The organism is Anaerococcus sp., from assembly GCF_030825785.1.
Classification (GTDB): domain Bacteria; phylum Bacillota; class Clostridia; order Tissierellales; family Peptoniphilaceae; genus Anaerococcus.
In genome coordinates this window covers 1-57671 of record NZ_JAPJPG010000004.1, presented here as the reverse complement: position 1 = coordinate 57671, position 57671 = coordinate 1, and the positions used below count along the sequence as shown (strand labels likewise).

At 36.0% G+C, this 57671-nt stretch carries 55 protein-coding genes and 1 pseudogene (1 of these 56 running past the window's edge); 42 read left to right on the top strand and 14 right to left on the bottom strand.

The features are described from left to right. The 3 genes from RCH56_RS01270 to RCH56_RS01260 all read right to left on the bottom strand — a co-directional run. Positions 1-298, bottom strand: partial view of a cation-translocating P-type ATPase gene (locus tag RCH56_RS01270; protein ID WP_306483193.1) — the 5' end (the start) only. The gene continues 2375 nt to the left of window position 1, outside the view; only the first 298 of its 2673 coding nucleotides appear in the window; it begins with the start codon at positions 296-298; the stop codon falls past the left edge of the window. A 177-nt stretch (positions 299-475) separates the two neighbouring features. Next, a complete protein-coding gene (locus RCH56_RS01265) occupies positions 476-1498 on the bottom strand; it encodes a M42 family metallopeptidase (protein WP_306483192.1) in 1023 nt (340 codons plus the stop codon). 9 nt (positions 1499-1507) lie between these two features. Continuing rightward, positions 1508-2011 carry an LURP-one-related/scramblase family protein gene (locus RCH56_RS01260; protein WP_306483191.1) on the bottom strand — a complete coding sequence of 168 codons (504 nt, stop codon included), beginning with the start codon at positions 2009-2011 and terminating at the stop codon, positions 1508-1510. Between the two features lie 155 nt (positions 2012-2166). Between RCH56_RS01260 and RCH56_RS01255 the strand changes: the two genes are divergently transcribed. Continuing rightward, entirely contained in the window at positions 2167-2871 is a 705-nt protein-coding gene (locus tag RCH56_RS01255; protein ID WP_306483190.1) for a hypothetical protein, read from the top strand. Positions 2872-3379: 508 nt separating this feature from the next. Here RCH56_RS01255 and RCH56_RS01250 read toward each other — a convergent pair. Next, a pseudogene (locus RCH56_RS01250) lies at positions 3380-3562 on the bottom strand (peptidase M42); the annotation flags it as partial. 78 nt (positions 3563-3640) lie between these two features. Next, positions 3641-4609, bottom strand: a complete 969-nt coding sequence (locus RCH56_RS01245; protein WP_306483189.1) for a LacI family DNA-binding transcriptional regulator — start codon at positions 4607-4609, stop codon at positions 3641-3643. A 127-nt stretch (positions 4610-4736) separates the two neighbouring features. Between RCH56_RS01245 and RCH56_RS01240 the strand changes: the two genes are divergently transcribed. After that, positions 4737-6146 carry a sucrose-specific PTS transporter subunit IIBC gene (locus RCH56_RS01240; protein ID WP_306483188.1) on the top strand — a complete coding sequence of 470 codons (1410 nt, stop codon included), beginning with the start codon at positions 4737-4739 and terminating at the stop codon, positions 6144-6146. A gap of 49 nt (positions 6147-6195) precedes the next feature. On the opposite strand, the gene RCH56_RS01235 is transcribed toward RCH56_RS01240, so the two are convergent. The 5 genes from RCH56_RS01235 to RCH56_RS01215 form a co-directional block, all read right to left on the bottom strand. Then, on the bottom strand, positions 6196-7128 hold the full coding sequence (locus tag RCH56_RS01235) for a bile acid:sodium symporter family protein (RefSeq protein WP_306483187.1): 933 nt from the start codon (positions 7126-7128) through the stop codon (positions 6196-6198). Positions 7129-7133: 5 nt separating this feature from the next. Next, positions 7134-7973, bottom strand: a complete 840-nt coding sequence (gene panC, locus RCH56_RS01230; RefSeq protein WP_306483186.1) for a pantoate--beta-alanine ligase — start codon at positions 7971-7973, stop codon at positions 7134-7136. A 52-nt stretch (positions 7974-8025) separates the two neighbouring features. Continuing rightward, entirely contained in the window at positions 8026-8409 is a 384-nt protein-coding gene (panD, locus tag RCH56_RS01225; RefSeq protein WP_306483185.1) for an aspartate 1-decarboxylase, read from the bottom strand. Between the two features lie 468 nt (positions 8410-8877). Beyond that, complete coding sequence (locus RCH56_RS01220) at positions 8878-10581, bottom strand: DUF2207 domain-containing protein (RefSeq protein WP_306483184.1); 1704 nt, start codon at positions 10579-10581, stop codon at positions 8878-8880. Between the two features lie 7 nt (positions 10582-10588). Next, positions 10589-11137, bottom strand: coding sequence for a LemA family protein (locus RCH56_RS01215; RefSeq protein ID WP_306483183.1), 549 nt, complete (start codon positions 11135-11137; stop codon positions 10589-10591). Between the two features lie 141 nt (positions 11138-11278). Here RCH56_RS01215 and RCH56_RS01210 point away from each other — a divergent pair, with 141 nt between their 5' ends. The 14 genes from RCH56_RS01210 to RCH56_RS01145 all read left to right on the top strand — a co-directional run bounded on the left by RCH56_RS01210 (position 11279) and on the right by RCH56_RS01145 (position 26522). Next, entirely contained in the window at positions 11279-12628 is a 1350-nt protein-coding gene (locus RCH56_RS01210) for a TrkH family potassium uptake protein (RefSeq protein ID WP_306483182.1), read from the top strand. Positions 12629-12636: 8 nt separating this feature from the next. Then, positions 12637-13290 carry a TrkA family potassium uptake protein gene (locus RCH56_RS01205; RefSeq protein ID WP_306483181.1) on the top strand — a complete coding sequence of 218 codons (654 nt, stop codon included), beginning with the start codon at positions 12637-12639 and terminating at the stop codon, positions 13288-13290. Positions 13291-13552: 262 nt separating this feature from the next. Continuing rightward, positions 13553-14269 carry a zinc metallopeptidase gene (locus RCH56_RS01200; protein ID WP_306483180.1) on the top strand — a complete coding sequence of 239 codons (717 nt, stop codon included), beginning with the start codon at positions 13553-13555 and terminating at the stop codon, positions 14267-14269. Positions 14270-14478: 209 nt separating this feature from the next. After that, positions 14479-14946, top strand: coding sequence for a CtsR family transcriptional regulator (locus RCH56_RS01195; RefSeq protein ID WP_306483179.1), 468 nt, complete (start codon positions 14479-14481; stop codon positions 14944-14946). Between the two features lies 1 nt (position 14947). Then, positions 14948-15529: a transcriptional regulator gene (locus tag RCH56_RS01190; RefSeq protein WP_306483178.1), complete on the top strand. Its 582-nt coding sequence runs from the start codon at positions 14948-14950 to the stop codon at positions 15527-15529. Continuing rightward, entirely contained in the window at positions 15526-16494 is a 969-nt protein-coding gene (locus RCH56_RS01185; protein ID WP_306483177.1) for an ATP--guanido phosphotransferase, read from the top strand. The genes RCH56_RS01190 and RCH56_RS01185 overlap by 4 nt, the downstream gene beginning before the upstream one ends. Then, a complete protein-coding gene (locus tag RCH56_RS01180; protein ID WP_306483176.1) occupies positions 16494-18938 on the top strand; it encodes an ATP-dependent Clp protease ATP-binding subunit in 2445 nt (814 codons plus the stop codon). Before RCH56_RS01185 ends, RCH56_RS01180 begins: the two co-directional genes overlap by 1 nt. Positions 18939-19131: 193 nt before the next feature. Beyond that, positions 19132-19761 (top strand): hypothetical protein, encoded by a 630-nt coding sequence (locus tag RCH56_RS01175; RefSeq protein ID WP_306483175.1) that lies wholly within the window; start codon positions 19132-19134, stop codon positions 19759-19761. Between the two features lie 21 nt (positions 19762-19782). Further along, positions 19783-20208, top strand: coding sequence for a hypothetical protein (locus tag RCH56_RS01170; protein ID WP_306483173.1), 426 nt, complete (start codon positions 19783-19785; stop codon positions 20206-20208). A 451-nt stretch (positions 20209-20659) separates the two neighbouring features. Continuing rightward, positions 20660-21985, top strand: coding sequence for a sugar ABC transporter substrate-binding protein (locus RCH56_RS01165; RefSeq protein WP_306483172.1), 1326 nt, complete (start codon positions 20660-20662; stop codon positions 21983-21985). A 96-nt stretch (positions 21986-22081) separates the two neighbouring features. Then, the gene (locus RCH56_RS01160) at positions 22082-22498 is read left to right on the top strand and encodes a hypothetical protein (protein WP_306483171.1); all 417 of its coding nucleotides are present in this window, start codon (positions 22082-22084) and stop codon (positions 22496-22498) included. A gap of 3 nt (positions 22499-22501) precedes the next feature. Continuing rightward, positions 22502-24532 (top strand): carbohydrate ABC transporter permease, encoded by a 2031-nt coding sequence (locus RCH56_RS01155; protein WP_306483170.1) that lies wholly within the window; start codon positions 22502-22504, stop codon positions 24530-24532. Position 24533: 1 nt separating this feature from the next. Then, positions 24534-25427 carry a sugar ABC transporter permease gene (locus tag RCH56_RS01150; RefSeq protein ID WP_306483169.1) on the top strand — a complete coding sequence of 298 codons (894 nt, stop codon included), beginning with the start codon at positions 24534-24536 and terminating at the stop codon, positions 25425-25427. Between the two features lie 9 nt (positions 25428-25436). Next, entirely contained in the window at positions 25437-26522 is a 1086-nt protein-coding gene (locus tag RCH56_RS01145; protein WP_306483168.1) for an ABC transporter ATP-binding protein, read from the top strand. A 39-nt stretch (positions 26523-26561) separates the two neighbouring features. On the opposite strand, the gene RCH56_RS01140 is transcribed toward RCH56_RS01145, so the two are convergent. Beyond that, complete coding sequence (locus RCH56_RS01140; protein WP_306483167.1) at positions 26562-27011, bottom strand: methylated-DNA--[protein]-cysteine S-methyltransferase; 450 nt, start codon at positions 27009-27011, stop codon at positions 26562-26564. Positions 27012-27087: 76 nt separating this feature from the next. Between RCH56_RS01140 and RCH56_RS01135 the strand changes: the two genes are divergently transcribed. From RCH56_RS01135 to RCH56_RS01050, 18 genes are all read left to right on the top strand, one after another. Continuing rightward, the gene (locus RCH56_RS01135; RefSeq protein ID WP_306483166.1) at positions 27088-28386 is read left to right on the top strand and encodes a glutamate--cysteine ligase; all 1299 of its coding nucleotides are present in this window, start codon (positions 27088-27090) and stop codon (positions 28384-28386) included. After that, positions 28386-29756 (top strand): DNA repair protein RadA, encoded by a 1371-nt coding sequence (gene radA / locus RCH56_RS01130; RefSeq protein WP_306483165.1) that lies wholly within the window; start codon positions 28386-28388, stop codon positions 29754-29756. The genes RCH56_RS01135 and radA overlap by 1 nt, the downstream gene beginning before the upstream one ends. 146 nt (positions 29757-29902) lie before the next feature. Then, the gene (locus RCH56_RS01125; RefSeq protein WP_306483164.1) at positions 29903-30286 is read left to right on the top strand and encodes an FMN-binding protein; all 384 of its coding nucleotides are present in this window, start codon (positions 29903-29905) and stop codon (positions 30284-30286) included. Positions 30287-30419: 133 nt separating this feature from the next. After that, entirely contained in the window at positions 30420-30605 is a 186-nt protein-coding gene (locus tag RCH56_RS01120) for a hypothetical protein (protein WP_306483163.1), read from the top strand. A gap of 229 nt (positions 30606-30834) precedes the next feature. Beyond that, positions 30835-31551, top strand: coding sequence for an ATP-binding cassette domain-containing protein (locus tag RCH56_RS01115; protein ID WP_306483161.1), 717 nt, complete (start codon positions 30835-30837; stop codon positions 31549-31551). Positions 31552-32263: 712 nt separating this feature from the next. Continuing rightward, positions 32264-32659 (top strand): hypothetical protein, encoded by a 396-nt coding sequence (locus RCH56_RS01110; RefSeq protein WP_306483159.1) that lies wholly within the window; start codon positions 32264-32266, stop codon positions 32657-32659. A 31-nt stretch (positions 32660-32690) separates the two neighbouring features. Beyond that, positions 32691-32849: a hypothetical protein gene (locus RCH56_RS01105; protein WP_306483158.1), complete on the top strand. Its 159-nt coding sequence runs from the start codon at positions 32691-32693 to the stop codon at positions 32847-32849. 163 nt (positions 32850-33012) lie between these two features. Further along, the gene (locus RCH56_RS01100; RefSeq protein WP_306483157.1) at positions 33013-34341 is read left to right on the top strand and encodes an aminopeptidase C; all 1329 of its coding nucleotides are present in this window, start codon (positions 33013-33015) and stop codon (positions 34339-34341) included. Between the two features lie 95 nt (positions 34342-34436). Beyond that, positions 34437-35393 (top strand): mannose-6-phosphate isomerase, class I, encoded by a 957-nt coding sequence (gene manA, locus RCH56_RS01095; protein WP_306483156.1) that lies wholly within the window; start codon positions 34437-34439, stop codon positions 35391-35393. 172 nt (positions 35394-35565) lie between these two features. Further along, positions 35566-36657: an ABC transporter ATP-binding protein gene (locus RCH56_RS01090; RefSeq protein ID WP_306483155.1), complete on the top strand. Its 1092-nt coding sequence runs from the start codon at positions 35566-35568 to the stop codon at positions 36655-36657. After that, positions 36657-37298 carry a hypothetical protein gene (locus RCH56_RS01085; RefSeq protein ID WP_306483154.1) on the top strand — a complete coding sequence of 214 codons (642 nt, stop codon included), beginning with the start codon at positions 36657-36659 and terminating at the stop codon, positions 37296-37298. The genes RCH56_RS01090 and RCH56_RS01085 overlap by 1 nt, the downstream gene beginning before the upstream one ends. An 11-nt stretch (positions 37299-37309) precedes the next feature. Then, the gene (locus RCH56_RS01080; protein ID WP_306483153.1) at positions 37310-38311 is read left to right on the top strand and encodes a sugar ABC transporter permease; all 1002 of its coding nucleotides are present in this window, start codon (positions 37310-37312) and stop codon (positions 38309-38311) included. Positions 38312-38319: 8 nt separating this feature from the next. After that, a complete protein-coding gene (locus RCH56_RS01075) occupies positions 38320-39243 on the top strand; it encodes a carbohydrate ABC transporter permease (RefSeq protein ID WP_306483152.1) in 924 nt (307 codons plus the stop codon). A gap of 22 nt (positions 39244-39265) precedes the next feature. After that, positions 39266-40822 (top strand): ABC transporter substrate-binding protein, encoded by a 1557-nt coding sequence (locus tag RCH56_RS01070; RefSeq protein ID WP_306483150.1) that lies wholly within the window; start codon positions 39266-39268, stop codon positions 40820-40822. 15 nt (positions 40823-40837) lie between these two features. Then, the gene (locus tag RCH56_RS01065) at positions 40838-42313 is read left to right on the top strand and encodes an extracellular solute-binding protein (RefSeq protein WP_306483149.1); all 1476 of its coding nucleotides are present in this window, start codon (positions 40838-40840) and stop codon (positions 42311-42313) included. A 113-nt stretch (positions 42314-42426) separates the two neighbouring features. Continuing rightward, positions 42427-43722 carry a beta-N-acetylglucosaminidase domain-containing protein gene (locus RCH56_RS01060; RefSeq protein WP_306483147.1) on the top strand — a complete coding sequence of 432 codons (1296 nt, stop codon included), beginning with the start codon at positions 42427-42429 and terminating at the stop codon, positions 43720-43722. Beyond that, the gene (locus RCH56_RS01055) at positions 43719-46340 is read left to right on the top strand and encodes an alpha-mannosidase (RefSeq protein WP_306483146.1); all 2622 of its coding nucleotides are present in this window, start codon (positions 43719-43721) and stop codon (positions 46338-46340) included. Before RCH56_RS01060 ends, RCH56_RS01055 begins: the two co-directional genes overlap by 4 nt. Next, positions 46340-47620: a glycoside hydrolase family 125 protein gene (locus RCH56_RS01050; RefSeq protein ID WP_306483145.1), complete on the top strand. Its 1281-nt coding sequence runs from the start codon at positions 46340-46342 to the stop codon at positions 47618-47620. Before RCH56_RS01055 ends, RCH56_RS01050 begins: the two co-directional genes overlap by 1 nt. Here the strand turns inward: RCH56_RS01050 and RCH56_RS01045 are convergent. After that, positions 47613-48344 (bottom strand): MurR/RpiR family transcriptional regulator, encoded by a 732-nt coding sequence (locus RCH56_RS01045; protein WP_306483143.1) that lies wholly within the window; start codon positions 48342-48344, stop codon positions 47613-47615. The genes RCH56_RS01050 and RCH56_RS01045 overlap by 8 nt on opposite strands. 41 nt (positions 48345-48385) lie before the next feature. Here RCH56_RS01045 and RCH56_RS01040 point away from each other — a divergent pair, with 41 nt between their 5' ends. The 3 genes from RCH56_RS01040 (at position 48386) to RCH56_RS01030 (ending at position 51571) form a co-directional block, all read left to right on the top strand. Then, positions 48386-49258 (top strand): ROK family protein, encoded by an 873-nt coding sequence (locus tag RCH56_RS01040; protein ID WP_306483141.1) that lies wholly within the window; start codon positions 48386-48388, stop codon positions 49256-49258. Beyond that, positions 49251-50624 (top strand): glycoside hydrolase family 1 protein, encoded by a 1374-nt coding sequence (locus RCH56_RS01035; RefSeq protein ID WP_306483140.1) that lies wholly within the window; start codon positions 49251-49253, stop codon positions 50622-50624. Before RCH56_RS01040 ends, RCH56_RS01035 begins: the two co-directional genes overlap by 8 nt. Before the next feature lie 83 nt (positions 50625-50707). Next, the gene (locus RCH56_RS01030; RefSeq protein WP_306483139.1) at positions 50708-51571 is read left to right on the top strand and encodes an ROK family protein; all 864 of its coding nucleotides are present in this window, start codon (positions 50708-50710) and stop codon (positions 51569-51571) included. A 43-nt stretch (positions 51572-51614) separates the two neighbouring features. Here the strand turns inward: RCH56_RS01030 and RCH56_RS01025 are convergent, their stop codons facing one another. Then, positions 51615-53057, bottom strand: coding sequence for a nicotinate phosphoribosyltransferase (locus RCH56_RS01025; protein ID WP_306483138.1), 1443 nt, complete (start codon positions 53055-53057; stop codon positions 51615-51617). Positions 53058-53174: 117 nt separating this feature from the next. On the opposite strand from RCH56_RS01025, the gene RCH56_RS01020 reads away from it, so the two are divergent. Together RCH56_RS01020 and RCH56_RS01015 are read left to right on the top strand one after the other, a co-directional pair. Continuing rightward, positions 53175-53825 carry an HAD family hydrolase gene (locus RCH56_RS01020; protein WP_306483137.1) on the top strand — a complete coding sequence of 217 codons (651 nt, stop codon included), beginning with the start codon at positions 53175-53177 and terminating at the stop codon, positions 53823-53825. Continuing rightward, complete coding sequence (locus tag RCH56_RS01015) at positions 53825-54301, top strand: PTS sugar transporter subunit IIB (RefSeq protein ID WP_306483136.1); 477 nt, start codon at positions 53825-53827, stop codon at positions 54299-54301. The genes RCH56_RS01020 and RCH56_RS01015 overlap by 1 nt, the downstream gene beginning before the upstream one ends. Before the next feature lie 43 nt (positions 54302-54344). Here the strand turns inward: RCH56_RS01015 and RCH56_RS01010 are convergent, their stop codons facing one another. Continuing rightward, entirely contained in the window at positions 54345-54602 is a 258-nt protein-coding gene (locus tag RCH56_RS01010) for an SdpI family protein (protein WP_306483196.1), read from the bottom strand. Between the two features lie 195 nt (positions 54603-54797). Between RCH56_RS01010 and RCH56_RS01005 the strand changes: the two genes are divergently transcribed. Genes RCH56_RS01005 through RCH56_RS00995 form a run of 3 tightly spaced genes read left to right on the top strand, consistent with a single transcriptional unit; the run spans position 54798 to position 57613 of the window. Then, positions 54798-55958, top strand: a complete 1161-nt coding sequence (locus RCH56_RS01005) for a glycosyltransferase (protein WP_306483135.1) — start codon at positions 54798-54800, stop codon at positions 55956-55958. Then, complete coding sequence (locus tag RCH56_RS01000; RefSeq protein WP_306483134.1) at positions 55924-56937, top strand: glycosyltransferase family 4 protein; 1014 nt, start codon at positions 55924-55926, stop codon at positions 56935-56937. The genes RCH56_RS01005 and RCH56_RS01000 overlap by 35 nt, the downstream gene beginning before the upstream one ends. After that, positions 56921-57613 (top strand): hypothetical protein, encoded by a 693-nt coding sequence (locus tag RCH56_RS00995; protein WP_306483133.1) that lies wholly within the window; start codon positions 56921-56923, stop codon positions 57611-57613. The genes RCH56_RS01000 and RCH56_RS00995 overlap by 17 nt, the downstream gene beginning before the upstream one ends. Positions 57614-57671: the final 58 nt, after the last annotated feature.

The window sequence follows — 57671 nt, the reverse complement described above, 5'->3', positions numbered from 1 at the left end:
CACGACCTTCTTGGATGATGGACATAATAGCGTTGATTACTACAATTGCAATAATAATTCCGCATTCAACAGCATCTCCTGTAAAGGCTGACACGATTGCAGCTATTACAAGAAGGATTACCATAGGATCTGCTACTTGCTCGATGATTTTCTTGACAAGAGATTTCTTGTTAGATGATTCGATAATATTTTTGCCATATTTATCGAGTCTCTGTTTTGCCTCATCGGAAGTAAGACCACGGTTTGGGTCACTATTATGTTTTTTGATTACTTCATTTAAACTTCCTTTATAGTCCATAATTCCTCCATTAATATTAACAAAAGGTATAAAAAAAACTTTTGGCAAATCCATGCCAAAAGTCTTGCCACCTTCTGGGGTTTATCCAACCGGGAAAATTCCGTTTTGACGATTGAATAATTGGGCTACTCCCTTTTGCTTACTTATATTATATAACAAATTGCCTTTATTACAAGACTATTTTTGTACAAAGTTAAAGAGTAGTTTGTATAGTCCCATCAAGCCCTTTTCGTGAGTTCTCTCATAACCGTGGCTTGCTGCAACTCCGCTTCCTACTAGGGCGTGACGGAAGTCGTTATCACTTGCCACTGCAGCGGAGGCATCAGATCCGTAGTAAGGATATACGTCTAGGCCGTAGTCTATATCTAGATTTTTGGCAAGGTCTACTAACTCATTTGTCAAATCATAATTGTATGGGCCAGAAGAATCCTTAGCACAGATTGAAACCATAGTCTCATCACAGGCGAGATCGTCATAGACAACTCCCATGTCGACAGCCACCATATCCCTAATTCCCTTTGGGTGACCGCTTGCTGCCCCGTGGCCTACTTCTTCGTAGATAGTAAAGGTCATATAAAGAGGTCTATTTATCTCGATATTCTTTTCTTTGATTTCCTTAGCGAGGGCAAGGAGGACGCCTGCACTTGCCTTATCGTCTAGATGACGAGATTTGACGAAGCCATTATCAATTCTAAATCTTGGATCAAGAGATATAAAGTCTCCGTTTGTTATACCAAGGGCCTCGGTCGCCTCTTCCGATTTTGTTATAGCATCTATTACAACTTCCATAGTAGTATCGTCTCTTTTAGCTTCCTTTGGGTCGGATGAGCCGTGGACTGCAGGTTCATTTAATCTGAAAACTCCCGTGTAAGTTTTGCCAGATCTTGTGTGGATTGTAACATTTTCTCCTTCTGCGTAGTTAAAAGGATATCCTCCAAGACTTGTTACCTTAAGCCTACCGTTAGCCTTTACGCTTCTTACCATAAGGCCTAAGGTGTCTACATGGGCAGATAGTAAGAGGCCGTTCTCTTCGCCTTCTACGATAGGAACAACTACATTACCTTTGTTGGTTTGATAAGGCTTATAGCCTAAGTTTTCAAATTCGTCCAAGAGATATTTCTCGCAAAGTTTCGTAAAGCCTGTTGGCGATGGTGTGTTGGTAAGTTCTTCTATATATTTTGTTATTGTTGATATTTCCATATTTTCTCCTTAATTATCATTCCTAGATGAAGCATTTTCCATATCCTTGATATTATTTAAGGATATACAAAGAGCTATGAGCTCTTCTGTAAAATCCTCCTTGTGGACTTTAAGTTGGTATTGGTCGGTTAAAGATAAAAGCTTCTTACTCACTTCTCCTATCAAATCACCCTTAAAGTAGGCCTTAAATTCATAATCCCACAAGTTTCCCTTAACATTAATCTTTCCGGATTCACTTATGATATCAATTGATTTTCTAAAGACAGAAATATTAGATTTTATAGTCATTTTCTTTTTAGAATCCTTGAAGTTAATCTCATAGACTGGAAGGAAAGATATGAGTTTTCTGTTTATTGTAAAAATCGTTTCGTCAGTAGAATCGGAAATAGCCGCCTCATATCCTAGAAACTTAAACTTCTGGTCTACAAAGAAGGCCTTTTTCCCATCTTCATCGAGGATGGGGTAATGGTCTGTAATTTTTAAAAATTTCTCTTTGAAATAATATTTTTTCATAAAAATTCCTTTTCTTTTTATTATACCCAAAGCTATTTTTTATAAAGCGAGTGCTTTTACTATAAGGTTGATTTTCTTACTATGGAATCTGTTTATTATAGGGGGGGATAATATTATGAATCATTGAAGAAATTTTTGAATTAAGTACAATTTTATTGAAAATGAATATAAGGAGGAATTTTATCGATAAATTTAAAAAAATAATCACTGGATTTTTGGTTTTTGCTATAATGCTTTCAATCATTCCGTCAAAAGCGTTAGCAAAAGACGGAAGCGTTAGTGCATTAAAAGAAGATTTTGTATACAAATATTCAGGTGTAGATTTAGTTTCGAAGAATTTTGAAAGAAACGAAATGACTACCAAAGAAGAAGAAGCATACGATGCACTGCTTGAGATAATGTATGAAGAGAATAAATCTGTTGCTACTGCGGAAGGATACACTAAGGAAGAATATATAAATCTTGCAGATGAAATATTGAGTGAAAATATAAAAATAGAAGATATACAAAGTAATGGTTTTACATTTTATTCAACATCTCATGGAAGCATTTCTACTAAAATGTTAGGTGGGATATTAAATGGGGTTATATCTGCAACACTTTTACTTACAGGAGTTGGATCAGTAGTAGAATTGATCAAAAAAATGGGAAAAGAAGCAGCGAAAGACTGGGTTGAAAAGCATGTGAAAAAAGCTGTAGTAAATAAATTAACAACTATAGGGCTAGGAGCATTCGGTATTTTTGCTGGAAGTATAATTAAAGGAATTATTGATGCATATATAGATCCAGGTCAATGGTTAGCTGAAAGAATTGATGGAAATGATAGAATTCTGAATAATGGATATATAGAAGCATGGTAAGCATAATAAATTTTTTGAAATCCAATTATGAGAGCATATTAATTTTTTTAGGGATTGTTATCTTTGCAAATTCCATATTGACTGCGAATGAAACAAACAAAAAAAATATTGGTAAAGTAATTGGTTGTTTACTGGTTATTATTGGGTGTATAAGTATGTATCTCGAAAGTTAAATCATGGTATACAATATGAACAAATAGCTTATTATTGTTTACATGAAATAATAGCATCTACAAAAGTAGGTGCTTTTCTTATACTTAATTTTAGGAGGCGATAATATAAATATTTCATATTTAATATTCACCAATAAGGGCATAGGTAAGTCGAGAGACAAACTAAAAGACGGAGGGAGGATGTCTTCATCATATTTTTATTTGGAAGAACACCAGCAGGAAGGAACGTCAACGAATTTACTGCTATGAAATTTACGACCGTTTATTCCTGCGTGAGAGCTATTGCTTAAACCTTACTCGGATATTAGCTACATTTATAAAAATATGTTTATTAAGCCGGACTTGGTATGTATAGTTACGTTCTCCCCTTCTGCATAGGAGAAAGGATAGCCACCCAGACCTGTGACATTAAGCCTACCATTGTCTTTGATGCTTCTTACCATAAGGCCCAGGGTATCTATGTGGGCGGATAATAAAAGTCCTTTTTTATCTCCCTCGCCTATAGGGACAACCACATTGCACATTATTTTTATTATACCAAAGCTATCTTTTATATGATTTATCTTAAAAATATACTTTTATAAACGAGGGCTTTACTATAAGGTTGATTTTCTTACTATTAGTCTTGGGCTTAGGGGGGCTTTTTTTAATCCTTTCTCTCCTTCTATTTGCTTTAATAGATCTTCTATAGCAAGCTTTCCCAGCTTTTCATAGGGAAAAGCCACCGTTGTAAGGGCGGGGCTAACTAGGGAAGAGATTTCGTAATTGCCAAAACCTGCCACGGAAATATCGTCTGGAATTCTAATTTTCTTTTCCCTAAGGGCCTCTATAATACCGAAGGCTATATTATCGGTAGCTCCTATATAAAAGCTCGATTTTTCCTTAGCGAGAATCTCTTTTGCCTTCTCATAAGCTGTCTTTTTGGTAAAGTCGAAATGATGGTGGTTGATTTTAATATTTCTATCCTCAAGTCCATCACTTAATCCTAAAAACCTATCTCCTACGGCCTGATCGTATTCTCCTACATCGAAATAAGAAATCTCTTTGTGGGAAAGGGTCTTTATATAATCAGCCATAAGCCTTCCTGCTTCATAGTCGTTGGCAAGAATTGAAGTAAAGCCATCAAGCCTTTGGCCGAAGATTACAAGGGGGATGGTTAGAGTTTTTATAATTTCCCTGTGTCTTTGAGTTATATTTGATGCGAAAAGGATAATGCCTTCTACATTAAGACCTGCCATCTCTTCGATGATCCTTACTTCTTCGTCCATATCGTCATTTGAACAAGAAAGTAGCATGGAGTAATCAGTTTCCTTTAAGTAGATATTAATAGTGTTTAGGGCTGTGTTTTTGGTATAGCCTATAAAGTTTGGGATGATTACCCCTATGATATTGGTCTTGGTCTTTTTGAGATTTCTAGCATAGGAATTTGGAACATAGCCAAGCTTATCGATTGCTTCTTTAATTTTCTTTTTTGTACTATCGCTTACTGAACCATTGTTTAAATATCTGGAGATTGTAGATTTTGAAAATCCTGTTAGCTCAGCAATATCTTTAATGTTTGCCATAAATCCTCCACTTCTATGATATCAAAAATATTAAAATAATAAAAATTATTTGACAAAGTAAACGTTTTTGCTATAATTATATTAACGGAACCGTTCCCGATATTTGTAATTATTTAAAGGAGAGATTATGGATTACAAAAAAGCAGCAGAAGGAGCCATAAAGGCTGCTGGAGGTAGAGAAAACATTTCCTCAGTCGCTCATTGTGCTACCAGACTTAGAATCGAAGCCTGCGATAAGGACAAAATTAATATGGATTTAGCTAATGACCTTGAAGGAGCCAAGGGTGCAATGTTTAATGAAGGTCAGCTTCAAATCATCTTTGGAACCGGAACAGTAAACAAAGTTTACGATGCCTACGAATCTCTAGAGAAAGATTTACCAGATGAGTTTTCTAAAATTCACGATAAGGCAGTGGCAAATAAAACTAAAAACCAAAAGAATCCACTAAAACGTGCTATAAAGACCTTTGGTGATGTATTTGTTCCTATCATCCCAGTCCTTGTAGCTACAGGACTTTTCATGGGACTAAGAGGCCTACTTACCCAAGAGGAAGTTCTTAGAGTTTTCTCTATGACACCAGATGATATTTCCCAAAACTTCTTGATGTGGACACAAATTCTAACAGATACAGCCTTCGCTTTCTTGCCAGCCCTAGTCGCTTGGTCAGCCTTTAAGGTATTTGGAGGAAGCCCTGTTATAGGAATCGTCCTAGGCCTTATGCTAGTTCATCCTAACCTACCTAATGCCTACCAAGTAGCAAGCGGAGACGCACAACCAATCATTATGTTTGGATTTATACCAGTTGTAGGATACCAAGGAACAGTACTTCCTGCCTTTATTTCAGGCCTAATTGGAGCAAAACTTGAGAGAAATCTAAGAAAAGTAATACCAGATAGCTTAGATTTACTTCTAACTCCTTTCTTAGTTTTGGCTATAATGAGTGTGCTTTCCCTGTTTGCAATTGGACCAGTCTTCCACCAACTAGAAGTCGTAGTACTTGAAGCAACAAAGTGGGCCCTAGGACTTCCTTTTGGTATAGCAGGAATCCTAATAGGAGGGCTCCAACAACTAATCGTAGTTACAGGAATCCATCACATCTTTAACTTCCTAGAAGTACAACTGCTAGCAGATAATGGAAGAAATGCCTTCAATGCCCTCTTATCAGCAGCAACAGCAGGTCAAGCAGGAGCAGTCCTTGCAGTGGCTATAAAAACCAAGGATACAAAGATCAAACAAATCGCCTACCCATCAGCCCTATCAGCAGCCTTAGGTATTACGGAACCAGCGATCTTCGGTATCAACCTAAGATTTGTCAAACCATTTGTCATGGGTATGATTGGTGGAGCGGCAGGAGGCTTCTTCGCTTCAATCTTTAAGATAGAAGGAACAGGAATGGCAGTAACAGTTATTCCAGGTATGCTCTTATATCTAGACAATCTCTTAATGTATATCTTAATGCTTCTAATAGCAGGAGGAGTAAGTTTTGCCCTAACTTATACCATAGGATATTCAGATAAGATGCTTAAAGAAAAGTAAAATAGGAAAAAGACGAGAATAATAGTTAAGTCTCGTCTTTTTTGATGTCTTATAATTTATGTTTTCTTCTAAGGGATGCAAAAATTGACCCGGATATATTATGCCATATTGAAAATATTGCACCAGGTAGGGTTGCCAGTGGATTTAGGGCGAAATTTGCTGTTGCAAGTTGAATGGCAAGTCCGCTATTTTGCATGCCGACTTCTATAGCTAGGGCTGTTTCTTTGTCGTAGTCCATCTTCGTAAATTTTCCTATAAAGAGTCCTCCAGCAAGGCCTAGGGCGTTGTGGATCATAACTATGAGTAAGACTATAAGACCTGATTGTCTTATTTTTTCTGAGTTAGCTCCGATAATACCTGCGATTATTAGGATAATTGCCAAAGATGAGATTAAAGGGAAGATGTCCTTTGACTTTTCTACACCCTTAGGACTTATTTTTTTGGCAAAAATTCCAAGAAGCACAGGTAGGAGGATTACTGTCACAACTGATTTAAACATAGCAAATATTGAAACTTCGACCCATTTACCAGCTAGTAAGTAGACTAGTAGGGGAGTTACTATTGGGGCCAGGAGGGTGGAGAGGATGGTCATCGATACAGATAAGGATACGTCTCCATTTGCTATGTGGCTTATTACATTTGAGGCAGTTCCTCCGGGACAGGATCCAACGAGTATTACTCCAAGGGCTATGTCCTTATTTAAACCGAAAACTATGGAAAGTAAGTAGGCTACAAGAGGCATAATAGTAAATTGAGCTAGAGAGCCTATCATTACTTCCTTTGGGTGTTTAAGAATTTCCTTAAAGGAATCGCCGTCAATACTAGTTCCCATACCAAACATGGCAAGGGCTAGGAAAATGGTGGTGTAATTTGTCATCCAAGAAAAATAATCTGGAAGAAAGTAGGCTATTACAGAAAAAACTATTATTATTAGACCAATGTTTTGGGTGATTTTCCTTGAAAGTGAAGATACTTTATCCATAAGACTTAACTCCTGTAGATAAAGTTATCTATTAGACGAGTTTTTCCTATATAAACAGCTATAGCAACTAGCCTATCTCCGTCAAAATCGCTCGCATCCTCCATGGTTTTAAGATCGGCTACACTGATGTAATCTATCTTTGAAAGCTCTTCGCTATCAATTATTTCTTTCATTTTTCCTAGTACTTCTTCTACACTTCCGCCCTCCTTAGCTAGTTTTTCTCCAGCGAATATGGCTTTGGATAGGCAAAGGGCAGCTTTTCTTTCTTCTTTTGATAAGTAGGTGTTCCTTGATGAAAGGGCGAGGCCGTCCTCCTCTCTAACTATAGGGCAAGGGATTATTTCTATAGGAATATTTAAATCACTTACGAGTTTTTTGATTATTGCGACTTGTTGGGCATCTTTTTGCCCAAAATAGGCTCTGTCAGCTCCAGTAATATTAAACAATTTGCTACAAACTGTAAGGACTCCTCTGAAATGGCCTGGACGTTTTGCCCCGCACAAGTGGTCGGACATATCTTCTATATCTACAAATACTTTTCTATCTTGATACATTTCACTTGCTTCTGGTGCAAAAATATAATCTACTCCGATTTTTTCGCATATTTTGCTATCTGCTTGTAAGTCTCTTGGATAGGTAAGTAAGTCTTCATTAGGTCCGAATTGGATAGGATTAACAAAATCAGATACAACTACTATATCATTGTCTTTCCTAGCCCTTCTTATAAGACTAGCGTGTCCTTCGTGTAAATAGCCCATGGTAGGTACAAGACCTATGGATTTACCCTCAATTTTTGCTTTCTTAAGATTTTCTCTTAATTCATCAATTGTTTTGATAATTTTCATAAATTCTCCTCTAATTTTATTAGAGATAGCTCCAAACACCACTTGTTTTTATTTATGATAAAGTTCCGTATTTTTCGTAATTAGACACTTTATTAATCTTATTATCATCATCTACAAAGACAACTTTTGGTTTGTAATCCTTAAGCTCATCTTCGCTATAAGAAGCATAAGCCATGATGATTACCTTATCCCCTGTAGAAAAAAGCCTTGCAGCAGCTCCGTTTAGGCAGATTACTCCGCTATCCTTTTTTCCTGCTATGGTATATGTTTCTATCCTATTTCCATTATTAACATCGACAACTTGTACTTTTTGATATTCCCTTATACCAGATTCTTCTAGCAAAGAAATATCAACTGTTATAGAGCCTACGTAATCGAGATTGGCCTCAGTGACAGTAGCCCTATGAATTTTTCCTTCTAACATTTCTATATTCATACATTCTCCCTAAAAATAAGGCTATCAATAATTTATTTTTTAACAATAAAAATCGATGGCCTTTAAGTAACAAATTATTTGAGTCTTATTAGCTAAGTATATAAGCTCGTTTTTAAAATAAAAAACAATGGTGTTATAGAGTATAGTTTCCAAAAGAAATACTATCTCTAAGTTTATATTATAAGGCCGAGTTATTAATTTAACAAGTAAATAAAATTAAAGTTAAGAGGCTGGTCTTATAAATAAGCTCCCTTTCTTAATTTATAGGGATTTTTTAGTAGAAATTATTTTAATTGTTTTTTTGTTATCGTATATATTTTGAACAACACTAGTGGAATCTATTTACTTATATGGCAAGGCCTATTTTTTATATACCTTCCTGCGTTTGGGAAATTAATTTGCTATTGTTAACAAAAAACAAATCCTCAAGAAAAAATTCAATTTGCCTAAGGATTTGTCATAATTATTCTAGCGACCTCCGCCGCCACCTCCACCGAAGCTTCCGCCTCCGCCGCCAAAGGATGTGCTTCCGCCAGCTCCAGCTGACGAAAAGCTTGCTATATTAGCTTGGGTGATAGTAGAGTAGTTTCTTGAATTTGTAATCATATAGTAGTTAAAGACTGAGTTATGGCTATAGTTTGGATAGGTTTTCTCTAGGTTTTTAAAGACCTTATCACTTATACCGTAAATTGCTGCATATATTAGGAAGTAGTCCCAGATATAAACTTCATTAGCATCTCTTTCTGCTATCAAGGAATAATCTTCTAGGTAATTTCTAAACTTGATCAGATTTTCGTAAAGGCTAATTCCTTTAGGAGTAACTTCGAGTTCTTTTCCTTCCCTCCTAGTACCAGCAAATTTCTTTTCGAATCTTATATCTTTCAAGTAATCTCCCGCCTTTAGTGCATCCCTTGACCTAGGCAAGAAATCTTCGTAGAAGTCTTCTGTGATTTCATCATTTTCCTCGAAATATTTTTGGATATTTTTGTTTGATACAAGACCGTCTTTGGAATATTCTTGTGACTTTTCGATTATATCAAAGAAAGCCTCCTCCATCTTCCCCATATTAGAAGGTCTGTCGAGGATTCTTATCTTGGCATTTTTATCATTTTTCTTATTAGCTTCGATTTCGATATTTTTATCGTAAATCCATTTTAGGATGAAGGCGTTCATGTAATTGCCTGGGCTTATCTCAAAATGATAGGCTTTTTCTGCCAGTAGATAAGTGTCTTCTATATGGGAAGGGTAAGGGATATCCCTAAAGTATTGATCTTTGAAGGTCTTGGCCTTTTTGAGAGCATGAGCATTTCTAATGTTATTCTCATCAAAATGGAGCTTGTTCGCCCTCACTCCAAGAAGTATTGATCCTAATCCTAGAAGGATAACAAAGGGGGCGATTACTTTGACATACCAAGGAATTGGGTCAGTATTAGCTTCTCCTTCGCTCTCTTCCCATTTTGATCCCTTAACTGCCATATTGGCATAATCATCGAATGTCTTATCTTCCTTGTAGGATGTATTAAAATAGCCCTTAGGGAATTTGAGCATAATAGTCGTATAGTCAACTTCGCCCTTAGATTTAAGTACTATATTTCCGTCGATATTATGGATATCTCCAACTAGGCCAAAGCCCCACATCTTTACATTTCGATCGAAAGGCTCAAAGCCTTTGATATTGATATTTACCCTTTCTGGCTTGGGGTCAAAATTTTCTCCGACAAATTGGAAAAAGAGCATATCACTGTCTTCAAGGCCAATTATTACAGGATTTATCTTGTAAGATAGCTCGTAGGTGTTTTTTCCGTATTTGGAGATCCCCCAAATGAGTTCTGTCCCATCCTCCCTATCACTTCTTCCATATTTATAGGCTTTTTCTTCAAAAGAAAGGTCCGAATCCCAAGGATTCATTTCACTAAAGTTCTTGCCTAGGGAAGAGGAAGTTAGGGAGAAGTCTTCTATTTTTATTCCTCTTAAATTTTCTATTAATTTGTATCTTTCGGTATAATCTCTTTCGTCTTCATCTATTTGCCAAACCTCTTCTACACTTCCTACACCATTTTTGTCGATTGTGACATCCATATCTAGTGAATCGAAACTATCGGCAAGTGAGATTCTAGGAAGTAGAAAAAGGATAAGGGCTAGAAGATATTTGCTTAGTTTTTTAATTTTCATAAGGCTCCTATTTAAATTTCGGTACAGTAGATGATTCGCTCGTATTTTCGAAATAATCTTTAGTATGAACAGAAAAAATATTAGCAAGGATATTTGCAGGAAAAGATTTAATTTTTCTGTTAAGCTTAGTAACAGTGTCGTTGTAGACCATTCTCAAATGTCTAAGACTTTCTTCGTGTTTTGTCATAGTAGCCATAGTCTCCTTGTAGAGATCGCTTGTTTTAAGAGTTGGATAATTTTCTGCGACCGCATAGAAGGAAGAAAGGGCTTTTTCAAATTCTGTATTTTCGCTTTCAACTTCTTTTGCATCGGAAGTTCTGTTTATGCCTGTCCTGTTCTTGGTGATTTTCTCTAGGGCGTCTATTTCAAATTCGCTATAGTCCTTAGTCATATTGATCAAGTTACTTAGGCTATCCCACCTAGCTTGAAGTCCAGTTGCGATTTGAGCCATGGAGTTTTCTACCATCTCATTAAGCCTTACAAAAGTATTGTAAGTCGTAACTGAATATATGACAATTACAAAGACTAGAATAATCAAAATTATTAATAGGGTCATATTTTCCTCCTTTATTATTTTATACCCAGAGAACTTATCATCAAATCGTTGACAAAAAATGGGCCAAGATGTAAAATCCTCTTAAGCTAGGGGAGGGCAAATGTAGATGTCAGCCCCTTTGATTGTGTAAGGAAGGTTATCATGCAAAAAAATATTTTGAAAAGAACTTTCGATAAGGCTACAGAAAATCCTGCCTTTGTTTTGTCCATGGGATTTTTGATTTTGATAAGTTTGGGAGGATTTATCCTATCTACTCCCTATGTGACCCAAAGTGGCAAGAGTACTGGTCTAATCGATTCGTTTTTTGTTGCGGCAAGTGCTTCTTGTGTTACGGGGCTGACTCCCTTAAATACTGGCCTATATTGGAACACTCTGGGCCATCTTGTTATTATAATTTTGATCCAAATCGGGGGACTTGGAATTATGACCCTAGCATCGGTAATTCCTTTAATTTTAAGGAAGAAAATCGGTATAAAGTCTAGGCAAATACTAAAAGAGCAGCTCAATGTTGAGAGTATGGAAGGCTTGGTAAGACTTTTTAAATATGTCCTAGCCTTTACTCTGATAGTTGAAGCTTTGGGAGCCCTATTTCTTTCTATAAGATTTATCCCGACCTATGGATGGGGAAAGGGGATTTGGTATTCAATCTTTCACTCTATATCAGCTTTTTGCAATGCAGGGTTTGATATATTGGGAGATTCGATTTATCCTTTAAGGAAAGATCTTTTGGTAAATACAACTCTCATGGCCTTGATTGTTATAGGTGGACTTGGCTTTATGGTTACAAGCGAGTTTTTCTATAGGAGGAAGTTTAAGCAAGTCTCAACTCACTCAAAGCTTGTTTTAATTATTAATGCAGTATTGATTTTATTTGGAGCTTTAGGATTCTTACTTCTAGAGTCAATCCAAAAGGGGGTCCTTATCGGAGAAGGGCTTAAGGGATCTATAATAGAGTCCTTCTTCCAATCAGTCTCAGCTAGGACTGCTGGATTTTATTCGGTTAATCTTTCAAATATTAAAGATTCGACCTCGCTTTTACTGATAGGCCTTATGTTTATAGGAGGATCTCCAGGATCGACTGCAGGAGGTATCAAGACTACGACCTTTGGAGTTTTAGTTCTTGCGACATATTCTGTAATCAAAGGGCAGAAGGAACCGGTTGTATTTAACAAGCACATAGGAGATGAGACTATCAAAAAAGCAATATCTATCTTTATGATTTCTCTTGCCATAGTATTGATGGTGACTTTCATCATTGCTATTACAGATAACTTTGACTTGATAGATACCCTTTATGAAGTCGTCTCTGCCCTTGCAACAGTAGGAGCTAGCAGGGGGATTACGGCAAATCTTTCAAGAATCGCCAAGGTCCTAATAGGTCTTTGTATGTATTTAGGTAGGATTGGTCCAATGACTATGGCCCTTGCCTTTGGTCTAAAGCCAGATGAGAAGTTAATCAGATATCCAGAGTGTTTTATTAGTATAGGTTAGGAGAAATTATGGAAAAAAATGTTATTGTTTTAGGTCTCGGAAGATTTGGTTACGCTGTAGCTACCAAGCTTTTCGAGAAGGGAGTCTATGTAACAGCAGTAGATTCTAATTACAAGAAAGTAGAAAAAATCGCAAACTTTGTATCAAGTGCTGCCCAAGCAGATATAACAGAAGAAGTCGCTATGAAGTCTTTGGGAATAAACAACTATGATGTGGCAATAATTGCAACAGGAACAGATATCGAGGCATCAATAGAATCTACTTTGATATGCAAGGATAGCGGAGTAGATAAGGTTATAGCCAAGGCTACAAGCCAATCACACGCTAGGATCCTTATAAAAATTGGTGCCGATCAGATAGTATATCCTGAGCTTGATACAGGAGAAAGACTTGCAAGATCTCTTGCAGGATCTAATCTTTTAGAGCTTATTCAATTCTCAAATGATTTCTCATTGATAGAGATAAAGGCCCATGAGGATTGGATAGGGAAGTCTCTTATAGAGCTTGACTTTAGAAAGGCTTACAAGATGAATGTGGTTGCCTTTGAAAGAGATGGCCAGATGCTAATGGATATAGATCCCAGCACATATATTAAAAAAGACGATGTCCTAGTTCTAATAGGAGATAATGAAAACGCTAAGGCTCTTGAGGAAAAATCTTAGAAGGAAAACGTAATAAAGTGCTAAATTTGAGATTATAGCTATAAGGGAAAATTTGAGAAAAAGTTTGCATAAATAAGAAAATGATGTTATAATAAAATCAGCTATTAAATAGCTAGGTTTTTCATTATTAATTCCTTATAGTTTTCCCTTAGAAAACTAGGACTAACTTATTCTTTTCTATAAGGGAGGAGGGCTCTAGGAGCCCTTTTTCTGTGTCTAAAATTCCAATTTGGGTATAATAAGAAAAAAGAAGGAGATAAAAATGTACAATCCATATTACTTTGGCTCAATGTATTTTGACAAGACCTATTTTCTAGTCATAATAGGTGTCATAATATCAATGATTGCCCAGGCTAATATCCAAAAAGCCTTTAACAAATACAGTAAAATCAAATCAAAAAAGGGTATAACGGGCTATGAGGCAGCTAAATATATCCTAGATACAAACTCATACAATGATATTTCTATAAAAAAGATTGGAGGAAGCTTATCTGATTACTTCAATCCTGCTACCAAGGAAGTAGCCCTATCTGGGGACTCCTTTACCGATACTTCTATAGCATCTATTGCTGTAGCAGCCCACGAATGCGGCCACGTCATCCAATACAAGGAAGGCTATGCTCCTTTAAGGATTAAGTCATGGCTAGTGCCTGCGGTAAACTTCGGATCAAAGCTTGCCTTTCCAGTTATACTTTTGGGGATTTTCTTATCCCAACAGAAGCTTTTAGACCTAGGGCTAATCCTTTTCTCTCTTGCTCTAATATTTCAGCTGGTAACTCTTCCGGTGGAATTTGACGCTTCAAGGAGGGCTATAAGAGTAATAGACGAAAGTGGTATGCTTCATGGCGAGGAGCTTGATGGAGCAAGAGCTATGCTAAAAGCTGCAGCCTTTACCTATGTAGCTGCAACTCTAACTACGGCCCTACAATTGTTGAGATTATTTCTCCTTTATGGCAACAGAAATAATAGGAGAGATTAGTATATTAAGTGACTCCTGCGAGGATTTTAATCTTTATGTGGGAGTTTTCTTAAATTTTATTTAATTTAAGCAAAGATACGCTACTTGCAATCATCTTGCTATATAGTACAATTTTACTAGGAATCATTAGGATTCTTTATTTTTAAAGAAGAAGGTCAGAGATAGTCAATCATTTGACTTAGATTAATATATAGAAAGAGTGGTGAATTATGGCAGGTCTTACTTCAGAAATCGAGAGGTTTCTAAAAATGATGTTAGAAGATTCTGTTGACGGAATGCTTGAAATCGGCAGGAATGACTTGGCGACACGTTTTGATTGTGCACCTAGTCAGATAAACTATGTTCTTTCTACAAGATTTACTCCATATAATGGGTACCTTATAGAAAGTAAACGTGGCGGCAATGGGTTTATTAAAATTATAAGTGTTGTAGATGAAGATACTTATATTTCTTATTTGACCAAAAATCTTAAGAAGAGCATGAGCCAAAACAATGCCGAAAGCCTCTTTAAAGACTTGTTGAGGAGAGAATACTTTACAGAAAACGAGTACTTGATGGCAAGATATGCTACAAGCGATAAGGCTCTTTCAAAAATAAGTGAAGTTAAAGATAGAAATGCCGTAAGAAGCGATATAATCAGAAATATTCTCTTAAGTCTTATGGCAAGGAGTAATTAATATGAAATGTGATAAATGCGATAATGAAGCGACTGTTACAGTCAAAGCTATAATAAATGGAGAAGAGAAGAACTTTCATCTTTGTAATGATTGTCTTATGAAATTCACCGATGTCTCAGTCGATGAAAATGGCAATATCAAAGAAGGTGGAGAAAATCTCGACAGAAAAAATATAGAAAATTTGATAGAGGAGTTTTTGCCAAGCCTTGAGGAAGTTATAGATTCCTACTATGATTATAGATTTAAGGAAAATAATTATTCTTATGGTCTCCTAAACAATCTAGGAGATGAGGCTTGCCCTACTTGTGGCAATCTTGCATCAAATATAAAACACGGTGTATTTGCTTGTCCTGATTGTTACAAACTCAATGATAAGCTTACAACTAAGACTTTAAGGACCTACAATAATCTAAGGACCTACGAGGGGAAATTTCCTAGAAAAGAGAGAAACTTTAAAGATATTGCTACAAAGATCAAAAATCTTCAAGAAAAACTTCAAGTTTCAGTTGAAATAGAAGATTATGAACAAGCTCAAAGCATAAAAGAGCAAATAGATGAATTGAATATGCAGGTGAGAAATTGATAGAATACAGCAAAGATATAATACTTTCTTCAAATTTCTCTCTTAGAAGAAATCTTGAAGGCTTCGACTTTCCAGCTAGCATGACTCTTGAAGCGAGCAAGGAAGTTATAGAAATCTTTAGGAAAATTTACGGGGACAAATTAATTCTTCTGGAAGATTTAGACGAAGACGAGCTAGAGGGCTTGATAAAGTCTTTTGTCCTATCAGAAGATTGTCCAAACAAACTTTCTGAAATAGGTCTTGTCATAGAAGATGACTATATACTAACAATTAACGACAGAGACCATTTGGCGATTAATATCAGAGATTTTAATCTTGATTTAAAATCTGCCTACAAGAAGGCCTATCTGATCGAAGAAAAGCTTGACGAAATCCTAGACTTTGCCTTCTCCCAGGAGTTTGGCTACCTAACCCAAGATGGGCGAAATGCGGGAAGTGGAGTAGAAGTTTTCGTAAAGGCCTTTCTTTTTGCTATGGTGGATGATGATAAGGCCTATTTTGGCCTAAAACAAAGTCTCCTTCACGAAAGAATCTATATTGATAAATTCCTTCCAAAATACTACAAGAGATATGCAGATGATATTTATATAATCAAAAATGTTGGAAATTACTGGAAGGATATGGATGAAGCTATGGATAAGTTCGAGAAGGCTTTGGATATACTTGTCAGAAATGAGAGAAGATTTAGAAGAGACTATCAAGTTTTAAATAGTATAAAAGATGAAGAAATAAAAGATTATATAGAGATTATGGAAAATAATTTAAACCTGGGCTTAGATAAGAGCCTAGAGCTTATGAGTAAAGATATATATGGGCTAAAGAAATACAATGTTCTAGGCTTTGATACAAACTTTACAAACGATGAGCTCGACTATCTAATATTTAATCTTTCTAAGAATAAGTATAAGGGAAATAGGGATGAGGATAGATACCTATTTCTTAAGGAATATATTAAGGAGCGATAATGGAAAATAATAGACTAAACAGACTTACCTCCCAGGCAAGAAGAGAGTCTTATTCCTTAAACCACGACTATATAGGAAGCGAGCACTTGCTTCTTGCTCTGATGAAGACAGGCTCTATTGCGAACAAGGCCTTGGAAAAAAGCGGGGCTAACTACGACCTCTTTAGGTCTATAGTAATAAATAACATAGGCAGGGGCAATTCCCAAAGACCTGCTACAGAATTTTCAAAGAAAGTAAGGACAACATTTGAAAAAGCTAGAGAGATCGCTATGGCGAGAAAAAGCTCTGTAGTTAACGAAGAAGATATCCTTCAAGCTTTGATAAACGATGATGATTCATTCACCAATCTCATGTTTCTCCTATCTGGTCTTGATAAGAAGGTCATAGGGAAAAACTTAGATACGATGTTAAAAGAAGTCTACAAGACAAAAGGATCATCTTCAAAGTTTTCTGAAAATGTGACCAAATACACAAATGACCTAAATGAGCTAGCAGAAAATGGAAAAATCGACCCCGTAATAGGAAGAGATACAGAAATAGAAAGACTTGTACAAATCCTAATGAGAAGGAGAAAAAACAATCCAATCCTAATCGGAGCTCCAGGTGTGGGTAAGACTGCCATAGCAGAAGGCCTTGCCCAAAGAATTGTGGCGAAAGATGTACCAAAGATTATAAAGGATAAGAGAATCCTAAGCCTTGACCTTGCTAGCATGATAGCAGGAAGTAAATACAGGGGAGACTTTGAAGATAGACTTAAAAAACTCTTCGAAGAAATTGGCAAAAGAGACGATGTAATTCTATTTATAGATGAATTCCACATGGTTCTAGGAGCAGGAGCCTCTGAAGGATCAATGGATGCAGCAAATATCCTAAAGCCAATCCTTGCTAAAGGAGAGATTCAAATCATGGGAGCGACCACTATAGAGGAGTACAGAAAACATGTTGAAAAAGACTCTGCCCTTAGCCGCCGTATGCAGCCAATTCAAGTTGATGAGCCAAGCCTTGAAGATGCTAGAAAGATTATCCAAGGACTAAAAGATAAATACGAAGACCACCATGGGGTAGAGATTACAGATGAGGCTATAGAAGCTGCGGTAGATTTATCTGATAGATATATCTCAGACCGTTACCTTCCTGACAAGGCCATAGATTTAATCGATGAAGCAAGTTCTAAGATTAGGATAGCTGTCTTCCAAAAAGAAGACGACTCAGCACCTAGTGAAGATAAGTTAGAAAAACTTAATAAGGAAAAGGAGCAAGCGGTAAGAGACCAAGACTTCGAAAGGGCAGCAGAGCTTAGGGATAAGATAAACCAAGCGAAATTCGATCTTGAAATAGAAAAAGAAAAAGAGAAGGAAAATAAGGACAGACTCTTTATATCCTACGATGATATAGCAAGCGTTGTGGCAAATTGGTCCAAGGTTCCAGTAGAAAAACTGACAGAAGATGAGATGGAAAAATACGCTAACCTAGACGAAGAGTTAAAATTATCAGTAATTGGTCAAAAAGATGCTATAGATTCAGTAGCAAGGTCAATCAAAAGAGCAAGGGTTGGACTAAAAGATCCTAAAAAACCAATCGGATCCTTTATCTTTGTAGGACCAACAGGAGTTGGAAAAACCTATCTTGCAAAAACTCTAGCACAAGATCTCTTTGGATCAGAGGATAAACTCATAAGGATGGATATGAGTGAATATATGGAAAAATTCGCCGTATCAAGACTGGTAGGATCTCCTCCAGGATATGTAGGCTATGAAGAAGGTGGCCAATTAACAGAGGCTGTAAGGACAAATCCTTACTCTGTAATACTCTTTGATGAGATAGAAAAGGCCCATCCAGATGTCTTTAATCTTCTCCTTCAAATATTAGATGACGGAAGACTAACAGATGGCCAAGGAAGAACGGCAGATTTCAAAAATACAATCATAATCATGACAAGCAATATCGGTGTCAGAAGCCTATCCACAAGTAAGAGCATAGGATTTGAGCTTGGTGATCAAAAAGAAGCGGAAGAAGAAAGAACATCAGAAATCATAGAAAAAGCCATCAAAGATTCCTTTGCACCAGAGTTTCTAAACAGACTTGACCAAGTCATAATGTTTAAGCCACTAGGAGAAGCTGAAATAGGAGAAATCTCAGGCCTAATGCTTGAAAAAACTAGACAAAGACTAAACGAAATCGACCTAGATATAGTCTATGACCAAAAGGTTGTAAAACTTCTAGCCAAAGAAGGCTTCGACCCAGAGTACGGAGCAAGACCACTAGAACGTCACATAACAAAAATGATCGACGATAGACTGGCAGAAGATATCCTAGATGGAAAACTAAAAAGAGACGAAACCATTAGAATTTCAGTTAGGAAAGATAGCTTAGTCTTTAGGAATATAAGTAAAGAGAAAAGAAGAAGAGAAAAGAAAAAAGAACTTGAAAAAGTGACAGAATAAGATATAGCCATTCCCTTAGGGGAATGGTTTTTTCAGTGGAAAATATTAATATTTTCATTTTTCTTTAATATATTATATAATATAAATATATCATAAAGATTTTATTTGATGCATTTTTTATAAAAGACCTATTGATATCAGTCTTTTATAGGAGAAGTATTGTGTCATTTAAAATCTAACAAAGGGAGGAAAAATGAAAAAAATCGTTGGAAAGTTACTTGCCCTATCTGCTGCCCTAGTTCTTACAGCTTGTGGGAATAAGGCAGATAAAGAAAGAGACAAGTCAGCTAAAGATGTGGACAAAGAAGCAAATATCAAAATCTCTGTCCAATTAGAAGAAGATTGGATGAAGCATTATGAGGCGGCGGCAGAAAGAGTTAAGAAAGAATTTCCTAATGCCGAAATCGAGCTTAGAACAATAGGTGGTTTGGAGCATATAGAAATAATTGATTCTACAGATGCTAACAACGAGGATGTAGCGGACCTATTTTGTATACCAGCTGATAGACTAGCAGGTCTTGTAGGAAATGAAGTATTAGGAGCCATAGATTCTCAAAAACTTGCTGAAGAGATTGGTGGTTGGGATGATTTTGATAGTGGACTAGGTGGAGAGTTCAAAGTAGATGGGGAATACTTTGCATTTCCTTACAATATCGAAACTCTAATTACCTATGTGAATACTCAAAATGCAAAGGAAAAAGGAATTGATTTAGAAAAGGATATAGAGATCAATGATGTCAAGGATGAATCAACTGTCCTATTTCCTGCCTTTGACGCTTGGTATGGAGTAGCAGCAACAAACTCATCAAATATTGAGCTTTAAGGTAATCTTGCGATTTATCCTATGGAAAAACTCATCTTGGCTGGAAAAGCACTAACTCACTGGCAAAGTGGTTGGGGACTTGCTATAAATGCAAGACTAGAAGAAGATGCGGAGAAGAAAGCCCTAGCTGAAGCTATGATTAAAGAGTTAGTTAATCCAGAATATGCCGAAGATTTATATAAGTATTCAGGAAAAATTCTTGAAAATGTATCAGCAGAAGAATATCAAAATTCAAATCTTGATCAAATCGACAAGGATATAATTAAGGCTACTATTGACTCATACAAGAAGGCTCCAGCAAGACCATTGTTTAAGGAATGGGGAGATGTGTGGGATACCTACTCAAATGCAGTTCTTTCTTGGAACTCTGTAAACCCACAAAATGAGGAAGATGCCTACAAGGCCCTTAAAGCTTCATTTGAATCTATGATGGCAAACTTTAACTAAGAGAATTAAATAAGCTTATCTGCTCTCACAAGCTAAATATATAGTTTGTGGGGGCATTTATTATTCGACTAAAATATAAGAATTAATAATAACGTGAAAATTCACGTAAAGAACAATCAGAATTTCCTTTGGAAGTCCTTTTCATTTTTTTCTAATAATATTTATAAATTTTGCATATATACATTTAGAACAATTGGATGAAATTAAGCTTTAAACATAAATTTTTGTTGCTATATTCCGTATTGACTTAAGATTGCTAAGGCTATTTCCTATAATAATAAACCATGACCCTAGTTAAAGGAATAGTTTTTTGACTAAAAAGTTGTATAAAAATTAACAATAAGTCTGAAATAAATTATCTAATTGCTTCCATTTATTTTCAAACTAATGTATAATGTATATACAGAATCAAATAACGTTTTCACTGAAGATGAAAACAAGGGAGGATTTTATGAAAAATAAATTAAAGATGTTGATGGCTTTATCGCTATCAGTAGTACTTGCTGCATGTGGCGGCAAGGGAGCGGACAAAGGTGAAGAAGCTCCTAGTGATCCAGGAGATGTTTCAGGCAAGATTTCCGTTCAAGTTGAAAAAGAATGGATGGATCATTATGAGAAAGCGGCTGAGAGAGTTAAGGAAAAATATCCTAATGCAGAAATCGAACTTAAAGAAGTAGGAGCTTTCGACCACTTGGATATCCTAGATCAAACAGATGCCAACAACGAAGATGTTGCTGACCTTTTTGCAATACCAGCAGATAGACTTGTTGGACTTGTAAACAACGACATCCTTGGTGCAATTGACTCTAAGGCTCTTGCTGATGAAATCGGTGGCTGGGATGATTTCGATAAGGGAATCGGTGGAAACTTCAATATCGATGGTGAATACTTTGCTTTCCCATACAATATCGAAACTCTTATTACTTACGTAAACAAGAAAAATGCCGAAGAAAAGGGAGTTGACCTATCTAAACCAATCGAGCTTAATGATGTAGCTGATGAGTCAACAGTTCTTCTTCCAATCTTTGATGCTTGGTACGGAGTTGCTGCAACAAACTCATCAAACATTGAACTTCTAGGTAAAGATGACCAAGGTAATCTATTCTCAGATTTTACAAAAGACTGGAAAGACCTTGAGCCTGAAAAACAGGCTACAATAAAAGCTTTGTTTGAATATTGGAAGAAACACAACGATGCAGGCACACAATTATTTGACCCAGATGCAGGTTGGGGATATATAGACGAAACCTTCAAGGAAGGTGCAGGCGGAGTTGCTAGAATTGGTGGTGCTTGGGATGCTGCTGCAATTTCTGAACAAGCTGGCGAAGGAAACCTTGAAGTTTATCCAATTGACAACATTACTATAGCTGGAAAAGCTCTAAATCACTGGCAAAGTGGTTGGGGACTTGCTATAAATGCTAGAATCGAAGAAGACGCTAACAAGAAAGCAATAGCTAACGAAATGATCAAACAACTTGTAAATCCTGAATTTGCAATAGATTTATATAAATCTACAGGAAAGATTCTTGAAAATGTAAAGAACGAAGATTATCAAGCATCAGACTTACCAGATTCTGATAAGGCAATCATCGAAGCTACAATCAAATCTTACGAAACTGCTCCAGCAAGACCATTATTTAAGGAATGGGGAGACGTTTGGGATACTTACAAGAATGCAATTCTTTCTTGGAACTCAGTTAAACCAGCTAATGAAGAAGAAGCTTACAACCAATTAAAGGCTTCATTCGACTCAATGATGGCAAACTTTAGCAAATAGTTAATAGGGTAAGAGAAAGGCCAAAATAGCTAAAGAAACTAGATGAGATTTGTATAAATATCTAGTTTCTCTGGCCTAGGCCTTTCTTTCACTATTATGAAAAGATTAGAATTAGAGAAAAAAAGAGAGAGCTTTATATTAAAGATTTTGATAGTATCAGCTTTAATTATCCTAGCTTCTTCTATAGAAGCCTTGATGATGGCTAAAGATATCGAAGTTTATAGAGAAATTCTCAAAAATAATCCAGGTCTTGGTTTTGATGAATATATAAATTCTATTGTTTTTAATTTATTTATCAGAGTCTTAAGTCCTGTAGTAATTTCCCTTTATACATTTTTTACAGTAAAAAAGTACGGAGTCAATTTCTCTTATAAGTTATTTTTCGGGGGGATGACCCTAATAGAAATCGTTCAACTGATTTTGCAATTTAGAATCGGATCTATATTTTATTATATAGTCATTATTTTGAACTTTATTTTATTATTCATTATAGGAAGGGAAGAAAGGGTGTAGGCGATGACATACGAAAGAAACCTTATAGATGATATTGGTGAGATTCGTCCTAGAAAGAACGAGTATATAATAGACTCTATTGAGGCAGAAGAAAATGGCGGAAGTAAAGTAGACGCCAAGAACCATCCTTATAATCAAAAGCTAAAAAAATACGAAGAAGAAAAGAAAAAACTTTTGGCTAAGGCTGATGAAGCTGCCAAAAAAGATCCAAATTACAAACTCGACCAGAAATACTTGAGGGACTTGTATTATAGAAAGTTTATGGCAAATTTCTGTCTAGACTTTTATGAAGAAAACAAGGACTTATCCTATGATAGCGAGCTTGATTATAAGTTATGTAAGTTAGAATATGAGCAAATACCGAAGATTATTGAACATGATTTAATCTTAAAAAGTCAACTAGAAAGAGCTAGCAATAGGCTAGAGAAATTGACTAGCGAAGAAGTAGAAAGAGCCAAAAAGCTAAGCGAAGAAGATAGAATTGTTCTTAAAGAAAAATTCGAATCGGATAATAAGAGCTTAGAGGAATCTTTCAAGAAGGGAAGAATTTCAAAGAAGGCCTTCAAAAGTGAGAAAGAACAACTCAAACAAAAGTTCAAAGACCAGAACAAGAGACTTAATTACAGGAATCCAGAAGTTTCTCTTAAAGAAGAAATAGAATCAATCAAATACAAGATAGACAAAGACTACAAGAAGGAGATGAAAATCCTCGAGGCAGATGAGGCTGAAGCTAGGAGGAGAACTCCAGTAGAGGTGGAAAAGACTTCTGCTTACAGATCAATACTTACCTTCCCAATCCCAGGTCTTGGCCAAATCCTAAACGGTCAATGGCAAAAGGGCCTATTATTTTTGCTAGGCACTTTATTTATCTATCTAATAGCAATACCTTACGCCCTAGGTTTTGGCAACTACCAAGGTGAGGGTATAGCAGGACTTATCTCTCTTGCCCAAGGCGGAAAGAGACTAGATAGATCGATACTATTTATGATTGAAGGTATCTTATCTATTGTATTTGTAGCAATTGCTGCCCTAATTTATATCCTATCTTTTAGGGATGTAAGGACAACTGAGAAAAACGAAATGAAAGGGGTCAGACCTAATAGCTTCTTCGAGACAAAGAAGATGTTAAGGACTGATGGCTTCCCATTTTTAATTACAGCACCAGCCCTAATAGTAATTGTATTTATAGTAATAGTTCCAATACTTACAGCTATAATGATTTCCTTCACTAATATGGACCCACAAAATCAAAACAAGTTCACTTGGGTTGGTCTAAACAACTACTTGACCATAGCTAAGGGCCAGGGTATAGCAGGACAAGCCTTCTGGCATATCTTCGGATGGACTGTGGTTTGGACCTTGCTTGCATCAACACTTGCAATTGTATTAGGCTTTATATTTGCTTTACTAGTAAACAATGAGAGAATTAAGGGAAAGAAGTTCTTTAGAACGGTTTATCTTTTGCCTTGGGCTATACCTGCCTTTATCACAATCATGTTCTTTTCAATAATGACAAGTCGTGGTGGGGTAATAGCAGAAGCACTAAACTCATTATTTAATATAAGTTTGGATATAAAAAACAATACTTTCCAGACAAGGGCTACCCTAATCTTGCTTCAAGGATGGCTAGGACATTCATATATCTTCTTACTTACTACAGGAGTACTCCAAGCTATACCAAAAGACTTATATGAAGCGGCAAGTATTGACGGAGCAACAGGAATTCAAAGAACCTTGAAGATTACAATTCCATTAGTTCTTTTCCAAATCGCTCCAATGCTTATTAACCAATACACCTTTAACTTTAACAACTTCTCAATTATTTACTTGTACAACCAAGGTGGACCATTCAATCCAGAAGTTTATGGTAACCTTGCGGGATCTTCAGATATCTTGATCTCCTACATTTACAAGCTAACGATGGAGAGTCAGTATCAAGCTATAGGTGCTGCGATAACAGTATTTATATCCATAATTCTAATAGTTATTTCATACTTTGGATATAAGAATTCTTCAGCTTTTAAGGAGTATTAATATGTTTAAGAAAAAGAAAAATAGTGATTTATATCTATCAGATCTTCAACCCTTATCTGCTGGCGGAAAGACCTTTCTAACAATTACCTATATTATTTTGTTAATCTGGGCAGCTTTCATCTTAGTTCCATTAGCAATAATGGTTATATCATCCTTTAACGGAAACCAAGGTCAATATATATCGATGTCAGGAGAGTTTATCTTCTCTTTAGATAATTTCAGATATTTGTTTAAGGAAACCCAGTTTCTAAAATGGGTAGTAAACACACTAAAGATAGCAATAGCAACAACCCTGCTTACCCTAATCTTTGTATCTTTTACAGGCTATGCCTACTCAAGATTTAGATTTAAGGGGAAAAGAGCAAGTCTTATAACAATAATGTTAGTTCAGATAATTCCGGCCTTCGCAGGTATTACTGCCTACTATGCGATTCACTCCATAGTAAGTGGAATCATTCCAGTATTTTCAAGATCGGCCATGCTAGTTCTCATATATTCAGGTGGAGCAATCGCTACAAATACCTTTATCCTAAAGGGTTATCTCGATACGATCTCTCCAGAGCTTGACGAGGCTGCAAAGATTGACGGTTGTTCAAATATGCAAGTTTATAGATTAATAATAATGCCACTTGCCCGTCCGATGCTAGCAATAATTGCTCTCCAATGTTTTATTGGACCATTCTTAGATTATATGATGCCAAAAATATTACTGACAAATCCAGGAGAGTACACACTTGCGACAGGACTATTTACACTAATATCAGATGTTAGAAATATGAATCAGCCAGCCTTTGCTGCAGGAGGATTCTTATCTGCTGTTCCTGTAATGCTATTGTTCTTAGCTTTACAAGATGAATTAGTAAGCGGGCTTTCATCAGGTGCAGTTAAGGGATAGGAGTTAAAAATGAAAGTAATTTTAGATAATATAGGAAAGAAATACGAAGGTCGTGAGAACTTCACGATTAGAAATATAAATCTAGAAATAGATGACAATGATTTTTGTGTAATATTAGGTCCGTCTGGTTGCGGCAAGTCAACCCTTCTAAGGATGATTGCAGGACTTAACTCAATTACAGAGGGAACTCTACGTTTTAACGACAAGATCATGAATACAGTCGAGCCAAAAGATAGGGACATTGCTATGGTTTTCCAATCATATGCCCTCTATCCACACATGACTGTTTACGATAATATGGCTTTTTCATTAAATATGAAAAAGGAAAGAAAAGAAGTAATCGATCAAAGAATACAAGATGTAGCAAAGATTCTCCAATTAGAAGATTATCTTTACTCAAGACCATCTGATATATCCGGAGGTCAAAGGCAAAGGGTGGCTTTAGGAAGAGCTATTGCAAGAAACCCAGAAGTATTCCTCATGGATGAGCCTTTAAGTAACCTTGATGCTAAGCTTCGTGAGCACATGAGAGTAGAGATTGTAAGAATCCACAATCAACTAGATACAACAAGTATCTATGTAACTCACGACCAAACTGAGGCTATGACTATGGCTACAAAGATAGTCCTCTTAGATAAGGGAGTTATCCAACAAGTTGGAGCTCCAAATGAGTTCTATCAAAAACCAAACAACCTCTTCGTAGCAGGATTTATAGGCTCTCCTACAATGAATATCATAAAAGGAAAGATCAAAGATGGTCTTTTTGTAAATGATTCAGGAGAGATGAAGGTAAGACCTAGTGATGAAGACCTTGAGAAAATCAAGGCTTACGAAGGAAAAGTTGTTCATCTTGGAATAAGATCTGAAAGATTTATAGCAGAAAAAAGAGACTACAATTCTGTCAATGTTAACATAGAAGTTATAGAGTCCTTGGGTAAGGAGCAACTCCTTTATACAAAACTTAAGGATGGCACAAGCCTAACCATAAGTCAACCAGGATACTTAGACTATGCTATAGGAGAAGATCACGACTTTACCCTAGACCCTGAAGCCCTCCACTTCTTTGATGGCGGGACAACAGAAAGAATCAACTAGAATTAAGAAAGAGCCCTCGAACTGAGGGTTTTTCCTTGTCTAACTTTCAAGCTTTAGGAGAAATCTTTTTACTTCTACTCCATAGGCAAAGCCTCCAATCTTCCCATCAGACCTAATGACCCTATGGCAGGGATAAATTATAAAGAAAGGATTCCTTCCTATTGTATTAGCCACAGCCCTTGTCGCCTTTTTCCTATTTATCTTTTCTGCTATGCTCTTGTAGGTCACCTTTTTCCCGTAGGGTATGTTTCTAAGCTCTTTTACCACTTCTTTTTGAAAGTCAGTTCCCATAATCTCGAGGAGATCGTAAATTGTAAACTCCTTTCTATCACCCCTAAGGTATTCCTCGATTTGTTCAAAGACCTTATCAGTAGCTGGTGTTTTCTGGGATAAGTCGTCCGATTTTTTTACTAAGCTTATAGATTCGATTTTTTTATCGTAGGAGAATTTCAGGATCCCAATCCTACTTTTGTAAAATGCGTATTTCATAAGATAATTATATGTCTTTGGGATAAAGTAGCCAGAGGCGTATAATGATAGAAAGTTAAATAAGAGAAGGGTTAAAATGAATTATAAAGAAAAAATACAAAAAATCGTTAATTATATAAAAAGTGGAGAGAAAGATCCAAAGGACTTTGCTATAGGCTTTGAGTCAGAGCATTTTGTAGTTGATGGTGATTGCCTTGAAACTGTGTCTTATTATGGAGAAGACGGTATAGCTCAATCAATGGAGGAGATTGCTAAAGATTCCTACGAAAAGCATGAGGAAGATGGAAAAATTTTGGGCTTGAGTAAGGAAGGCTTTGATATTTCTGTAGAGCCAGCCAGTCAATTTGAAATCGCTCTTAACGCTCGCAGAAAAATTGATGACTTATACGAGGATTATAAAAGAGCTATGGCAGAGATTGTCCCAGTTTTTGAAAAGAAGGGTCAAGTTTTAGCGAGTGTTGGCTATCATCCAAAAAGCAAGATAGAAGATATCAAGATTATCCCAAAAAAGAGATACGACTATATGTATGAATATTTTAGAATTAATGGGGGAGCCTACGCCCACAATATGATGAAGGGAACGGCAAGTCTTCAATGCGCTATAGACTACGCAGACGAAGAAGATTTTAGGAAGAAATACTTTGTGGCAAACGCCCTTTCCCCTTTCCTCTATTCGATCTTCGATAATGCCTATATTTTCGAAGGAGAAGTTTATAATAAGAGGAATCTCCGTCAGATGATTTGGGATAATTGTGACAGGCAAAGAACAGGAGTCTATCCATTTGCCTTTGATGATGACTTATCTTATGAAAAATATGCAGAAGAAATCCTGAATACAGACATAATATTCGTCCATGAAAATGGAGAAGATAATTACAAGGGAAGACTTAAGTTTTCAGAAGTGATGGATAAAGACTCAAGCGATGAGATGATTTTCCATGCCCTATCTATTGTATTTCCAGATGTAAGAGCTAAGAGATATATAGAAATTAGGATGCCAGATGAAGTGCCTTATCCATATAACTTTGCAGCTCTAGCCTTAATCAAGGGACTTTTCTATGATGAAGAAAATCTTGATAGACTCTATGAGATTTTTGCCGATATGGATTATAGGTCACTTACAAATCTTAGAAGTAGGACTGAAAGATACGGCCTTCATGCGACCTACAAGGATAAGGAAATCTATAAATGGGGCCTAGACTTTGTAGATATGGCGAAAAGATCTCTAGAGGATGAGGCTAATTATCTAAAGCCTTTGAGGGAAATCCTTGAAGAAGGAAAGAGTCCTAGGGATATCTACGAAAGCCTATACAAGAAAGATCCGACAGAAGCAATAAGAGTCTTTTCTGCCAATGAATCCCTAAGGAAGATGTAATGGCGAAAGCAAAAAAAGCTTATGAATGTACTTCCTGCGGCCATACCCAAGGAGTTTGGGCTGGTCAATGCCCGGAATGCGGTAAGTGGGGGAGCATGCATGAGGTTATTGTTGATAAAAAAGCTACTAAGCAAAACATAGTAGTAGAAGATAAAAATGCCAAAAAGCTTAAATCTATCGCCCTAGATGAGTCTGAAAGGATAAAATCAACCTATAGTGAGTTTGATAGGGCTGTGGGAGGAGGGCTGGTGAGAGATTCAGTTTCGATTCTTACAGCAAGACCTGGGGCAGGAAAGTCCACCCTCCTCCTTCAACTTTCAAAGTCCTACGCAGATAATGGCCTTAAGGTAATATATATTTCTGGAGAAGAGAGCGAAAGCCAAATCAAGTCACGCGCAGACAGGATTATATCTGACCTTTCTGAAAATATCTGGATTCTTTCGACAAACTCAATGGACCTTGCAATGAAGGAAATAAAAAATGTTGATGCAGATATAGTTTTTCTAGACTCTATCCAAACCTTTAGCCTGGCAGAACTTGATAATAAACAAGGAAGCCCGACCCAAACTATAGAGGTCGCCAACAAGGCGGTAGATATAGCGAAGGATAGCGAAAGAAAAAGGGCTGTTATAATGATAGGCCATATGACCAAAAAAGGAGAGATGGCAGGTCTTAGGACCCTGGAGCACTTGGTAGATACGGTTTTAGTCCTTGATGGAGAAAGCGAAGAGGACCTAAGGATTTTAACTTCGACCAAAAATAGATTCGGTAGAACTGGAGAAATCGGCCTATTTTCTATGGATGAAGACGGGCTAAATGAAATCACAAATCCTAGTGAGTATTTTATCACAGAAAGAAGCGAAGATATAGAAGGATCAGCCATTTCTGTAACCAAGGAGGGATCGAGACTCTTAGAAGTAGAGATAGAATCTCTAGTATCAAAATCCTTCATGCCTTACCCACAAAGGATAGGAGACTCCCTAAGAAGAGATGACCTAAACACCTTAATCTCAATTCTTCAGGAAAGAGCAGGCCTAAATCTTTATGACTACAATGTTATAATCAAAACAACAGGAGGCATCAAGCTAAGCGAGCCTTCAGTAAATCTAGCTATAATGGTCTCAATCGCCTCATCCTTGATGAAGGTACCAGTTTCCGACAAGAGTGTCTTCATAGCAGAAGTAGGACTTACAGGAGAGCTTAAGAAGGTTCCTCAAATCAAACAAAGGCTAAAAGAAATTGAAAGATTAGGCTATAAGAAAGCTTTCGTAGCCAAAAACTCCATCGATAGCAAAGACTTTAAGGACCTAAAGATCTATCAACTAGCAAATATCAGACAGGTCATAGACCAGGTACTAGTAAAAGAATAATCCTTTATTTAATTAAGCTAGGACTTTAAAATGTTATAAATTCATCCTAAAAATTTAAAGAAAATTGTAGCGAAACTTAGGAATTTGCAAATTGAAAACGTGTGTAGTATAATCAGAGGACAAAGGAAAAATAAAAGGAGAATTATATGAAAAACATAAAATCATACGCAGCAATCGCAGCACTAGCCCTTGCTCTTACAGCTTGTGGAAACAATGCTAATGATGCTAAGAAAGAAGATGCTTCTACTGACGTAGCAACAGGAGAAACAACAGAAAAAGTTGGTGAAGCTACAGCAGCAGGTTACGGTGGAGATATCAAAGTTAAAGTAACTATGGATGGAGAAACAATCAAAGACATCCAAGTTGACCACACAGAAACAGAAGGAGTTGGAGCAGACGCAGTTCCAACTCTAGTCGAAGAGATCAAAAAGAACAACGGTACTGAAGGCGTAGATAACGTATCTGGCGCAACAGTAACAAGCGAAGCTCTAAAAACAGCAGTAGACGATGCAATCAAGGCTGCAAAATAATTAAGAAACATTAAGCTCTAAAGTCTAGTCCCTTAAAAAGATTAGTCTTTAGGGCTTTTCTAATATTTAAAAGCAGATAAAATGAAAGCTGAAAAATACTTGCAAGTCTTAGCCTAATACTTGCCCTAAGATCTTGTGCTTTTCAAAGTCCAAAGACAAAAGAAGATACGAAAGAAGTCAAGATAAAGAAAGTCAATCAAAAGAATCTAAGAGAGCTTCTAACACAGAAGAAATCTTCAAAGAAAACATATCAATCCCAGGCCTATACGTTGAAGGAGAAGTTCATGGGGCAAAAATAGACTCGGTGGTAATGCTGTAACTGATATAGTAGTATTTGGAAGAAATTCTGCAAAGTCAGCAGAAGAATGTATTGAGAAATAAAAATAGACTAAGAACTCTCAAATTATGATTAAATCAATTCTCTAGGGCTCTTTTACTAATCTTTTTATGATTATGCATTTATTTTAAGGTAAGATATAAGAATAATTTACATAATCTTTACAATTAAAAAAATAAATTAGCTATAATTATATTAGGGGGATGATTAGATGGGAGAAAATTTATTAGAGATTAAAAATCTTAAATCATGGTATGTTAAGGACAAACTTATCCTTAAAGGTTGTGATTTTTCTATAGGAGAGAATGAAAATCTTGCCCTAGTAGGAAGTAATGGATCAGGTAAAACTACAATGATAAAGACTATATTAGATATTCTTCAAACCTATAGGCTAGATTCATTTACTTACAAGGGAAGTAAGACTGACTTTAAGGATAAAGATTTTAAGCTAGACAGAATAGGCGTATTTTCTGAAGACAATGCCTTTAAGTATTGGACTTTCAATGAATATATCAAGTTTTTACATAAGGTCTATAGAAAAAATAGAGATGAGAAATACGAAAAATATATGATAAATAATTTTCACTTTAATGAATATATAGATTCTCCTGTCACTGACCTATCCTTTGGGAACAAGAAGAAATTTTTCATAATAGCAGCCCTAAGCCTTAAACTTCCTCTAGTAATCCTCGATGAGCCAGTAGATGGCCTTGACTTTGAATCAACTATATTTCTCTATAAACTGATAAAAGACTACAAGAAATATGGATCTATATTAATGGCTAGCCATATTTTGGAGAGTATAAAGGAATCATGCGATTACTATATTCTTCTAGATAAGGGAAAGTTACATCCTAAAAGAAAGGTAGGTAAGGATCTTAGAATACATGATATTTTAGGAAATATCGAGGGTAATTACTATGATTAAAGTATTTATCAAAGATCTTTTTTCAAAATCTCAACTTATAAAATATCTTTTAGCAGCAGCCCTTATATACTATGGACTCGATTACTATACAAAAAATAATGAGCTTAATGTAGAAATTAATATAAATTTGCTTATCTATATATCTTTGGCAATTATTTTAACCATATATTTCTTTATAAAAACTTATACAAGTAGAGAAAATATAGAAGTATACTATGCTCTTCCTTTTAGTAAAGAGGAGGTAAATTCCAATCTTATATTAGCACTTATCCTAGATACTTGTTTAAGAAAAATACTTTTGATATTTATTCTCTTTTACTATTTAGGTGCAAGGCTGGATTATTATATACTTCTACTAGTGATAACTCCTATAATGTGCGTTACGGGATCCCTTCCTAGTAGTGCAAATATAGGAAAGCTGAGAAAATATCTCACTTTTCTTATATCTATTGGACTGATTGCTTTTCTATTTTTTACTTACTTTAAATTTGATAAAATTCATAGGCATATAAGTTATATCATAAGCTTGATTATATATATAATTTTTATAAAGAAATTTTATCTAAGATATGTCCAGTTTAGTTTTAAAAAAGCTTCTGGAAGTTTTAAGATTAGCATAGGCAATTACTTTTTAAAATTTATCCTAGCAGAAAATATTTATATAGTAAACACATTAGGTATAATCGCAATGCTGATATTTCTAAGGATCTTTATGCCAGGAGATATTAAACTTCCAATTTCTCTGGCTATTGCTACAGTAAATACGCCCCTACTTACAATATTTTCTACAGATGATAAACTTACAGAATATAAATCCATGCTTCCTGAGACCTTTAAATCTCTAGATAAGGATTATATAAAAGTTTTATTTTCTTATTTTTTGCTAATACATTTGGTGATATTAGGGCTAAACTATAAATATGTATCCATTAAACTAGTGGGATTAGTTATAGCTCTTACAATAATAGATACGGTTATATCCTTTATGATGGAGAAAAAATACCCTATTAAGGGAAAGAAAACTACTGTAGAAATCTGGAGATCGCCTAGAAAATATATTTTGGGCATTCTTGTGTTTTTACTTAGTTTTGTAATTTTTGTCTTGTAATATTTTTAGGTGTAAATTTAAGGAGAGTGTAATGGGAAAGAAAGTATTTAGAATAATTATTGCGATAATATGGTTTATCGCAGCAGGTCTGTGTTTTAAGAGAAATGAGATAGTCTTAGCTATTATAAGTGGAGTTTTAGCTATAGCATTTTTGTATAAGGGAATTGCTTCCGAAGAAGTTGGAGAGTAAGAGATAGAAACATCCAAGAATACCAAAGATAAAGGAGTGATATGTCAGAAGGGGTAAATATTCTGATATATCACTTTTTTAATGGCAGATTTGCTAAGAAAATCTTATTAATAACAACTATCAAATCATATCTTTTTCGGTAAAATAATATTGAGGTGAAAAAATGATTAACAAAGATAAATTTAAAGACTTAGACGAGAAATTTTATGCCGACAGGGCAAATGTGATTGCCCAAAGTGCAGTAACAAGAAACGGAATTACAGAAGCTGCAATCGACCCTGACGTGATCAAGGACATGCGCCACTCTTTTTCGATTGAGCTTAAGCAAGGAGAGATAACAGATCAAAAGCAATCCGGTCGTTGCTGGATGTTCTCCGCCCTAAACACAATGAGATATAGGATAATCAAGGATTATAATCTTGAGACTTTCGAGCTTTCCCAAGCCTATCCCCTATTTTTTGATAAGCTAGAAAAGAGCAATTATTTTCTTGAATCTATAATAAAAACTGTAGACGAAGACCTCCAAGGAAGACTAGTAAAACACATCTTAGCTGATCCCTTGGGAGATGGGGGCCAATGGGACATGTTCGTAAACTTAGTCAACAAATACGGAGTTGTACCAAAATACGCCATGCCAGAAGTTAAATCTTCATCTGCTACCAGAGAGATGGATGCTTATCTTACCAAAATGCTAAGATCTTTTGCCAAAGACTTAAGAAATGCCCACAAAGAGGGAAAGAGCCTAGAAGACTTAGAGGCTATGAAAGATGGTTTCAATGAAGATATCTACAGGGCCCTAAGTGTAATTTTAGGAACTCCACCAAAGAAAATCGACTTTGAGGCAAGGGATAAGGACGATAATTATATAAAGGAGACAGGCCTTACTCCTAAGGAATTTTTCGACAAATATGTGAAGATGAATCTAGACGATTATATTTCTTTAATAAATGGCCCTACCGAAGATAAGCCATTTAACGAAACTTTTACGGTAGATTATCTGGGCAATGTCGTAGAAGGTAAGGAAGTTAAATACCTAAATCTTCCTATAGACGATTTAAAAAAGGCTGCTATTAAACAACTTAAGGATGGCTTTCCTGTATGGATGGGCTGTGATGTAGGCCAAAGCTTTATCAGAGAGGAAGGAATCCTAGATACTAAGGCCTTTAATATCAAAGAAATCTTCGACCTAGACTTTGAAATGACTAAGGAAGAAAGACTCGACTACTCAGAAAGCTTGATGACTCACGCCATGGTATTCACAGGAGTTGACTTTGATGAAGACGGAAATCCAGTAAGATGGAAGATAGAAAATTCTTGGGGAGATAGGGCAGGAAACAAGGGCTATCTAGTAATGAGCGATGCTTGGTTTGATGAATATATGTATCAAATCGCAGTAGATAAGAAATATCTAACAGAAGATCAAAGAAAGGCTTGGGACAAAGACCCAATCCACCTAAAACCATGGGACCCAATGGGATCTCTTGCAAGATAGATAAGGGCCTTTGGGCCTTTTTCTTTTGGGATTAAATTTCACTTTTCCTAAAATTTATTATAAGATAAGAGTAAGAAAAAGATAGAGGAGATTTTATGGAGAAAATTTTATTTCTAGAAGGAAAATTCAGAGAGAAAATCTGGGGAGGAAAGAGACTTAGAGAAATCTATTCTTATGATATCCCTTCAGATAAGACAGGAGAATATTGGGCTATTTCCGATATGGGAGATATGAGTTCTATCATTACTAATGGAGAATATAAGGGCAAAAGCTTAGAAGAAGTTTACCAAAAGCACAAGGAGCTTTTTGGAAATCCGAAAGATGCGACCCTTCCCCTCCTTGTTAAGATTATAGATGCCAACACTGACCTATCAATCCAAGTTCACCCAGATGATGCTATGGCAAGAGAGCTTGAAGACTCTAGAGGAAAGACCGAATGCTGGTACATCCTAAACGAAGAGCCTGCCTCAATTATCTATTGCCTTAAGGTAGATGATAAAAACGAGGCTATAAAACTCATTGACGAGAGAAAGTGGGATGAGCTTTTAAGAGAAGTCCCAGCTAAGAAGGGAGATTTCTTTTTCGTAGAAGCAGGCACAGTCCATGCCATAAAGAAGGGATCTCTAATCCTAGAAATCCAACAAGCAAGCGATATAACCTACAGACTCTATGACTATGATAGAAGAGATGATGATGGAAAGCTAAGGGATCTTCATATAGAAGAATCCAAGAAGGCAATTAAAATAAATAAAAACAAAGAAAAAATAAAAGAATTCGAAAGAGAAGGCCTTAAGGGAAGGGTTCTTACCCAAAATAAATACTTTGAAGTTTATGAATATAAGATAAATGGAAGAAGCGAATTTATAAAAGAAAATCCTTATAGCCTTTGGAGTGTAGTTGGTGGACGTGGAGAGATTTTAATAGATGGAAAGTCTTATGAGATTAAGAAGGGAGACTTCTTTATCCTAACAGATGAGGTCAAAAAATTTGAGCTTAGAGGAGAAATAAGTCTTGTAGAATCCTTTACGGTAGAGGATAAAACATTTGCATAAGGAATAAATGAAAATATTTTCAAAAGATGCGAGGGATGGATAAATATACTGAAAATGTGTTTATTACACCATTTTCTTGCATTTTTTATGCGGATATTATAAAATAATATTAGCGATAAGCGAATTTACATAATAGTAAATCCTTTTCATAAATTATATGTAAGGAGCAAGAATGGCGAACTTAAAATTAGAACATATAGATAAAATTTATCCTAATGGAGTTCAAGCAGTATTTGATTTTAATCTAGAAATTGAAGATAAGGAATTCATAGTTTTTGTAGGACCTTCTGGTTGTGGAAAGTCTACAACACTTAGAATGATTGCAGGTCTTGAAGAAATCTCTGAGGGGAATTTATACATTGATGGCGAGCTTATGAATGAGGTAAGTCCTAAGAATAGAAATATCGCTATGGTATTTCAAAACTACGCCCTCTATCCACACATGACAGTTTTTGACAACATGGCTTTTGGTCTTAAGCTTCAAAAGGTAGACAAGGCTGAGATTAAGAAAAAGGTAGAAAGGGCAGCAGAAATGCTCGAGTTGACTAATCTTTTGGATAGAAAGCCTGCAGCCTTATCTGGAGGACAAAGACAAAGAGTTGCCCTAGGACGAGCCATAGTAAGAGAAGCTGATATCTTCCTTATGGATGAGCCTCTATCTAACCTAGATGCTAAGCTTAGGGTTCAGATGAGAACAGAAATATCCAAAATTCACGACCAGCTTGATACTACAACTATTTACGTAACCCACGATCAGACTGAGGCTATGTCAATGGCTTCAAGGATTGTAGTAATGAAAGATGGCTATATGCAACAGGTTGGAACTCCAGAAGAAATCTATGACTCTCCAGCTAATATCTTCGTTGCAAACTTTATTGGATCTCCTCCAATGAACTTCTTTAATGGAAAAGTTATAAATTCCAAAATACAAGTTGGTAATGACGAAATTCCACTAACTAATGAGCAAAAAGAAGCTTTAAAATCCTACGAAGCTAAGGAAATAATAGTTGGAATAAGACCAGAATCATTTGCTGTTAGTAGCGAAGAGGAAAGTGCTAAATCAATTAAAGCAAGGATAGAAAATATAGAAATGCTTGGCGATGAATCTATTCTTTATGCAAGAGCGGAAGAAGCTGCAAGTCAGATAGCAGTAAAGGTCCAAGGAAAGTTTAAAGGAATAGATAAAAACGACGATATAAATCTAGATATAAACTTAGATGAAATCCACCTATTTGATAAAGATACATCAATGAGAATTGTATAATGCAAGCTTTATCGAAATCTTTGGGCAAAGTCGGAGAGCTAATACTCTTCGTCCTTTTGTCTATAGTATATACTAGCTTGATAATATCACCCTTAATCTTGATAAATATCCTAATCGAGGGAAGTCTTATAAAATATATTTTATTATTTATTCCCTTAATTGGCCTTTTGGCCCTAGCTTTAGAAAGGGAGTTTATTGCAGTAAAGGCAGTTTTTATTGATTATAAGTCTTATTATAGGTCTTATTTTAAAGATGTCTTCGGAGAAAAGTTCATCAGAAAGTATTTGACTTATTCATTGATATTTAGTCTCTACTTTTACTTCTCCGATGCCTTGAGAATCCTAGAAAGTGATGTACTAGTCCTCTTTGTATTTAGGATATTTTTAAGCTTAATATTTAGGGATATTATTTTCTATACAATACTTCAAAGGGCTTTTAGAGAAGATGTCGGATTCATCAAGACTATCAAGAATTCTTGCTTATTAACATTTAGATTCCCAATATATGCAATTATTATCGGCTTTGTCTGGGAAGTTATAGAAAGTTTACTTATTACAAATATTCTTTGGACTTATGTCTTAGTAATTATAATTGGATTTTTGGGAACTTTCATAAATGAGACTAAAGTCAAGAACTTATAAGGAAGGTTAAAATGGAAAATAAAAATCAGGGTCAAGTAAAAGTAATTGACCAAAAGGAATTAGAAAGAAGAAAGAAAAAAGCCAAAAAACCATTTAGCCAAAGATTTAAGAAGAACCTACCTCTTATGGCCTTCTGTCTACCAGGCTTTATATGGTTTGCCATAATGAGCTATTTGCCTATGTTTGGGGTAATCATCCCCTTTAAGAACTACAAGGTTTTTTCTAAGAATTTCTTCTATAACCTCTTTCATAGCGAATGGATTGGTTTTGATAACTTCAAGTTTTTCTTCCAAAGCAATGACGCTTGGATTATCATAAGAAATACGATTTTGTACAATGCTTGCTTTATAGTTGTAAATATAGTTCTTGCTATGTTTACCGCCATAGCTCTTCATGAGCTTTTAAATAGAAAAGCTGCGAAGTTCTATCAGACCTCGCTCTTTCTGCCATATTTCTTATCTTGGGTTGTAATCTCTTATGCAGTATTTGCCTTTCTATCACCAGATAAGGGCTTGATAAATGCTCTAATTATGAAATTCGGTGGTAGAAGTAAGAATTGGTACACAACGAAGACTTGGTGGCCTGTGTTTTTGGTAATCATTAATGCTTGGAAGGGCTTAGGTTATAACACTGTAGTTTATCTATCGGCCCTATCAGGAATCGACAAGACATATTACGAGGCAGCTGTAATGGATGGGGCGAGCAAGTGGGAGCAGATAAAATACATCACTATACCAATGTTAAAGCCTGTTGTTACTGTTTTATTTATAATGAGTCTTGCTAATATATTTAGAGCTGACTTCGGTTTATTCTACCAAGTACCAAGGGATTCAGGGCCTTTGTATTCAGTTACAAACGTAATAGATACTTATGTATTTAGGGCTCTTATGAAAAACGGTGATATAGGCCTATCATCAGCCGTATCCCTTCTCCAATCAGCAGTCGGAGCAGTCCTAATTATCGGCGCCAATAAGATTGTCAAAAAATATGATCCAAAAAGATCACTTTTCTAGGAGGATATATGCAAAAAGTAAATAAGAAAAAGCATTTTGATCCCTTAGAAGTAAGTAAGGGAGCTAACATAGGATTAAATATATATCTGATTCTACTAACTATATCAGCGATTTTGCCCTTCCTATTTGTATTCATAATTTCAATTACGGATGAGTCAACGCTTGCAACAAATGGTTATAGTTTGTTTCCAGAAAAAATAAGCTTCGATGCCTACAAGCTAATTTTTGCCTCTGGTTCATCTATAGTCCAAGCCTACAAGGTATCGATATTTATAACAGTGGTTGGTGTAATATTAGCCCTAATCCTTACGACCTTATATGCCTACGCCCTATCCAGAGATGACTTTGAATTCAAAGGATTTTTTACAAAAGTCTCAACTATTCCAATGTTATTTTCCGGAGGACTTGTAGCAAGTTATCTAGTAATGACACAATTTTTAGGTCTTAGAAATTCGGTTTGGGCCTTGATCCTTCCCTTACTTCTAGGAACCTTTAATATAATAATAATGAGGACGTTTTTTCAAACAAGTATACCCAAAGCCTTGATTGAGGCGGCAACGATTGATGGAGCCAATGAATTTCAAATATTTTTTAAAGTAGTGCTTCCTCTATCCTTGCCAGTACTTGCAACAATTGGACTATTCTTAACATTAGGTTATTGGAATGATTGGTATAACGCTATGCTATATATAGACGACTTAGATAAAATACCTGTCCAATATCTCTTAATTAGAATACAAAATTCAACGGCCTTCCTCGCATCAAGAGGTAGCCAAATAGGAGGTGTAGCGAATCAGGCGATGAAAACTTTGCCACAGGAGACTTTGAGAATGGCTATAGTAGTTATAACAACTGCGCCAATTGCCATAACATATCCATTCTTCCAAAGATACTTCATAAGTGGCCTAACACTGGGAGCAGTTAAGGAATAATTCATTAATAAGGAGGGAAAAAATGAATTTAGTTAAAAAATTTGCTTACACATCAATGGCTCTAATGCTTGCTCTAGGCATTTCAGCTTGTGGAAACAATGACGGGAATGAAGAAGATGAAAACAAAACCGAAACTAGCGAAAGCGTAGATAACAAAGAAAACAAAGACGATAAAAAAGATAAAAATGCTAAAGATGATGAAGTTCCTACCCTAACTTATCTTAATATAGGAACTCCACAAGCAGGAACGGAAGAGACAGTAAGTAAGATTAACGAATACCTTGATGAAAAAGAAGCTGGCTATCACTTAAATCTAGTCTTCTATGATTGGGGAGATTATGAACAAAGACTTCAACTTGCTTCATCAACAGGAGAAGATTGGGATCTAGCCTTTACTGCAAGCTGGGCAGGACCTTACAAGACTCTAGTATCACAAAATGCTTTGATGGATCTAACAGACTTAATGAAAGACAAGGAATTTGTTGATTTAATCAATCCTGACATGCTAAAAGGTGTTAGTGTAGACGGCAAGGTTTACGGAATCCCTGCAGCATATCCTGGAGTTGTTGCAGCCAACCAATTCGTATGGACTAAGAGCATGGTTGATAAATACAATATCGACTATAAAAATATCCAAAACATAGACCAATTAGAGCCTATCTTTGAAGAAGTAAAAGAAAAAGAAGGCGTCCAATATCCATTTGGTGTATCTAAGGACTTCTTGTTCGCTATGCCAGAGCCTGTATATCAAGTTACAGATGGGGTAGCTGTAAGAGAAGAAGATGGCAAGCTTAAGGCTTACAACTTATATGCGGATGATCTTTATAAAGAACAAATCATGAAGATGAAAGATTATATGGACAAAGGATACATCTCACCATCAGCTCCACAAGTTGAGCCAGGAACAGTAATGCCAGAAAACGAAGTTCTACTAACAGAAGGTGAAGGAGAACCAGGATCAGCCGCTATATGGTCAGTTGCACCACGTAACGAAGTAGTATCAAATATAATTGGAGATAAGGTTCTTATATCTAACGACAAGGCTACAGGAAAAATGATTTCTATCAACTCACAAACTGATAAGGCAGAGCTTGCAATGGACTTTATCAACAGAATGTTCACAGACAAAAACCTACAAGATATGCTATCTTATGGTGTTGAAGGCAAAAACTTCGAATATAAAGACGGAAAAGTTGTAAAACACAACAAGGATTCTGATGGCGTAGATAACGATTACGATGTACCATCATTTACCTTCCTATGTGCCTTCAACAGAACTCCACTAGACGGAGCTCCTGGAATTGGCGATGAAGAATTCGACAAGGAAGCAAAAGAATTTGAAGACAAGCTAGTGGCATCTCCAGTACTAGGATTTACCCTAGATGAATCAAAAATCGCAACAGAAATAGCAAATATTCAACAAACACAAAGCGAATACACCATCAACCTTAAGACAGGTGCCTTTGACGAAAGTTACTATCAAGAATTCCTAGATAAACTAAATACAGCAGGAATCGAAAAGGTAATAGAAGAAGTACAAGCACAATTAGATAATTGGGAAGGCGCTGATAAGCAATAAAAGAAAGCAGGAGAGATGAATTTACTAAAAAAACTTAGCATAAGCACACTCCTAGTTGGACTTAGCCTAAGTCTTTCTAGTTGTGGAGGGGATTCCGGTAATAAAGAAGAAGTCAAAAAAGATTCGGAAGAAATTCCTACCATAACATACTATGATGTAGGAACTCCCCAAGAAGACACAGGAGAGGTAGTAGAAGCAATAAATGAATATCTAGATAAATCTGATGCAGGATATCACCTAAACCTACAATTCTTCGATTGGGGCGAATATGAACAAAGACTTCAGCTTGCCTCAAATGCGGGAGATGACTGGGATATAGCCTTTACAGCTAACTGGTCTGGTCCTTACAAAAACTTAGTAGAAAAGGGAGCTTTCGCAGATATAACAGAGCTTATAGATGAGAAAGGTAAGGCCATAAAAGATTCTCTTTCAGAAGACGTGTTAAAGGGAGCTTCTATAGAAGGAAGATTGTATGGCGCGCCAGCAGCTGCTAAAAATGTTGTTCCAGGAAATTATTTCGTTTGGAATAAAGCTTATGTAGATAAATATAAGATTGACATAGAAAGTGTAAAGACTATAAAAGATCTTGAACCTTATCTTAAAGAGGTCAAGGAAAATGAGGATACAGTAGATTATCCTTTCAACATAGTAAGTGATTTCCTCTTGCAAACACCAACTCCACAGTCTGAAGCGACACCAGGAGTTGCCGTAAAAGAAGAAAATGGAAAGCTCATCGCCTACAACAGCTGGGCTGATCCAGAGCTTAAGAAACAGTTAGACGTTCTAAAAGACTATATGGACAAGGGTTATATTAACCCATCAGCTCCTCAGATGAATGCCGGAGATGGAGAAGAAGGTGATAGGTGGCTGGTAACAAAAGCTGAAGGAGGGCCAGATTCAGATGGGATTTGGTCTAACTCCTTCAAAAGCGAAGTCATATCCTCCCCAGCAGGTAACAAAACAATAGTAACAAATCAAAAAGCTACTGGTTCTCTTGCCGCTATCAACTCCCAATCTGAGCACAAAGAATTGGCTATGGATTTTCTAAATAGAATGTATAGCGATAAGGAGCTTATGAGGTATCTAACTTATGGAATAGAAGGTAAGCACTATGATTTAGTAGATGGAAAGGTTGAAAAGTACGAAGATACTAAATATGACGTACCAGCCTTTACCTTCCTAGCCTCTGAAAATATGACACCACTTACTACATCTGAAGATTCTGACACGCCAGAAGCTAAGGAAAAACTAGATAAGTTTTTAGAGAATTTAGAGCCTTCTCCTATACTAGGTTTCAACTTTGATAGGAAAAGCGTTGAAAGCGAGGCAGGAAATGTTGAACAGACAATTTTCGAATACGAGAAAAATCTCAAAACAGGTGCCTTTGATGAAGACTATTATCAAGAATTCTTAGATAAGCTTAATACTGCTGGAATTGATAAGTTGATAGAAGAAGTCCAAAACCAATTAGATAATTGGGATAGGAAATAGAAGTGAAAAAGACTTATGTTTAGGCATAGGTCTTTACTTTTGCAAACTATAATGAAAATTGTTTCATTTATTGGAAGTTTTTTTGAGAAATTAGAAAAGATTTAGGAGTTAATATGTTAGAAAAAAGAGGCCTTATTGAAGGGTTCTATGGAATCCCTCGGAGCTTTGAAGAAAGAATGTCTATGATTGGCTTTCTATCTGATATTGATATGAACCAATATGTCTACGCACCAAAGGATGACCCTTACCACAATGTAAAATGGAGAGAGCCTTATCCAGATGAGAAATTAGCTGAGATAAGTGAGCTTGCCAGTCTTTCAAAAAATAAGGGAGTCGATTTTGTTTGGGCCATCCATCCAGGACAAAATTTGATAGATTTTAATTTATATGAAGAAGAAATTGAAAAACTATTCGCTAAGTATGATAGCCTTCATGGAGCTGGAGTGACCTCATTTGCTCTTTGCATGGACGATATAGATAGGGACTTAGCCTATGAGCAAAGAGAATTTCATTTAAGATTAGTGAAAGATATCTTAAAGAAACTTAAAAGTTATGAAAACGAAAAACTTTTGTTTGTCCATCCTTGGTATAACAGTGCCTGGATTGATGCGAAGGGGGAGGAATACTTTAAGCTATTCAGAAATCTAGATAATTTAGAAATTATGCGGACGGGCTATGACGTAGTTGTTCCTATAACAAAAACTTCCCAAGAAAGATTTACAGAGATTTCCCAAAAAGAAGCCAATATTTGGTTTAACTGGCCTGTAAATGACTATCTAAGAGATAGAATATTTATGGAAATATTTGAGTTTTATGATTCAAGCGAGATAAACTACAAGTCAATCCTAACAAACCCGATGAATCAGGCAGAGCTAAGCAAGATATCTATATATCAAATAGGAGAATTTGCCAAAGATCCAGCTGGCTTCGTCCCTATCGAATCTTTCAAAAGGGCCTTAGCCTATATAGATAAAAAAGTAGCTTCTGAGCTTTTTATCATAGCTGATTCCTTCTTTGCCTCAGGAGTTTATGATAGATTTGATGATAAGAAATATAAGGAAGATGGGGAAATTGCCCTAGCTTATAGGGAAAAAGACTTTGAAAAAGTGAAAAACTTGCTTGATAAGAAGTTAGCTGCTATAGATTCATACTTCAAAAACTACACTAATGACAAGTTGTACGAGGAAGTAAGGTCATTTTTCACTTCCCTATCATATCTATCAGAAGCTGTTAAGGCAGCAATGGATAAAGACTTTAAGAAAGCTTCGGACTTTTATGATAAGTGTAGGGATTGTAGGGTGAAAATCTATAAAGAATTTAGCTTAGATACTATAGAAGAAAGACAGGTCAAAACTTCTAGAGTCTTAATGAAAATCTATGAGGAGCTTACGGAGGAAATAGAAAAATGAAAAAGACTATCCATGTAGTAAGTCATACTCACTGGGATAGAGAATGGTATATGCCCTATGAGAAGCACCATATGCGTCTAATAGACCTTATGGATGGGGTGATAGAAGCCTTTAAGGATCCTGATTTTAAGTATTATTGGCTTGATGGTCATTATCTTCCTATAGAGGACTATCTAGAAGTTAAGCCAGAAAATAGAAAGATAATCGAGGAATTGATGAAGGATGGTAAGCTTAAGCTAGGTCCTTGGTATATCTTGCAAGATGCCTTTCTCACAAGTGGAGAATCTAATATCAAAAATCTAAGTCTAGGAATTAAAAGTATAGAAAAATGGGGAAAGCCTTCGATGATTGGTTATTTTCCAGATACTTTTGGTAATATTGGTCAGGCTAGCCAAATTCTTAAAAAAGCAGGAATAGAGGTCGCCTACTTTGGAAGAGGGGTCAAGGCTACAGGCTTTGATAATGTAGTTATAGATGATTTCACTTCAAAGAATTCAGAGATTTATTGGAAAGCTCCAAATGGGGATGAGGTCTTGGGGATTCTTTTTGCCAACTGGTATAGCAATGGATTAGATATTCCAGAAGATGAGTCTTCTCTTAGATCTTATATGGATCAGAAGATAGAAGATATGGAAAAGTATGCCTCAACTAACCAATTGCTCTTGATGAACGGTTGCGACCATTCCCCTGTTCAAAAAAACATAGGTCAAATCATAAAAAAGGCCAACGAGCTTTATGAAGATTATGAATTTGTTCACTCAAATTTGGACTTGTATTTTGAAAGCGTAAGAAAAGAAGTTAAGGAGATCGACACTATAAAAGGCGAGCTTAGAAGTCAAACGACTGATGGTTGGTGGACTCTGAATTCGACATCATCTTCTAGATATTATCTTAAAAAATACAACAAGACTTTGGAGATGAGACTTGAAGAAGTCATCCAGCCGCTTTTTACTCTCTTTGTCGAAAAGGAAGACTATCCTAGAGAAAAGATTGATTATTTCTATAAAAATCTCATCAAAAACCATCCTCATGATAGCATATGTGCTTGTTCTGTTGATTCGGTCCATGATGGAAATCTCAGACGCTTCAAGTCTGTAAGCGAAGGTCTTGATTATCTTTATGATTTAGCTAGGGAAAAAATTAGAGAAAATACCCAAAATACTAAGAAAAATAGTATCTGTGTTATAAATACCCTTCCCTACAGGAGGCTTAAGGAGGTTGAAAGAGAAATAGAAGTTGATAAGAAGTTTTTCGGTATAGATTTCCCAGAAGTTTATGATAGTTTATCCACAAAAGAGATAAAAAGCTACAAGCTAGTTGATGAAAAAGGCGAGGAGATTCCTGCTGAGATTAGATATTTGGGAACTGGATTTTCCTATGAGCTTCCTAATGATAAATTTAGAAAACCTTACTTTGCCAACAAAATAAAGATTCGTTTTAGCCTAGAACTTGATCCTTTTGAGAAGAAAATTCTAAGTTTGGTAGAAGGAAGGTCTTCCTTCGAATCTAAAGAAATAGAAAAAAACATAGTTGAAAATGCTTACTATAGGATAGAAATTAAGGAAAAGGCAAGTCTCGATATTTATGATAAGATAAATCAAATAACCTACAAGGATGTCCTCACCATAGAAGATACTGGTGATATAGGAAATGAGTATATTTATAGACAGTCTTCCGATAATGTAAGGATTCTTGGTGGACAATTGATAGATAAAAAAATCATCAGAGAAAATGATAAGACAATCATAAAGCTTAGGGAAAAATTCTCCTTGCCGGAAGGGGCGGAGGATAGGCTTAAGGATGAGCAAATCCGCCTTAATGACATCACAAGGAGAAAGGCTAATAGGAAAAAGACTTATATCGATATGCTAATCGAAAAGGAGATAAAAGTCTTCGATAAGAAAGCTCCCCTAGAGATTAAGATAAGACTTAAGAATATAAGCAAGGATCATAGAATGAGGGTGCTTTTCGGTCATTATTTGAAAACTGACAAGGTATTAGCTGAATCTATATTTGAATGTGTCAAAAGAGAGGCTTACGCTCCTGACACTTGGAAGAACCCAGATTACTCACAAAATTTCAACAGATATGTCGAAGTTGTAGATGATGATAAAAGAGGTTTTGGAGTATCTGCCATAGGTCCTGCAGAATATGAAATGGTAGAAGGTGAAGGCCTTTTTATTACACTTTTTAGGTCTGTTGGAGAGCTTGGAGATTGGGGATATTTTCCTACACCAGACGCTCAGCTTATAAAAGACGAACTAAGGGATATGGAGTTTGACTTTTATTTTGATAGTTTTAAGGAAGATGTTGATAGAAATAGGAGGGATATCCTTAAGGCTAGAGTAGACTTCTTTAGCCTAAATCTTTTGGACAATAATGATAAAGATATATCTTTAAATATTCCTAGTATTGATTTGGGAGATAATCTATTTTCTACGATTTTTAGAAATGAAAAGGGAGAAGCCTTCCTAAGGATTTATAATCCTAGCCCAAAACCTAAAGCTATTGATATTAAAGCAGATGAATATGATATTTTGGCAAGGAAGAAGATAAAAGATGGACCTTTTGGAGAAATTCCTCCCTTTGAAATTAAAACATACAGATTGGAGCTTTAATGAAAGAAATTGTAAAAGAATTGATCGATCAGGTTAATGAAAGCGATGATCTTAGTCCTGAGATAAAGAAAATTTTCGCCAAAGCAATAAATAACACTTTCACAACTACTATGAAAGAGACTGAAAGAGGAGATGTCTTCGTTATAACAGGAGATATAGAGGCCATGTGGCTAAGGGATTCTAGTGGACAAATAAGACCGCTGTTTTATCTAGCTAGCAAAGAGGCTGATGAACTTATTAGGAAAGTGTTGAAGAGACAAATATTTTGTCTTGACAAGGATCTCTATGCCAATGCCTTTAACCTTAAGGCTAACTCTAGGAGCTGGAGCGATAAGGACATAACAGACTTCGATTCTCCCTGGGTTTGGGAGAGAAAGTACGAGCTAGATTCACTTTGCTATGTTATGGAAGTGGCTTATATGTACTATGAGAAAACTCATGATAAGACGATTTTTAATGAAGAATTCATAAAAGTTTTAGAAAGAATCCTTGATCTAATTAAGCTTGAGCAAAATCACGAAAATTCGACCTATGAATTCGAAAGACCTGACCCTTGGGCTCCTTCAGATTCTTTAAGAAATGGCAAGAGAGGGACTGATACAGGCTTTACAGGAATGAGTTGGACAGGTTTTAGGCCTAGCGATGACTCCTGCCTATACCAATACCTTATTCCTGCCAATGCCTTTGCTACTGTAGCTTTGAAAAGACTAGCTAAGGCCTTAAGACATGCAGAAATAAGGCCCGACCTATGTGAGAATATGTACGACTTGGCTTGTGAGATAGATCAGGGGATTAGAGAATATGGGATTATAGAAGATGAAGATTTCGGCAAAATTTATGCCTACGAAACAGATGGAATTGGATCTTATAATTTGATGGACGATGCCAATATCCCAAGCCTACTTTCCCTTCCCTATTTAGGCTATGTAGATAAGAAAGATCCAATTTATAAAAACACTAGAGCCTTTATCCTATCTGAAAAGAACAAGAATTATTTTGAAGGAAAAGTGGCCAAGGGAATAGGATCAGACCACACTCCCAAGGACTACATCTGGCATTTGGCCTTAGCAATGGAGCTTATGACAGCTGATTCTAGGGATGAGATGGACCGCCTACTTTCTTATTTTGAAAAAACTCACGCAAGTAAATACCTGATGCATGAAGGTTTCCATAAGGACGATCCTAGCGAATATACCAGAGATTGGTTCTCCTGGGCCAATTCGATATTCGTAGAGGCAGTCCTAAGATATATAGGGAAAGAGTTCGTAAAGGCTAGCTAAGATAGGCTTCACAAATCATATCGAGGATTAAAGTTACAGGAAAAATCTTTGAAATCTTGTATGAATAGCTAGGATAGGGAGGCAATAAGATAGTATTAGTCGCTATATTTTTTAGAGTAGACTCATTATTGCCAGTTATAGCAAGGATGTTTGCATTTTTATCTTTTGCAAAGCGAACTCCTTCTAGGAGATTGTGGTTTTCTCCAGAAAGTGATATGGCTATCAATAAGTCTTCCGCATCAAGGCTTTTAGTAAGTAGATTTATACTGTAAGGCTCTTTGGCGTAGTCGGTATTATTTAGGCCGATTTCTCCGAATTTATAGACGAATTCATTGGCGCAAAGGCCAGATGAACCTATTCCTATAACTGCAATCCTTCCGAAACTATCGAAAGATTTGATAAATCTAATAGTTTTCTCATCGAAGCTTTCGGTAGAATTAATAAAATTTATATAAATCTCTTGGCTAAGAGACTTAGTCCTTCTAGGTTTTTTAGAAATATCGAACTTAAGCTCAGAGAAACCATCGAATCCAAGCTTTTGGGCAAACCTCGTAATGGTGGAGTTTGAGACGTTGAGAATCTCGGATAAGTCATTGATATTTATATGATAAAAGTCGACATTTATATCTTTGATTTTATCAACGATAATATTTTCTGACTTAGATAACTTTATGTTTTTTGAGCTTATTATGTCCATAATAAAATTGTAATTAGCATTTGTCATTTGATCACTCCTAGAGATAATTATAACATAAGAGGAAAACAATGTATTTAGTATTTGATATTGGTGGCTCATCTACCAAGTATGCACTTATAGAAAATGAAAAAATAATTATGAAAGATTCAGCAAAAAGTCTTCCCACTATGAAAGAATTTATAGAGTTTTTAGAAGAGATAACAGAATCTTTTCTTAAAGATTATGATATAGAAGCTATTGGGTTTTCATCTCCTGGTAGGGTTGATTGCAAAACGCTTGAGGTAGGAGGACTAAGTGCTCTCAATTATTTAAGTGAGACAAATTTTGCAAAGCACATAGAGGATAAATATTCTATACCAGTTTTTATAGAAAATGATGCAAACTGTGCGGCTCTTGGAGAAATATATTACCAAAATCCAAAGGAAAATCTCCTGGCCTTTGTAATAATTGGGTCGGGAATTGGAGGAGCTTTAGTCAAAGATTCTCAAATTATAAGAGGCTTAAGTCTTGAAAGCGGAGAGTTTGGCTATATGCTATTTAACGATTTTGGTAAAATCAAAAACTTGTCCAGCCTAGGAACTTTACCAAATGTCAGGCGCACTATAAAAGAAAAATACGGTATAGATTCGGACACATACGAAATATTTGATAAGTATCTTAAGAAAGAAAATCCTTTCTATGAAGAGATAGATAAGATGTTTACCTACCTTGCTATGGGCCTATACAACATAGCCTATGCTATTAATCCGGAAGTAATCTACATAGGAGGAGCTATTTCTGAGGATGAAAGATTTATAAATTCAATTAGAGAAAAATTAGAAGATGATATTTTCCGAGGAGTTAGCTTAAATATTAGGCCAGTGTCCTTTTATAATGACAATAATCTCTATGGAGCTTATGCGAATATTAAATTAAAAGAAGAAAGGATAAAAAATGATTAAATTTCCTAAGGATTTCCTATTTGGTTCTGCAACATCTGCCTGTCAATCTGAAGGCGGACAAGTTGATGGCAAAAGTGAAAGTATTTGGGACTATTGGTATAAGAAAGAGCCCTATAAGTTTCATGATAGGATTGGACCAGAAAGTACATCGAACTTTTACTTTGATTATAAGGAAAATGTAGAGCTTTTAGAAAAAACAGGCCACAATTCCTTTAGGACTTCTATTTCCTGGGCAAGATTAATACCTAAAATGGACGGTAGGGTAAATCCCAAGGCCGTGGACTTTTACGATAATTATTTCAAGGAAATCAAGGCTAAAGGAATCAAGCTTTTCGTAAATCTATTTCACTTCGATATGCCTATGTATCTTCAAGAAATAGGGGGATGGGAAAACAAGGAAGTTGTCGAAAGATATGTAGCTTATGCTAAGGCTTGCTTTAAGCTTTTTGGCAAATATACTGACTGTTTCTTTACCTTCAATGAGCCAATAGTTCATGTAGAATGCGGTTATCTCTACCAATATCACTATCCTTGCGAAGTAAATCCTAAAAAGGCTGTCCAAGTTGCCTATAATACTCAACTTGCCTCAGCTTTAGCTATTAAAGCTCTAAGGGAAATAGATAAGGATAAGAAAATCGGTATAATCCTAAACTTAACTCCAGCCTATCCTAGAAGCGAGAATGAAAATGACCTTAAGGCCGCTGAGATTGCAGACTTATTTGCTCAAAAATCCTTCCTTGACCCATCAGTTCTAGGAGTCTATCCTAAAAAGCTTGTAGAAATTATAAAAAAAGAAGACCTCATGCCAGCATATAACAAAAAGGAGCTTGACACAATAAAAGAAAATACTGTTGATTTTCTTGGAGTAAATTACTATCAACCTCTAAGGGTTATGGAGAATCCTTATGAATATAAGGAAAGTGCAATCTTTATGCCAAGCAAATATTATCTTAGCTACGATATGCCAGGCAAGAGGATGAATCCCTATAGGGGCTGGGAGATTTATCCTAAGGCCATCTATGATATAGCCATAAATATCAAAGAAAACTACAATAATATCGACTGGATGATTACTGAAAATGGCATGGGAGTAGAAAACGAGGAAAGATTTAGGGAAGACGGGAGGATTGAGGACGATTATAGAATAGACTTTATCAAGGAACATCTGACCTTCCTAAGCCAGGCTATTGACGAGGGGGCAAACTGTAGGGGATATCACTTGCGGACCTTTATAGATAACTGGTCTTGGCTTAATGCTTACAAAAATAGATACGGACTTGTAGAATATAAGCTTGATACTGGAGAAAGAGTAATCAAAAAATCAGGTACTTGGTTTAAGAAGCTCAGCGAGGAGAAGGGATTCTAGGAAAAGTATTATCTATTTCAAATCAATTTTCCAAATTGAGAAAAATCCCTTATAATAGAAGTAAGAACTATAAAGGAGTAAGTATGTACGGATCTATTGAATTGGGCGGAACTAAGATTAGGTGCGCCATTTTAGATGAAATCGGAAATATTGTCAAAGAAATCAGGGTAGAGACTAAGGACCCTGAGGAAAATATGAAGGATGTGGTGGATTTTCTTAAGAAAAATCCTGTAGAAAGCATTGGAATCGGAGCCTTCGGTCCAATCGATGTGGATAAGGAGTCAAAGACTTATGGCTTTGTCTTAGAAACTCCCAAGAAGCTTTGGAGAAACTTTGATCTTTTAGGATCTATCAAGAAAGAACTCGACCTACCTATGGGCTTTACTACAGATGTTGGAGCTAGTGGAATTGGTGAATATAGATATGGAGCAGCCAAGGATAAGAGATCTTCCCTCTACCTAACTATAGGAACAGGAGTCGGCGGTTCTTATATCCAAGATGGGACCTTACTTCAAGGATTTTCTCATCCTGAGATGGGACACATTGAGATTGCTAGAGAAGAAGGAGATGAGGTAGAAAGCTTCTGCGACTTCCACGATTCTTGCTTTGAAGGACTTTGTGCAGGACCTTGCCTTGAACTTAGGACTGGCCAAAGGGGAGAGAATCTCGATAAGGATGACCCAGCCTTTGATATCCTCGCTAAATATATAGCCAAGGGACTTATGACCTACACCATGATCCTAAGACCTCATATAATAATAATTGGAGGCGGAGTAGCTAATAAGGAAGGGATGATTGAAAAAATTAGAAGAGAATTTGAAAAATTAGATAATCACTATATAGACATTCCTAATGCGGATGAATATATAGTCTTCCCTGAGCTTGGTAACGAGGCAGGACTTATCGGTGGATATGTACTTGCTAAGGAAGCCTTAAAGGAAGAATAAAAAAAGCTCTCGCTTGGATGAATCCTAAGTGAGAGCTTTTACTTTACTTTCTTTTAGCTTCTAGTATTAGGTTTTGTTTTAGATTCCACAAGTCTTGGGATAGGTCGACATAATAGTTATGAGGCTGGTCGAATCTCTTAACTTCTTCCCATAAGCTTTTAACTTCTCCTTTAGAATAAGAAGTAATTTCTTCAAGGCTTGGGCTTTCGTAGGTTAAATTCCCCTTATCGAAGATTTTTACTTGCATCTTTCGAGCTTTATAGTTTTCCATCCTCTTCATCTTCCAGGTAAAGAGTGGATCAAATATTACCATTGGTTTAGAATCGTCTATTTTTTCGCAAGCTAGGGCGATGTAGTCTGCTTCCGCCTTACCAGTTTCTTTGTCGTAGAGTCTGTAGACTTTCTTCTCGCCTGGAGTTGTGATTTTTTCTACGTTTTCTGAGACCTTTATCTTTGCCTCAATCTTTCCTTCTGTCTCTATTGCGACAAGCTTATAGACACCTCCAAAGACTGGGTCAGATTTGGCTGTGATTAGCCTTTCTCCTATACCAAATGAGTCGATTTTTGCTCCTTGGGAGAGGAGGGATTCGATTTTGAATTCATCTAGGGAGTTACTAGCCACGATTTTGGCATCGGTGAAGCCATTTTCATCTAGGATTTTTCTTACTTCCTTGGATAGGTAGGCCAAGTCTCCTGAGTCAATTCTTACTCCTCCACTAAGGCCTTTTGGAACTAGTTCTTCCTCAAAGACTCTCATAGCATTAGGAAGGCCTGATCTTAGGGTATCGTAGGTATCGATTAGGAGGATACAATTATCAGGATAGGACTTAGCATAGGTCTTAAAGGCCTCATACTCGGTCGGAAAGGCTTGAATCCAAGAGTGGGCCATGGTACCACTTGCCTTAAACTTATATTTTTGGGCAGAGTAGGTATTACTTGTAATAGGTGCACCTCCTATATAGGCAGCCCTTGCTCCGTTTATGGAAGCATCTGCTCCCTGGGCGCGTCTTGCCCCAAATTCCATAACTAGCCTATCTTCAGCAGACCTTACGATTCTGTTAGTCTTGGTTGCTACAAGGGAGTTAAAGTTCATTGATAAGAGTAGGTAAGTCTCTATAATAGAACATTCTATAATAGGGGCCTTGACTGTAACTATGGGTTCGTTAGGAAACATTACAGAACCTTCAGGAAAGGCCCAAATATCTCCAGTAAATTTGAAATCTCTCAAATAATCAAGAAAGCCCTCAGAAAAATCAGCATTTTCTCTAAAATATTCAATGTCTTCTTCGCTAAAACTTAGATTCTTAACATATTCTATTATATCGTTAAGACCTGCGAAGATTGAGAAACCAGCCTCGTCGGGATTTCTCCTATAGTAGGCATCAAAGACTGCAACTGTGTCTTTCATACCATTGTTAAAGTAAGCATTTGCCATAGTGAATTCATAAAAATCACTAAGCATGGTTAAATTTCTATCTTCTTTCATAATCTCCTCGTTTTCTTTTCACTTCTTAATATTATACCCTATTAGAGTGGAGATTAGATATTTTTTAACAAAAAGGGTAAAAGATTAGTAAAGACTTAGATAAGAATAGGAGAATGTATGTATATTTTTGATATAGACGGTACTTTGTTAAACACGATAGACTCAATTAGCTTTCATATAAATAAGACCTTGAAGGAATTTGGCCTAAGTCAGATCGATAAGGAAAAGGTGAGAGCCTTTGTGGGAAATGGTCCTGTAGTCTTGGTAAATAAGACCTTGGACTTTCTAGGAGCAAGCGATGAGGAAGACTTTAGGAAAAACTTCCTAGATACTTACAACAAATCCTACGATGATGATCCAACCTATCTATTAAAGCCCTATGGAGGAATAAAGGAAAGTATTGATATCTTAAAGGAAAGAGGGGAGATAATAGCTTGTTTTTCTAACAAACCAGATTCTACCTGCAAGAAGGTCATAAACCATGTTTTCGGCAAGGATTATTTTGATTATATCCTAGGATATAAGGAAAGTTACAAGAGAAAGCCATCTCCTGAAGGAATAATGATAATTAAAGAGAGATTTGGGGTAGACTTTTCTGATATTTTATACTTTGGAGATAGTGAAGTGGATATGAAATGCGGGAAGAATTCAGGAATTTTCACTGTAGGATGTTCCTGGGGCTTTAGGTCAAGGGAGGTTCTCGAGAGAGAAAGTCCAGATCTTATAATAGATGATCCGAGACAAATTAAGGATATAAGGAGGATATGATGGGAGAAGTAAAACTTTGTAGGATTGACTCAAGATTATCTCATGGCAAGGTAGTTGAAATTTGGTCTAAGGAATTAGGAAGCAAAACTGTAATCATAGCCAATGAAGAAGTAAGTGGGGACGATTTTAGAAAAAAGGTAATGGATCTTACTATTCCTGATGATATATCAGCCTATTACTTAAAGCCATCAGAAGTAGGAGCCTTCCTTAAAGACTATGAGAAAGATGTTTTTTTGATTGTTGACAGTGCTCAGGATTTAGAGGCTATAAGAAAGCAAAATATAGAAATTCCAGAAGTAAATATAGGGATAATCCATATGAGTGTTGGAAAAAAATCCCTAACCGAAGAAGTGGCGGTAGATGAAGATGATCTTAGAATATTTAGGGAATTTATAGAAAATGGATCTGATGTCTACGTTAGACTAAGTCCCTATTCCCAAAGAATGGAGCTTAAGAATTTATTTCATAAAAATTAATAATAAAAAACGAAAACACCAAATTAGATGTTTTCGTTTTTTATTATTCATCTTTCAAAGAAAATTTTTTCCTCATCCACATCTTCACTATAAAAAATAAAAGAATCATATAAAGTATCACAAGAATGGTGATGAGTATAGAAAGATAATTTCTATTGTTTCCAAAATAAAGACAAAGGGGAAAGATTAGCCCGAAAAATACAAGGCCTAAGGATATTGCGACCTTGCCAGCAAACTTATTTCCATAATCCCAAGTTTTTCTAGAATAGCACACTTCCCAAACATGAAAGCCAACAGCCATTTCAGGATAGGAAGAGTGAAATTTTATTAAAAATATGCCGATATAAATACTAAAAATCAAAAGTAGGATATCGGTTATTATCAAAGGTCCCATATTTCACCTCACTTTCTAGTATTATACCAATAACAGCCAATTAAACGAGTCTATTTACTTCCTAAAAAACAATATTTATGTTATCCTTATTAAGAGGTACTTATGAAAATACTAATAACTAGTGACTGGTACTATCCCGTTGTAAATGGAGTAGTGAGGTCAGTATTAAATCTTAAAGAATATCTAGAAAATATGGGTCACGAAGTAAAAGTCCTGACCCTTTCAAATACAATGAAATCATACAAGGCAGAAAATATCTACTATGTAGGTAGCCTTTCTGCGAGGAAAATCTATCCAGAAGCTCGTGTTACTAATCTTTTGTCAAAAACTCATATAAAAGAATTAGAAAGCTGGAGGCCTGATATAATTCATTCCCAATGCGAATTTTCGACCTTCATCATGGCTAAGACCATAGCTCATGATCTTAAAATCCCTATAATTCACACCTATCACACAATCTATGAGGACTACACTCATTATTTTATAGGAAATAAGACTATGGGTAAGAAGGCCGTTGCCCTTGCAAGCAAGAAATTCGCAGATCTTTGTAATGGACTTATAGCCCCTAGCGAGAAAACTGCCAAGCTTCTTAGGGAATATGGAGTGGATGATAGAAAGATCTCTGTAATACCTACAGGAATCCATATACCAGATCTCCTATCTGAAAATCCTAGGAGGGTCTTGGGTATAGATGAGAAGGAAAAAATCCTCCTTTACCTAGGTAGGATTGGCGAAGAAAAAAATATAGAGGAGCTTGTGGACTTTTACCAAAGGATTAAAGATCCCGATGTCAAGCTTTACATAGTTGGTGGCGGTCCCCACTTAGACGATCTTATAAATTTTTCTAGCCGTTTTCCTAAAAGGGTCAACTTCGTAGGAATGGTAAGGCCAGAAGATGTAAATAAATACTATCAGATGGCAGATGTCTTCGTCTCGGGCTCTACTTCAGAAACCCAAGGTCTTACCTATTATGAGGCCCTGGCTAATGGGACTGTTGCAGTGTGTAGGAAGGATGAGGCTCTTTGTGGGGTGATTATTAATGGATACAATGGATATGTGTATGAGGACTTCGAAGATTTTGAAAAGATTATAAATAAGGTTTTAAATAAAGAGTTTACGACTTATCTTTCTAAAAACGCCAGGACCTATGCCATAGAGAAATTCTCTGTTGAAGCCTTTGGAGAAAAATGTGAGAGGCTTTACCGAAAAGCTATTGAAGAGTACGAGTATGAAAGTTTTAATATATTCAAAAGATTACGATAAAGTGAAAGAAAGTGGTGTGGGCAAGGCTATAGACCATCAGAAAAAAGCCTTGGCCAAGGTAGGATTTGATTTTACGACATATGAGAGAGAGGACTTTGACCTAGTCCATATCAATACAGTCCTTCCGGGAGCGGTTTTCTTTGCTAAGAAGGCTAAGAAAAGAGGAAAGAAGATAGTCTACCATGGACATTCTACCATGGAAGATTTCAGAAATTCATTTATCCTATCAAACCAACTAGCTCCCCTTTTTAAAAAATGGTTAGTTCACGCCTACAAACTAGGAGACCTAGTCCTTACTCCGAGCGAATATTCTAAAAAAATCCTTGAAACTTACGATATAAATCGAGAGATTTGCGTTGTGTCTAATGGAATTGATCTTGACTTCTGGAAGGGAAAAGATGGGGATAGGGATAAGTTCTATGAGACTTACGGCTTGGATAAGAGTAAGAAATCAATAATTTCTGTAGGTCTTCCTATCAAGAGAAAGGGCATAGATGATTTTATAAGGCTCGGTCAAAGACTTCCCCAATATGAATTTCTTTGGTTCGGAAAGCTCGATAAGGCCTTGATGAGTCCAAATATAAAAAAACTTATAGACGGTGCTCCTTCTAATGTAAAATTTCCTGGGTATGTGACTAGCGAAGAATTAAGACTTGCCTATTCTGGATCAGACCTATATCTTTTCCTAACTCATGAGGAGACTGAAGGAATTGTTCTACTAGAAGCACTTGCGATGAGGGCAGATATTCTAATTAGAGATATAGAAATCTTTGAAAAGGACTATGAAGATGGAGTTAATATCTATAAGGGATCTAGCCTAGAAGATTTTGAAGAGAAGATAGTAGGCATATGCGAAGGGAGGTTGAAATCTCTTAAAGATCATGCCTACAGGAAGGCGTGTGATAAATCTATAGAAAAAACAGGGAGAAAACTTGTAGAAATATATGAAAGGTTGATGAATAATGAGATCAGTTGTTAAGCTTTTAGCTTATATCCTACTAGCAGTACTTGTGCCAAGTCTTATCATGGGAATTGTAAGCTTTTTGGGCGCTTCTAATATTGTTGTAATCATAAGTCAATTTCTTATAATGCTAATTATGGTGTTTGCCTTTACCAAATCCTTTGACTATATGAGAAGATACGAAAAAAATACTCTGGATATGATGGGAAGAGCGAAATCTCTCGAAGATCTTAGAAAGCTTAGGGAAGAAAGACTTTCCTATAAGTCTAAGGCTATGATTACAAATGAGATACTAAACAGGGAATTTTCTGAAGAAGAGGCCGAAAAGCTTAAGAAATACACCAATTCTACAGAAGATATGAAACATTACTATTCAGCCCTCATATCAAATTCTTCTGGAAAGAGAAGAGAAGAGCTTAAGATTAGAAGAGATAACTTCAAGAAAAAGTACGGAAATAAGGCTAGGATATATCCTGACTTTAAGGAAAATCTTAAGACTTGTGGAAAATGGCTGGGCCTATTTTTCCTTCTGGCTATATTTTTTGCTTCTATTAAATCCAAGTCCACAGCAAACCCTGGGTTTTTAATGTTTATCTATATAATTCAAATTATAATGTTGGCTGCTTTTATGATCAATGCCATAATTTGGCTTATAAGATGCGTAATATCTTTTTGGGATAGGAAATTTATATAAAAAAGCGAGGAAACTTGCTTTTTTTATTTGCAATAAATTCATTCTTATAATATTATCA

Coding starts and splice junctions, on each gene's coding strand:
- RCH56_RS01105 (WP_306483158.1), top strand. CDS start 32,691: ATGGGAAAGAAAGTATTTAGAATAATTATTGCGATAATATGGTTTATC.
- RCH56_RS01115 (WP_306483161.1), top strand. CDS start 30,835: ATGGGAGAAAATTTATTAGAGATTAAAAATCTTAAATCATGGTATGTT.
- RCH56_RS01085 (WP_306483154.1), top strand. CDS start 36,657: ATGCAAGCTTTATCGAAATCTTTGGGCAAAGTCGGAGAGCTAATACTC.
- RCH56_RS01160 (WP_306483171.1), top strand. CDS start 22,082: ATGAAAAGATTAGAATTAGAGAAAAAAAGAGAGAGCTTTATATTAAAG.
- RCH56_RS01265 (WP_306483192.1), bottom strand. CDS start 1,498: ATGGAAATATCAACAATAACAAAATATATAGAAGAACTTACCAACACA.
- RCH56_RS01175 (WP_306483175.1), top strand. CDS start 19,132: ATGAAAAAAATCGTTGGAAAGTTACTTGCCCTATCTGCTGCCCTAGTT.
- RCH56_RS01110 (WP_306483159.1), top strand. CDS start 32,264: ATGCCAGGAGATATTAAACTTCCAATTTCTCTGGCTATTGCTACAGTA.
- RCH56_RS01260 (WP_306483191.1), bottom strand. CDS start 2,011: ATGAAAAAATATTATTTCAAAGAGAAATTTTTAAAAATTACAGACCAT.
- RCH56_RS01135 (WP_306483166.1), top strand. CDS start 27,088: ATGAATTATAAAGAAAAAATACAAAAAATCGTTAATTATATAAAAAGT.
- RCH56_RS01030 (WP_306483139.1), top strand. CDS start 50,708: ATGTACGGATCTATTGAATTGGGCGGAACTAAGATTAGGTGCGCCATT.
- RCH56_RS01005 (WP_306483135.1), top strand. CDS start 54,798: ATGAAAATACTAATAACTAGTGACTGGTACTATCCCGTTGTAAATGGA.
- RCH56_RS01045 (WP_306483143.1), bottom strand. CDS start 48,344: ATGACAAATGCTAATTACAATTTTATTATGGACATAATAAGCTCAAAA.
- RCH56_RS01180 (WP_306483176.1), top strand. CDS start 16,494: ATGGAAAATAATAGACTAAACAGACTTACCTCCCAGGCAAGAAGAGAG.
- RCH56_RS01015 (WP_306483136.1), top strand. CDS start 53,825: ATGGGAGAAGTAAAACTTTGTAGGATTGACTCAAGATTATCTCATGGC.
- RCH56_RS01145 (WP_306483168.1), top strand. CDS start 25,437: ATGAAAGTAATTTTAGATAATATAGGAAAGAAATACGAAGGTCGTGAG.
- RCH56_RS01200 (WP_306483180.1), top strand. CDS start 13,553: ATGTACAATCCATATTACTTTGGCTCAATGTATTTTGACAAGACCTAT.
- manA (WP_306483156.1), top strand. CDS start 34,437: ATGGAGAAAATTTTATTTCTAGAAGGAAAATTCAGAGAGAAAATCTGG.
- RCH56_RS01000 (WP_306483134.1), top strand. CDS start 55,924: ATGAAAGTTTTAATATATTCAAAAGATTACGATAAAGTGAAAGAAAGT.
- RCH56_RS01060 (WP_306483147.1), top strand. CDS start 42,427: ATGTTAGAAAAAAGAGGCCTTATTGAAGGGTTCTATGGAATCCCTCGG.
- RCH56_RS01195 (WP_306483179.1), top strand. CDS start 14,479: ATGGCAGGTCTTACTTCAGAAATCGAGAGGTTTCTAAAAATGATGTTA.
- RCH56_RS01050 (WP_306483145.1), top strand. CDS start 46,340: ATGAAAGAAATTGTAAAAGAATTGATCGATCAGGTTAATGAAAGCGAT.
- RCH56_RS01040 (WP_306483141.1), top strand. CDS start 48,386: ATGTATTTAGTATTTGATATTGGTGGCTCATCTACCAAGTATGCACTT.
- RCH56_RS01240 (WP_306483188.1), top strand. CDS start 4,737: ATGGATTACAAAAAAGCAGCAGAAGGAGCCATAAAGGCTGCTGGAGGT.
- RCH56_RS01210 (WP_306483182.1), top strand. CDS start 11,279: ATGCAAAAAAATATTTTGAAAAGAACTTTCGATAAGGCTACAGAAAAT.
- RCH56_RS01010 (WP_306483196.1), bottom strand. CDS start 54,602: ATGGCTGTTGGCTTTCATGTTTGGGAAGTGTGCTATTCTAGAAAAACT.
- RCH56_RS01205 (WP_306483181.1), top strand. CDS start 12,637: ATGGAAAAAAATGTTATTGTTTTAGGTCTCGGAAGATTTGGTTACGCT.
- panD (WP_306483185.1), bottom strand. CDS start 8,409: ATGAATATAGAAATGTTAGAAGGAAAAATTCATAGGGCTACTGTCACT.
- RCH56_RS01165 (WP_306483172.1), top strand. CDS start 20,660: ATGAAAAATAAATTAAAGATGTTGATGGCTTTATCGCTATCAGTAGTA.
- panC (WP_306483186.1), bottom strand. CDS start 7,973: ATGAAAATTATCAAAACAATTGATGAATTAAGAGAAAATCTTAAGAAA.
- RCH56_RS00995 (WP_306483133.1), top strand. CDS start 56,921: ATGAGATCAGTTGTTAAGCTTTTAGCTTATATCCTACTAGCAGTACTT.
- RCH56_RS01235 (WP_306483187.1), bottom strand. CDS start 7,128: ATGGATAAAGTATCTTCACTTTCAAGGAAAATCACCCAAAACATTGGT.
- RCH56_RS01100 (WP_306483157.1), top strand. CDS start 33,013: ATGATTAACAAAGATAAATTTAAAGACTTAGACGAGAAATTTTATGCC.
- RCH56_RS01035 (WP_306483140.1), top strand. CDS start 49,251: ATGATTAAATTTCCTAAGGATTTCCTATTTGGTTCTGCAACATCTGCC.
- radA (WP_306483165.1), top strand. CDS start 28,386: ATGGCGAAAGCAAAAAAAGCTTATGAATGTACTTCCTGCGGCCATACC.
- RCH56_RS01075 (WP_306483152.1), top strand. CDS start 38,320: ATGCAAAAAGTAAATAAGAAAAAGCATTTTGATCCCTTAGAAGTAAGT.
- RCH56_RS01080 (WP_306483153.1), top strand. CDS start 37,310: ATGGAAAATAAAAATCAGGGTCAAGTAAAAGTAATTGACCAAAAGGAA.
- RCH56_RS01025 (WP_306483138.1), bottom strand. CDS start 53,057: ATGAAAGAAGATAGAAATTTAACCATGCTTAGTGATTTTTATGAATTC.
- RCH56_RS01055 (WP_306483146.1), top strand. CDS start 43,719: ATGAAAAAGACTATCCATGTAGTAAGTCATACTCACTGGGATAGAGAA.
- RCH56_RS01220 (WP_306483184.1), bottom strand. CDS start 10,581: ATGAAAATTAAAAAACTAAGCAAATATCTTCTAGCCCTTATCCTTTTT.
- RCH56_RS01020 (WP_306483137.1), top strand. CDS start 53,175: ATGTATATTTTTGATATAGACGGTACTTTGTTAAACACGATAGACTCA.
- RCH56_RS01215 (WP_306483183.1), bottom strand. CDS start 11,137: ATGACCCTATTAATAATTTTGATTATTCTAGTCTTTGTAATTGTCATA.
- RCH56_RS01170 (WP_306483173.1), top strand. CDS start 19,783: ATGGAAAAACTCATCTTGGCTGGAAAAGCACTAACTCACTGGCAAAGT.
- RCH56_RS01140 (WP_306483167.1), bottom strand. CDS start 27,011: ATGAAATACGCATTTTACAAAAGTAGGATTGGGATCCTGAAATTCTCC.
- RCH56_RS01070 (WP_306483150.1), top strand. CDS start 39,266: ATGAATTTAGTTAAAAAATTTGCTTACACATCAATGGCTCTAATGCTT.
- RCH56_RS01090 (WP_306483155.1), top strand. CDS start 35,566: ATGGCGAACTTAAAATTAGAACATATAGATAAAATTTATCCTAATGGA.
- RCH56_RS01155 (WP_306483170.1), top strand. CDS start 22,502: ATGACATACGAAAGAAACCTTATAGATGATATTGGTGAGATTCGTCCT.
- RCH56_RS01150 (WP_306483169.1), top strand. CDS start 24,534: ATGTTTAAGAAAAAGAAAAATAGTGATTTATATCTATCAGATCTTCAA.
- RCH56_RS01065 (WP_306483149.1), top strand. CDS start 40,838: ATGAATTTACTAAAAAAACTTAGCATAAGCACACTCCTAGTTGGACTT.
- RCH56_RS01190 (WP_306483178.1), top strand. CDS start 14,948: ATGAAATGTGATAAATGCGATAATGAAGCGACTGTTACAGTCAAAGCT.
- RCH56_RS01125 (WP_306483164.1), top strand. CDS start 29,903: ATGAAAAACATAAAATCATACGCAGCAATCGCAGCACTAGCCCTTGCT.
- RCH56_RS01245 (WP_306483189.1), bottom strand. CDS start 4,609: ATGGCAAACATTAAAGATATTGCTGAGCTAACAGGATTTTCAAAATCT.